Below are 55,937 nucleotides of genomic sequence, written 5' to 3' on the forward strand. Positions count from 1 at the left end.
TCTTCCCCGGCGCCCGCCTCGACGACGGCCTGCTGGACATCCTGACCCTGGCACCCAAGGGCAAGCTCGGCTGGGTCGGTGTGGTGACCGGCCTGCTGCGCCGCGGCAAGGGCAGCAGCACAGCAGTTGAGTATTACCAGTGCAAGCGTGCTGAAGTGTGGACCGAGTCCCCGTTGGACTTCGAAATGGACGGCGACCATCTGGGCAACGCCACGCACATCCTGTTCGAGATGGACGAGAACGCCCTGCGGATCCGGATGCCCCACGGCAAGAAGGACCCCGCGGTCCTCACCAACCCGGTGCCGTAGCCCCCGCCGGGTCTCCGGTGGCCGTTTACAGCCAGCCCATCGGGTCCTCGTAGTCCCCGTGCCGCAGCACCTCGAAGTGCAGGTGCGGTCCGGTGGAGTTGCCGGTGCTGCCGATTCCGCCTACCACCGCGCCGGCATCCACCGCCTGCCCCACACTCACGTCAATGCTGTTGAGGTGGTTGTAGGTGGTCTGCACGCCGTCGCCGTGGTCAACGACCACACGCAGCCCTCCGCCGCCGGTGGTGTGCCAGCCGGCTTCGGTGACGGTCCCGCCGAGCATGGCTTTCACGGGTGTCCCGGTCACGGCGCCGAAGTCCGTCCCGGTGTGGAACTCCAGGGCGCCCGGAGCCAGCGGGTTGTTCCGGTAGCCGAACGGGGAGGTGACCACCATGTCATCCACGGGCGGCACCGGTCCCTGGACCGGTTCGGCGACGGGTTCAGGAGCGGGTTCCGGGGCCGGTTCCGCAGCGGGAGCCGGTTCGGGTGCTGCGGGGTCTGCTGCCGGCGCCCCGCCGTCCGGATCCCCGCCGTCCGGACCGTCCCCGGTGGAGGCGGTGGACAGTTCGCTGACCACCGACTGACGTTCGATCCGCAGGTCCGATTCAACTGATTCGGCCGCACCGGTAACGAGCCCGCCGAGAGCGACGGCGGCTGCAATGGACAGCGCACCGGTCCGGCGGTGGGGGGTGTCATGTTCTTCGATCCAGTTCCTGGCGGAGCCACCCAGCTCTACGGTGCGGGCCCCCAGTTTCCTGGCGGAGGCTCCCATCTCCGTTCCTGCCCGGCTGCCCAGGTCCGCAGCCCGGGTACCCAGGTCCGCAGCCCGGGAGCGCAGTGTTGCGGCGGAGGTGCGCAGGGTCTTCGCGTGGGCCCGCAGGGTTTCGGCGGAAGCACGCAGATCAAGGGGAAGTCGTTCTAAGAAGTGCTCGGTCAACAGTCACCTCAGTGTGCGTTGGTCAAGGACTCTTTGCGATTGCAGGACGTTTTGACGTCCGTGTACACCGGTCCCGGGCAGCTTCACCGGGTCACCGGGAGTGGAAAGCCGGATCAATGCGATGGTGCCGGCCGGACCATTGAAGTCCGCCGGACACCAATCCGGCCCGCTTTCAATGTTAAGAAACCGGCAGGCCCGCCGTCCGCCTTTTGTGGCCAATGCCAACTCCCCCGGTGACCGGTGTCCGGCCCACCTGTGGCCGCCGTCGCACTGCCCCGGGGGCACGGCGCAGCCCCTGCTAGAGCACGCCTTTCCGTGCCTCCCCGAGCAACAGGTAGCCCAGATAGACGCTGCCCAGGGCCGCGGTGAAGATCCCCACGGGCAGGGCGGCGCCAATGTCGATCTGCTGCACCGTGAAGTCGGAGAGGGTCAGCACCAGGGCCCCCACCAGTGCCGGGGCTACCACGCCGGGCGAGGAGACACCGAGCAGGCGCAGGGCGATCTGCGGGGCAACGAGGGCAACGAAAGCCACGGGGCCGCAGACGCTGACGGCCGAGGCGGCCAGCACCACGGCCAGGAGGATGGCGATCGTACGGGTACGGACCACCCGGACGCCGAGCGCCTGGGCCATATCGTCCCCGAGGGACACCAGGTTCAACTGCCGCTGCAGCGCCGCGGCGGCGGGCAGCACCAGGACCAGTGCGACGGCGATGGTCACCACATGGGACCAGGACCGGGAGGCCAGGGATCCGTTGAGGTAGAAGGCGAGGGTCTGTGCCTGCTTCTCCCCCACGGTTGTCATGGCCAGTGAGGTCAGGGCGGTCGCTACGGCGGAAATGCCGATGCCTGCCACAATCAGCTTCCCGGGCCGCGCGAAACCGCGGCCGGTGCTGAGCCAGACCAGTCCCACTGCTATGCCCCCGCCCAGGACGGCGGCAACCGGCACGGGGAGATAGCCCGGCCAAAGTGTCGTCGCGGCGGCTCCGGCAGCCGCTCCGCTGGTCAGCCCCACCACCTCCGGGCTTCCGAGCGGGTTGCGGGTCACGGTCTGGAACAGGGATCCGGCCACACCGAACGCGATACCTGCGCCCACGGCGGTCAGGAACCGGGGGCCGCGCAGCCGTTCGAGCACAAAGGAGGCGCTTCCCTCCGGCGGCGACACGGCGAGTCCGAACAACTCGCCCCAGCTCAGTCCCAGGTCACCGGCGGTCAGGGTGAATGCCCCCACCAGGATCAGTGCGGCGGTAAGAAGGAGGGTGGTTGCAACGCTGCGCCTGCGGTAGCGGAAACTGATGTTCTTCCCGATTCGGGCGGTGCGGGTCTGCGATGCGGGACGGGACCCGGAATCGGTGCGGGCGCCGCTCATGCCACGGCCCGCATCCGGCGGACGGCCAGGATCAGCAGCGGTGCGCCCAGGAGGGCGGTGATAACGCCGGTGAGCACTTCACCGGGCTGGGCCACCAGGCGGCCGGCGACGTCGGCAAAAAGCAGCAGGGCCGGGCCGACGACGGCGCTCAGGACCAGCAGCCAGCGGTGATCCGGTCCGGTGAAGCTGCGCACAATGTGCGGCACGGCCAGGCCCACGAAGCCGATGGGTCCGACGGCGGCGGTCGCCGAAGCACAGAGCACTGCAGCGGCGAGTGCGCCGGTGATCTTGGCCGTCTGCGGCCGCAGGCCCAGCGAAGCTGCAGCCTCCTCCCCCAGCGCCAGGGCGTTCAGGGAGCGTCCGGTGGCGAGTGCCGCAGCCAGTCCCACCAGGAAGAACGGCAGGACATCGTAGGCCTGCTCCATGGTCCGTCCGCTCAGGGAACCGACGGCCCAGAACCGGTACATGGTGAACACCTCGGGCCGGGTCAGGGCAATGGCCTGGATGAAGGACATCAGCACCGCGGAAATCACCGTGCCGGCCAGGACCAGACGCACGGGCGTGGAACCGCGTCGGCCCGAGGCAAGTCCATACACCACCAGCACGGTGAGCAGGGCGCCGGGGAGGGCAACCCAGACATTCGCGCTTGTGGCGCTGAGACCGAAAAAGGCCATCCCGGTGACCAGGGCCGCGGCGGCACCGGCGTTCACGCCGAGGATGCCGGGATCGGCCAGCGGGTTCCGGGTCAGGCCCTGCATGATGACTCCGGCCACGGCCAGGGCCGCACCGGCGATGAGGCCAAGGACGGTCCGCGGCACGCGGCTGGCCACCACGTCGTCGGCGTAGGTGCTGCCCGTGCCGGTGATTTCCGTCCACAGTGACGCTGCAACCTCCGCGGGGTTCAGTTGATGGGCACCGACGGCCAGGCTGGTCACCACGGCGAGGAGCAGCACTCCCAGGCCCGCGGCCAGCAGTGCGGTCCCCCGTCCGGCGCTCAGCAGTGAACGCCGAGGAGCGGCCGGTGCATCCGCACCGGCCGCTCCCGGGTGTCCGGCTCGCGCCGGAACCTCAGCAGGCGCCGAACTAGTCGACCTTGGCAACTGCTTCTTCGATCATCGGCTCAAACCGGTCCAGGACCCACGGGACGCTCAGCGGGGTCAGGAAGCTGGAAGCCATGCCGACCTGGCGGTCAAGGTTACGCACCACGGAGCCGCGTTCCACGGCGGGAATCTGCGCGAAGAGGCGCTGCTCTTCCGTACGCTGCTGCTCTGCTTCGTCGTTGTACCAGGTGAACAGGACATCGACGTCCGTCAGCTTGGCTGCGTTTTCGAGCCCCAGCTCCGAGGTGAAGCTGCCTTCACTCGAGGGAATGTCCTTAACTGCCGGATCCACGGTCATCCCCAGCGCGGTGAGGATATCCACCCGCGCGTCACCCTCGTTGTACAGCACCAGGGAACCCGGGGCGCCGCCGCCCCAGACGTAGGCGAAGGTCTTGCCCTCAAACTCAGGGTGCTCGGCTGCGCTGTCGGCCAATGCCTGCTCGACGCCGGCAACTGCTTCCTCTGCTGCCTCCGGCTCGCCCAGCGCCTTGCCGATCACCGAAATGTGGTCATCCCAGTCGATGTTCCAGGCCTTTTCCGGGTAGGCAACGGTGGGGGCGAGGTCGTTGAGGATGTCGAAGTCCTCCTGGGTGATGCCGGAGTTCGGGGCCAGGATCAGGTCCGGTTCCAGTGCCACAATGGCGTCGATGTCGATGTCCTGTCCGCCGGTGAACGTGGCGGGGAAATCGTCTCCGCGTTCCTCGATGGCTTCGCTCACCCACGGGTAGTTGCCGTGCTCGTCATTGCCCCAGGTGACCTCTTCGACGCCCACCGGCGTGGTGCCCAGCGCGACGGCGGTGTCGGCCGAACCCCACCCGAGGGTGACCACGCGCTGAGGCTTCTGCTCAATGGTGGCCTCTCCCAGTGCCGATTCGATGGTTACCGGGAACTGCTCCGCAGCTTCCCCGGTCGAATCGGATGCCGCGCTGTCTGCGGCATCGGCACCGCAGCCGCTTAGGGCCAGCAGGACTGCCGGGACGGCCAGCAGGGCGGCGAGCGGAGCTCTTTTCATGGTGTTCCTTTCAGAGGGGACCGGCCCGCCGTACGGCGGGCCGGTCATAACAAAAACTTGGGGCCGGAGCGGTTAGGACAGCTCGGCACGGCCCTTGCGCCAGTAGCCCATAAAGGCCACCTGCTTGCGGTCAATCCCGACGTCGCGCACCAGGTAGCGGCGCAGGCCGCGCACCACGGCGGCTTCACCGGCAATCCAGGCGTAGAAGGGAAGCGCTCCCGACGGCGCATGCGGGTTCCGTGAAGCTTCCACCACTGCCGGATCCAGCCGCTGCGGGGTTTCCCAGAGGATGGCTTCGTCCACGTTGACTTCCTCGGGTTCCCGCAGGGTCGGGCTGGGACGGAACGGGGCACCGTCGGCGGTCTCCACTGATGCCCAGCCGGGCAGCGCGACGACCTGGCGCACCGCGGCGTCGAGCAGTTCGCCGTGGGGCCGGGCGCCGCGGGCGAGCCAGATCATCTGCACGCCGGAGTCGGTGCGGACTTCCTGGCGGTCCCCGCTGGAGGGGATCTCCATCAGGGCGTGGCCGGTCACGTCTTCCGGCAGTGATTCCAGGATCGCGGTGATCGCCGGAACAGCCGTTTCATCCCCGGCGAGCAGCACGTGCCGGGCCATGCCGGGACGCCATTCGATGCCGCCGTAGGATTCGGCGGTGACGCACTGGGCAACGTTGGGGCCAATGACGCAAACCCGGTCCCCCGGAACCGCGGCGGCGGCCCAGCTGGAGGCCGGCCCGCCCTTGCCGTCCTCGTCGAAGTGGAGGACGAAGTCGACGTCGATTTCGGGTTCCGGCCCGGAGCAGCGGGCACCGCGGACGGTATAGGTGCGCATGCATCCGCGTGTGGCCGGGTCCAGTTTCAGCCAGTCCTGGTACCAGCCGGCGTCGAGCGTGGACAGGTCCGGAAGCGGCAGGGAGGTGCCGTCGGCGTCGACGCAGGGCACGATCACCTTGATCCGCAGGTCGTGGGTCTGTCCCTGCACACCGAAATCGGCCAGGCAGGCTCCGGCGAAGGTGATGCGCTGGAAGTTGGCACCCAGCCGGACAATCCGCTTGACCTCGACGTCGAAGGACATCACGGCGGCGGTGCTGCGTACCCGGCGGGCCGGGCGCGCGGACGCAGTGCCGGCGGGGTCGACGGAAGCGGCAGCTGCGCCGTTTACGGAGCGGACGTGCGTCATGATGCGGCCTCCATGGGCTCGTTGATGCCGGATCGACGCTGGCCGTCCCCCGGGTTGGGCAGGTAGCCAGAGGGCTTTTCCGGTTCCGGCTCTGCTTCCGGTTCCGGTGCGGCGCTGTGGTGGCGTCCGAGCGGGATGACCATCGGGGTGCCGGAGACCGGATCCGGAATGACACGGGAGGCCAGCCCGAAGACCGTGCTGACCAGTTCTTCGGTGACGACGTCGGCCGGGGCGCCTTCTGCGGCAATCCGTCCGTCCTTCATGGCCACCAGGTGGTCCGCGTAGCGGGCGGCCAGGTTCAGGTCATGCAGGACAATGGCCACGGTGGTGCCGGCACGCCGGTTCAAGTCGGTGATCAGGTCCAGGACCTCGATCTGGTGGGTGACGTCCAGGAACGTGGTGGGCTCATCCAGCAGCAGGATGTCCGTCTCCTGGGCCAGGGCCATGGCGATCCAGACCCGCTGGCGCTGGCCGCCGGAAAGTTCGTCCACGTTCCGCCCGGCCAGGTCCACGGTATCGGTGGCTGCCAGTGCGGCGGCAACGGCTTCGTCGTCGGCGGCTGTCCACTGCCGGAACCAGCCCTGGTGCGGGTAGCGGCCGCGGCCCACCAGGTCCGCCACGGTGATCCCTTCGGGTGCCGTGGGTGTCTGCGGAAGCAGCCCCAGTGTGCGGGCCACCTGCCGGCTGGGCACTGAGGAGATGTCCTTGCCGTTGAGGTAGACGGTGCCTCCGGCCGGCTTCAGCAGCCGGGCCAGGCCCCGCAGCAGCGTGGACTTTCCGCACGCGTTGGCGCCGACAATGATCGTGATCCTGCCCGCGGGCAGGGTAAGCGAGAGCGAGTCCACCACTTTGCGCTCGTCGTATCCGAGCTCCAGCTTTTCAGCGGAAAGCAGGTTCTCCATGTCAGCCTCCTTGGCCTACGCGGTTTGACGTGACCAGCAGCCACAGAAGAAAAGGTGCCCCGAGGGCGCCGGTCACGACGCCCACCGGCAGGGTGACGCCAGGGATGAGGTTGGCGCCGACGAAATCCGCCGCAAGGACAATGCAGGCGCCCACCAGGCCGGCGGTGAGCAGGGTGGCCTCCCCGTGCATCAGCCGCCGGGCGATCGGACCGGAGAGGAACGCGATGAAAGCCACCGGACCCGCAGCGGCAGTCGCGGCGGCGGCCAGGCCGACGGCCACAATGATCAGGGCCAGCCGGGCGGTTTCCACCCGGATGCCCAGGCCCGCGGCGGCGTCGTCGCCCAGTTCCAGTCCGCGCAGGGTGCGGGAGAGCACGGCCGCGGCGGGGAGGAGCACCAGCAGGAATACTGCCAGGACGGCGGCCCGGTCCCAGCTGCTGTTGTTCAGGGAGCCGTTGAGCCACACGAGCGCTTCGGACGCGGTCCGGATGTCCGTTCGAGTCAGCAGGAAGTTGACCAGGGCCTGCATAACGGCGGCAAAGCCGATGCCCACCAGCACCAGCCGGTATCCGGCCACACCGCCGCGGCGGGAAAGCAGGTAGATGGCCAGGGCCACCAGCAGGGCGCCTGCGAGGGCGGCGATGGACACGGTGGTTCCGGCTGCGCCGAACAGCACGATGGCGCAGACTGCGCTGGCGCTGGCACCGTAGCTGATGCCGATGATGTCCGGGCTGGCCAGGGGGTTGCGCAGCAGTGTCTGGAAGACGGCGCCGGCAATACCGAAGCCGACCCCGATCAGGGTGCCGATCACGGCCCGCGGGAGTTTGCTCTCCATCAGGATGTAGGTGGCGCCGGGAATCTGCTCACCGAAGAGGATCCGGAAGAAGTCCGGAACGGTGAAGGTATAGGTCCCGAGCAACACGTAAACCGCAAAGAGCACCAGCACTGCGGCGGCCAGCAGCGCCGGCGTCAGCACCCGGCGTCGTCGTCCCAGTTTCCGGGCGGCCCGGACGGCGTCGGCGGCACCGGCGGGGGCGGTGCGGGGAGTCTCGACGACGGCGTTCATAGCTCGGCCAGCTTCCGCCGGCGCACCAGCCAGATGAACACCGGGGCGCCGATCACGGCGGTGGTGACGCCGACGGGAATCTCCCCCGGCGGCAGCAGGACCCGTCCCGCCACGTCCGCACTGACCAGCAGCGCCGGGGCGAGGAGCATGGAGAAGGGCAGAATCCAGCGGTAATCCGGGCCGGTGAAACTGCGCACCACGTGCGGGATGACCAGGCCGATGAACGCGATGGGGCCGGCGGCGGCGGTGGCCGCCCCGCACAGCAGGACCACACCCAGCGCAGTGATCCCCCGGCTGAGCCCGACGCGCTGGCCGAGCCCGCGGGCCACGTCGTCACCCAGGCTGAGGCCGTTCAGCGCGCGTCCGGCGCTGACAGAGATCAGGGCACCGACAGCCAGGAACGGCAGTACCGCAACGATGGTGTCCCAGTCGCGGCCGGACACGCTGCCCACCTGCCAGAACCGGAAGGTGTCCAGGGTCTGCTGGCTGGAGACCAGCACGGCACTGAGCAGGGACATCAGCCCGGCGCTCAGTGCGGCGCCGGCCAGGGCCAGCTTGACCGGTGTGGCGCCTTCCCTGCCGAGGCTCGCGACCAGGTACACCACGACGGCGGCCAGCGCGGCGCCGGCAAGGGCGAACCAGACGTAGCCGGTGAGGCGGGTGACGCCGAAAACATAAATGCCCAGCACCACGGCAAATGCGGCACCGGCGTTGACGCCCAGGATGCCCGGGTCCGCCAGCGGATTGCGGGCGACACCCTGCATTGCCGCGCCGGCGAGGCCCAGGGCCGCACCCGCGAGCAGGCCCAGGACGGTGCGGGGCACACGTGAAAGGACAACCGCGTGGTCCCCGTTGGCAGGATCGAAATCGGTGAAGGCGTCCCAGACGGTGCCTGGGGCAACCGGCCGGGCGCCGATGGCCACGGAGGCGGCGCAGGCAAGAGCCAGCACCAGCATGGTCAGGAGGAGAAGGCCCGCACGCCGCCGGGTGCCGGGGGCTTCGGGATCCGCCGGGGCGTCCGGTCGGGAAACGCCTGACGGGCGTGCGGCAACACTCACGTAGGCACCTCCCTTGGGCAACAGGCAATTTCTTAAGTAAGGCTAGCCTATGGTCCGGGCCTTTAAGAAACGTTTATGTTGCGTATTAGGGCTGGTGCCCCCTGCTTAGTTTCCGGCGCCGTGCCCCGGGGCCACGCGCTCCGATTCGCGGACCGGCCCGGGGGCGGTTCCGTTCCCGAAAGGCCTGCCACCAAGCTCCTCCCGGCCGTGCCCGGACAGCCAGTTGGCCACATCAGGACCCTGAGGAACAATCCCGGTGGGGTTTATGTCCTCGTGGACTACGTAGTAGTGCGCCTTAATCTGCTCGAAGTCCACGGTGTCCCCGAAGCCCGGTGTCTGGAACAGGTCGCGCGCGTACCCCCAGAGGGCAGGCATTTCGGTGAGCTTGTTCCGGTTGCACTTGAAGTGTCCGTGGTAGACCGGGTCGAAGCGCACCAGGGTGGTGAACAGCCGCACATCCGCCTCGGTGATGGTGTCCCCGATCAGGTAGCGCTGCTTCGAGAGCCGCTCCTCCAGCCAGTCCATGGCGGTCCAGAGGCGGTCATAGGCGGCGTTGTAGGCCTCCTGGGAGCCGGCGAACCCGCACCGGTACACCCCGTTGTTCACTTCGGTAAAGATCCGCTTGTTGACCTGCTCCATTTCCTCCAGGTGCTCCGCCGGCAGCAGGTCCGGCGCGCCCTCGCGGTGGAACTCCTTCCACTCCGTGGAGAAATCCAGGGTGATCTGCGGGAAGTTGTTGGTCACCACGGCACCTGTCGGAATGTCGACGACGGCCGGGACAGTAATCCCGCGCTGATAGCCGGGGACCCGCTTAAAGAAGGCCTCCTGCAGCCGCTCGATGCCCAGTACCGGGTCCCGCCCGTCCGGATCCAGGTCGAAGGTCCAGCTGCGGGCGTCGTGGGTGGGTCCGGGCAGGCCCAGCGAAATGGCGTCCTCCAGCCCGAGGAGCCGGCGGACAATGATGGTCCGGTTGGCCCACGGGCAGGCGCGCGCAGCCACCAGCCGGTAGCGGCCCGCCTCCACGGGGTAGCCGTCGCGGCCGTCACGGGTGATCCGGGTTTCGATGTAGTTCGTGTCCCGGGTGTATTCGGTCCCGCCGGTCACATAGGAGCCCTTGGTGCTGTGGTCTCCGGAGCTGTTCGCCTGCGCTGTTCCTTCAGTGGTCATGCCCACCAGATTAGCCCTTTTCCACCTCCGTTCCGGGCTACCCGCCGGCTGCTCAAAGGCTGCCGTAAAGAGAGTGCGGCGGTAGAGTCGAAGGCGAATGCCGGCAGCAGTGCAACGGAAGGACCTGGACCATGCGAGTAGCCGTTATCGGAGCAACCGGAAACGTGGGGACGGCCGTTCTGCGCCGCCTCGCCGCTGCCCGCAGTGAGCGCGCCGACCTGGAGGTGGTGGGTATTGCCCGCCGGATCCCCGACACCTCGCTGCCGCCGTACACCAACGTCGAGTGGCACAGCGTCGACGTCGGCGATACCGGGAGCGTCGGCAAACTGACCGAGGCACTCCGCGGAACCGATGCGGTGATCCATCTCGCCTGGCTGATCCAGCCCAACCGCGACGAAGCCGAGCTGCACCGCGTCAACGTCCAAGGCACGGAAAACGCGCTCGCTGCCGCGGCCGCAGCGGGGGTGCGCCAGTTTGTCTGTGCCTCCTCGGTGGGCGCGTACAGCCCGGCACCGAAGGACCGCCTGACGGACGAGTCCTGGCCGGCCCGCGGCATTGCCAGCTCGCACTACAGCCGGCACAAGGGTGAACAGGAGGCCCTGCTGGACCGGTTCGAACTGGAATACCCGGAGATCGCGGTGGCCCGCCTGCGCCCGGGCCTGATTCTCTCCTCCGACGCCGGTAGCGAGATCGGCAACTATTTCGTGGGCCGGGTGATCCCCAAGTCCGTCCTCAACAAGCTTCCGCTGCCGCTGCTTCCGCTGCCCGCCGAGTTTGTTTTCCAGGCGGTCCATGCCGATGACATTGCCGACGCCTACTGGCGGGTGGTGGACCAGCGGGCCGAGGGCGCGTTCAACATTGCCGCCGATCCGATCATCACCCCGGAACTGCTCGCCGGGGTGCTGGGCGCCAAGCGGGTCCTGAACGTGCCGGTGAAGCTGGTGCGCGCCGTCGTCGGGCTGACGTGGGCAGCCCATCTGCAGGCCACCGACCCGGGCTGGATCGACATGGCCGCCGGTGCTCCCGTCATGGACACCACCCGCGCGCGGGAAGTCCTGGGCTGGCAGCCGCGCCGCACCTCGCTGGAATCCCTGAAGTATGTGCTGGACGGAATGAGCTCCGGCGACGGCGTGGCCGGCTCTCCGCTGCTCGCCCCCTGGAGCCCGCGCCGCCGCTAGCGGCGCGGGGAAGCCGCCGGGGCGACCAGCCGGGTCACTCCGCTCCGGCGGCTCGGCCGGCCGGCTCCCTAGACCGCTTCCTTGAGCGCTGCGGCTTCCACCATGCCTGCCATCGGGTTCTCCCCTGCGGAGGCCACGGCCAGCCCCAGGTCTTCTTCGAGCAGCTTGGCGTTGACCACTACCGCCAGGCGGTACGCATCCCCCGCCGCGGCGACAACCTGCGCGGAGGGATCGGTGGCGTTGCCCACGGCCCAGATCCGCTCCTGGCTGGTACGCCCCAGCCCGTCGGTGACAATACAGCCGTCGTCATCCACTTCAAGGTGCCGGGTCAGGCCCTTGTCCATCTCCGCGGCCGGTTCCAGGAACAGGGCCTCGCAGGGAACGGTCCGCCCGTCGGCCAGCACAAGGCCGGCCAGGGCATCGTTTTCGACACTCAGTTCCGCCACCTTGCCCGCCAGGACGCGGATGCCCATCGCGGCCAGGCCGTTGGCGTCCTCGTCACTGAGGGAAATGTCGGCGTGCAGAACCAGCACCACGTCAGCGGAGAAGGTGCGGACCAGCTGTGCCTGCTGGATGGAGGTTTCCTCCGTGCCCAGCACGGCCAGCACTTTGTCCGCCGTTTCGTAGCCGTGGCAGTAGGGGCACTGCAGCACGTCGCGGCCCCAGCGGGCACGCAGGCCCTCAATGTCCGGCAGGACGTCCCGCAGTCCGGTGGCGAGGATCAGCTGACGTCCCCGGAATTCCCGGCCGTCGCCCGTCCGGACCGTGCCGGAGGGCTCCACGGCGGCGACCGTCGCCTCCACGAGGTCGACGCCGTAGCCGCGGACCTCGGCACGGGCGAGGGCGAGGAGTTCCGCCGGGGGCATGCCGTCGCGGGTGGGGAAGCCGTGGACATGGCCGGCGGGGGCGTTGCGCGGAGTCCCGGCGTCGAGCACCACCACCCGGCGGCGCGCCCGTCCCAGGACCAGTGCGGCAGTGAGCCCGGCCATGCCGCCGCCCACAATAACTACGTCGTATTCGGGAGCTGTTGGTGCAGATTCAGAACTGGTCATAGGTAATTTTTACAGGACCGAGGAGGAATCATCAGCATTCTTACTATCTTGTCTAAACTTTTCCCTATGGAAGAAACCACGCAGGAAAAGCCTGCCTCCAAACTCAAGCAGGGCATCACCGGGCCCATGCTGTATTTGTTCATTCTCGGCGACGTGCTCGGTGCGGGTATCTACGCGCTGGTGGGCGAGGTCTCGGGTGAGGTCGGCGGTGCCATCTGGGTGCCGCTGTTGGTTGCCCTGCTGCTCGCGCTGCTGACCGCCGCCTCCTATGCCGAGCTCGTAACCAAGTATCCGAAGGCCGGCGGTGCGGCGGTGTTCGCCCAGCGCGCCTTCAAGGTGCCGGCAATCTCGTTCCTGGTCGGTTTCGCGATGCTCGCGGCCGGCGTAACGAGTGCTGCGGGCCTGGCGCTGGCCTTCACGGGCGACTACCTCAGCCCGTTCCTGGATGTCCCTCCGGTCCCCGCGGCCATTGTCTTCCTGCTGCTGGTGGCACTGCTGAACGCCCGCGGCATCTCCGAATCGGTACGCAGCAACGTGGTCATGACCGTGATTGAGCTTTCCGGCCTGGTTCTGGTGATCGTGCTGGTTGGCCTCATGCTGGGCAAGGGTGAAGGCTTCACGGAACAGATCACCCAGTTCCCGGTAGGCGTGAATCCGGGCACGGCGGTCCTCGCCGCATCGGTGATCGCCTACTACTCCTTCGTGGGGTTCGAGGTGTCGGCCAATATTGCCGAGGAAGTCCGCGACGTCCGCCGGGTGTACCCGAAGGCCATTTTCGGCGCCATGCTCACCGCCGGCCTCGTGTACATCCTGATCGGGCTGGCCGCATCCATTGCGCTGCCCACTGAGGACCTCGCCGGGTCCTCGGGTCCGCTGCTCGACGTCGTCAGCGCCACCGGGTTCGGCGTTCCGGACTGGCTCTTCAGCCTGGTGGCCCTGGTGGCCGTGGCCAACGGCGCCCTCCTGACCATGATCATGTCCTCGCGGCTGACCTACGGAATGTCAGAACAGGGCCTGCTTCCCGCCGTCTTCGGACGGGTGCTGCCCCACCGGAAGACCCCTTGGGTGGCCATCATCGCCACCACCGCCGTCGCCATGATCCTGACCATGACCGGCGGACTGGCGTCGCTGGCCGAGACCGTGGTCCTCCTGCTGCTCTTCGTTTTCCTGAGCACCAACCTCGCAGTGATTGTGCTGCGCAGGGACAAGGTGGAGGAAAAGCACTTTAAGGCCCCGATCGTGGTGCCGTATCTGGCCATCGCGTCCTGCCTGCTGCTCCTGACCCAGCAGGATGGCACGGTCTGGCTGCGGGCCGGCGCCCTGATGCTTATCGGGCTGCTGCTGTTCGGAGCCCGGTTCCTGGCCAAGGGCAGGAACCTCGGTGCCAAGGGCCACCGCGGCCGAAAGGCTCCGGAGAACACCGCACCGGAAAAGTAGGCGGCCGGCGAGCCCCCGGAGGAATCGAAACAGCAGTAGTTACCGTTTTCGGGCTGGAAAACGGTAACTACTGCACTCTCGATCCGGGACACCCGGCAGCATCACCCGCACGCAGAAGCGCCCCGGACCAGATGGTCCGGGACGCTTCTGCGTGCGCGGCTTTACAGTGCGCTAACGGCTACTCGTGCAGGTGGTCGTCATAGTCCTTGCCGGCGTGCTGCTGGCGCAGCTTCCGGCCTTCCTCAATATCCTTCTCTTCCTGCTCCTGGCGCTTCTCCGTCTGGCGGGTGTCACGCGGGGGAAGCTGCACGGATTCCTCGGCCTGAATGCCTGCCTGGAGTTCGCGGCCGCGCTCCACCTCGGCGTCGAACTCTGCGCCGAAGAGCAGGGAAACGTTGGCCAGCCAGATCCACAGCAGCAGGACGATAACGCCGCCAATGGCGCCGTAAGTGGCGTTGTAGTTGCCGAAGTTTGCGACGTAGAAGCTGAAGCCAAGGGTCACGATCGCCAGGATCACGAGGGCAATCAGCGAGCCCATGCTCATCCAGCGGAACTTGGGCTGCTTGACGTTCGGGGTGGCGTAGTAGAGGACTGCGATGATCAGCACGGCGAAGATCACCATGACCGGCCACTTGGCGATGTTCCAGATGGTTACCGCTTCACTGCCCAGACCGATGACATTGCCGATGGCTTCGGCGATCGGGCCGGAAATCACCAGCATCAGCAGCAGTGCGGCCGCCATCAGGACCAGGATCAGGGTCACGAGCAGCTGCGTGGGAAGCAGCTTCCAGGCGGGTCGGCCTTCCTCAACTTCGTAAATCCGGTTCAGTGAACGACCAAACGCCTTCACGAAGCCGGAGGCGGACCAGAGGGCGCCTACGATACCAATGATCAGCGTGAGGCCGGCAGCGCTGGAGGAGGTCAGCTGCTCGATGGGTCCCTGAATGACCTTGGCGGCGTCTTCGGGTGCAAACTGCTTAACGAATTCCAGCAGGGCATTGGTGGTGCTTTCGCCCTGTCCCACGACCCCCAGAATGGAGACCATGGCCAGCAGTGCCGGGAAGATCGCCAGGACTGTGTAGTAGGTCAGTGCTGCGGCCAGGTCGGTGCACTGGTCCTTGGAAAACTCGCGGACGGTCTTCTTGAGGATGTATTTCCAGTTGGGTTTGGAAACCTCGGTGGGTTTATCCGGCTTGCGTGCGTCGTCCGGACTGGGTGCTGTCTCGGCTTTGCTGTTCGTTTCCTGCGCCACTGCGGCCTCCTGCTGGATGAATGTTCTGCCCCCATGCTATTAGTAAGCGTTCTTACCAACAAAGAGATGCCGCTAATGCACCCGGGCCGAGCACTTCAGCGCAGGCCGTAGTAGTCCATCAGGATGCTCTCTTCACCGGGGCTGAGCGGATTTTCCGGATTGGCTCCGGGTGAGTGCGCTACCTGGTCTTTGGAATAGTTCACGAAGATGTCCTGCCCGTTGCGGCGGGAACTGATCAGGGGAACATAGTGTTCCTCGGCCGCGATCAAGCCGAGGTCAACGGTGATCCATACGGGCTCTCCGGTCTTCCGGTCCAGGTGCACTTCCCCCACCAGGCCCAGCCGCTCGCCGTCGTTGGCCCAGACGCTGGAGCCCTGGATTTCGTGGAGCACAAAGGCATCGGCCATCTTGTCATCCCTTCGCCGGGCCCGACCGAACTGCCGGGGTTCTTATTCCCGCCCTGCGCAGCGCCTCCTGTCAACACCTCGGGGGTGCCGTTCCGCGGGGACCGGCAAGTCAGCGGCGCCCGTCGCCGTCGGCGTGTTCTTCCCGTTCGGCGAAGACGTCCTCGCCGGGGCCGGAGAAATTCGCCCGGCGTCCCACCGCATCCAGGGTGCCGGTGAACAACTGGGAGTCGCTGGTGTCCTCGCTGCGCGGCTGCGGCGCAGTGCGCGGGCCGCGGTGTGCCTCGCGGGCGGGCTGGCGGACTTCCTCCCAGCGCTGGCGCGGCAGTGCTTCCGGGTGCCATTCCTGGAGGTGGCTCACCATGGTCTCGCGGATGAGGCAGCGCAGGTCGAAGAGGGTGCCGCTGTCCACCGCGCTCACGAGAATGCGGATCCGCACCATTCCCTTCACCGCTTCCGTCACCTGCAGGACGCCGGTCCGCTGGTCCCACAGGTCGGTGTCGGCCAGGATCTGTTTCAGTAGGGTGCGCAGCTCCCCGACCGGGACGCGCCAGTCCAGGTCCAGTTCCACCGTGCCCAGGATGTCCGACTGGCGGCGGGTCCAGTTCTGGAACGGAGTGGTGGTGAAGTAGGTGGAGGGCAGGATCAGGCGCCGGTCATCCCAGATATGCAGTACCACGTAAGTCATGGTGATTTCCTCGATGGTGCCCCACTCGCCTTCCACCACAACGACGTCGTCCACCCGGATCGCGTCGGTGAAGGCCAGCTGCATGCCGGCAAAGACGTTGGTCAGGGTGCCCTGCACGGCGAGGCCGGCCACGATGGACAGCACACCGGCGGAGGCGAGGATGCCGGCGCCCAGGGCGCGGACCTCGGGAATGGTCAGCAGCACGCAGGCCACGGCGAGGCTGATCAGGACGGCAACGCCGACCCGCCTCCCCAGGATAACCTGGGTCTTGAGCCGGCGGAGCCTGCGGTTGTCCCGCGTATCGGTGCTGTACTTCGTGAGGACCATGGCCTCGATGATCAGCAGGAGCACCACCGCCAGCCACGCCACGGCGCCGATCAGCCCCAGCACCAGCACGTAGTCCACCGCCGGCAGCCAGGAGGAACCGGCTGCGGTGGCTCCCAGGGCGATTCTCGCACCGATCAGCGAGAGGCCCAGCCGCAGCGGATTCCGGGCCTTCACGGTGATCTCCCGGATGCCCGGAATCTTCCGGAATGCCCGATGGACCACATCCCGCAGGATCCGGGCCAGGACGAGGGCAATACCCACAGCCACCAGGACGGCAAAGAGCGGTTTGAAGCTGACGGCAAGGGAAAGCAGGTCTTCCATACCTTCGATCATTGCAAACAGCGGTGGGTGGCTGTCCAATCAGGTCTCGCGGCGGACCGTGCGGAGCCGGCCCGCCGGGCGGTTAAACAGCGGACACCCCGGACGGAATCCGGGGTGTCCACTGCGCCTTCCGGAGAAGGCAGAGAAATCGGGGTCCTACTTGGCGTCGTCGGCTGCCGTGGCCGCGTCGGCGATCATCGGCACCACGTTGTCCAGGGCGTAGGGAATGCTGAGCACGTTGATGGCCGAGGTGGAGAAGACGCGCGTCGGGTCGGCGTCGGCCACGAGGCCGCCGTTCTTCACAGCGGGGATCTGCCCCAGCAGCGGATCGGAGGCGATGCTGTCAGCAACCTCTTCGCTCGCCACCCAGCTGACAAAGATGTCGGAATCCAGCTGGTCGAGGTTTTCATCCGACCACGGGATGTAGAACTCGTCTCCCTTGGTGTTCTCCGCTACCACCGGCGCCATGGTGAGGCCGAGGGATTCAATGAACTTGGGCCGGTTGTCCAGGGCGGTGTAGACGGAATTCTCCGCACCCGGGGCGAGGTTGCCGTAGATGAAGGACTTGCCCTCGAGCTGCGGGTATTCGGCAGCCTTGTCGGTGATGGCCTGCTCGGTGTCCGCCACCAGCTGCTCCGCTTCGTCGCTCTTGCCCAGGGCCTCACCGATCATGGTGGTGGTGTCCTGCCAGGACGTGCCGTAGGCAGTCTCGGGGTAGGCGACCACGGGGGCGATCTTGCTCAGCTTGTCGTAGTCCTCCTGCGACAGGCCGGAGTACGCGGCGAGGATGACGTCGGGATTGGTGGCTGCGACGTCGTCGAAGGCAATCCCGTCAGTCTCGGAGTACTGCGCCGGCGCGTTCTCCGACCCGATGGGCGCGTCGAGGTCTTCGAGTGCCTCGTCGATCCAGGGCGTGGTGCCATGGTCATTGCCGCCGAATTCGATCAGCGGCATCCCCACGGGAACCACATCCAGGGCGAGGGCGGTTTCGGCATTGGCCCAGGCGACAGCGGCGACGCGCTCCGGCACGCCCTCGATGATGGTCTCGCCGAAGGCATGCTCAATGGTGACGGGGAACTGGTCTTCAGCGGCGGCAGCACTGCCTGAGGTTTCATTTTCACCCGCGGCTCCGGTGGAGCAGGCGGAGAGGGACAGAACGGCGACGGCGGCAGCGGCGGCAGCGCGGCGCATCCGGGACAGGGCCATGTGGGGCTCCTTGGATCACGTAAACGAACGGAACGGACCCGGCGGTCGCGGATCCAAAAATAACGTTATCCCAGGTTCTCCCCTATTACGCAACGCAAACCTTTCGTAATCCCTTGGCGGCCCGGAACTCCTGCAGAACTGGCGTCCGAAACCTCTGTTCAGGCCTTCCCGCGGGCCAGCCGGCGCACGTCGACGGCCGGGTCCTGCAGCAGCGCCGGGTCGAGGACGCGGCCGGATTCGATCAGTTTCCTGGCCGCCCGAACGGCGGTTCCGCCGTCGACGGCGGCCACACCGGCCAGCCTCCCGTCCAGGCCCAGCCGGAAGGCCGTGAAACCGGGACCGGGTTCCCCGCGGAGGACGGTCTGCCCGGGGACGACCATGCTGCCGGCCACTTCCAGATGCACGCCGTAGCGGTCGGACCAGAACCAGTCTGCCGCCCCGGCGGGAGGGTCGATGCCGAGCATCCCGGCCGCTGCCGCCTCGCCCGTGCGGCGTGCCGCGTCCCAGTGTTCAAAGCGCCTGCCGGGCACCCCGCCGGGGCCGAGCCGGCGGGAGGAGTCCCCGGCGGCGAAAATGCGCGGATGTGAGGTACGCCCGGCGCCGTCCACCAGCACACCGCCGTCCACGGAGAGCCCTGCCGCTTCGGCGAGGGCCGTTTCCGGTTCACTGCCCGCCGCGACCAGAACGGCGGTGGCGGAAAGCCTGCCGCCGGCGGCCAGTTCCACCCCCAGGGATTGTCCTTCCGCGGTGATTGCCGCCGCGGTGTCCCGAATATGGGCGGTTCCGTGCCCGGCGTGGAGCCCCTGCAGGTAGCCGGCCATTTCGGGGCCCACAACCTTGGCGGAGGGCAGCTCGGCAGGATCCACCAGGGTCACCGCCGCACCCAGTGTCCGGGCCGTTCCCGCCACTTCCGCACCGACCAGTCCCGCACCGAGGATCACCAGATGCGCGCCGGGGACCAGATGCGCCTGCAGGGCCTGGGCGTCGTCGGCGCTGCGCAGGGTCAACACGCCGGGCAGATCCATCCCGGGCAGCGGCAGCCGGCGGGCGCGGGCTCCGGTGGCGAGCAGGACGACGTCGGCGGCCAGCTCCCTGCCCGAGTCCAGGACGAGGACGGGCGGGGTTGCGCCGTCGCCGGGTTCAAGCTTGTCCACGGTGTCGGCGATAACGGAGGTGTCGTTGTCCTCATACCACTGGGCGGGGGCGAGCTGCAGGCGGAGCCGGTCCAGGGTTCCGGCGAGGAACGCCTTGCTCAGCGGCGGCCGGTCGTAGGGCAGCCCGACCGGGTCCACGAGGGACAGGGTGCCTGTGTAACCCTGCCGGCGGAGTTCGCGGACGGCGCTGAAGCCGGCAATTCCGCCGCCCACCACGGCGATCGACGCGGGGGCAGCAGCCATCAGGCGTCGAGCGGACTCACGTTGGGGTACAGCCAGACGGCACCGTCGCGTACGTCGACGCGGTGCGCCTTGGTGTTGGTGAGGGCCGGCAGGCACAGGGCCTCGCCTGTGCGAAGGCAGAACCGCGCGGAATGGACGGGGCATTCCACCTCGTCGCCTTCGATCCACCCGTCGGCAAGGGAGGCATCCTCATGCGTGCAGGTGTCATTGAGCGCATAGAAGCGTCCGTTATCGCTGTGGAACACTGCTATATCGTCCGCGGTGCCAGCCGTTTCAGCATCCACCGTGAGGGCTTCGCCCTCATCTATCTCGTCGACATCGGCAACGCGGATTCCCTCGCTCATGCCCTTCCTTCCTCCGGCACCAGGCCAATAACGTATTGCTCTTGGGTCAACACGTTACCCTTGCGGGTCGGAAGGCGCCGCCAGCGGTGACCCGTCCGGCGTCCCCGCCAGGAGCGGCTTGCCGGGGGCCCGCTGCTGCTTGCCGTGTTCGAGTCCGCGGATGAGCATGATCAGCTCCGATCGCAGCTCCGGGCCGATTCCGGCCGTGGACTCATCCTGTTCGAGGTTTTCAGCGTCGGCGAGCAGCTTCTGCCCGCGCTCGGAGATCGCCATCCAGCGGCCGGACCGGCCAACGGTCTCGGCCGGCACCTCTTCCACGAGGCCCTGCCCGGCCATGCTTACCAGCGCCGTACCCAGGGTCTGGGCGGTGACGCGGAGACGCCGGGCTAGTTCTGCACGCCGCATGGGACCGTCGGCCAGGAGCACCCGCAGCACGGTCACCCGCTCCTGGGTCAGTCCCACGGCACGCAGTTTGTAATCTACTTCTCGTCTTACCAGTCTTGCAGCCGTTGAGAGCAGCCGCACGGGTTCCCAGTCCCCCTCGTTCTGCATCTTCCTGCTTCCCTGATACGTCATTGGTAGGCGGTCCTGCTCCGCTGAAACAATCAGTGTGCTTACTATTTCAACGGCAAAGAGGGGGTACTTGTCAAGCCGGGAAATATTAGTCCGCTGCCCACTGCCTGAACATGCGGACCGCGTCACCCCCGCCTTCGATGCTGACATTGGCTGCCGCGCGGCGGCCCATGGCATGCAGCGCAAGGTCCACCACGTCCCCCGAGACCAGCACCGAGGACTTGCCGCCCTTCACCCGGCGCCGTCCGGAACCGGGCAGCGCCAGTTCAACTCCCACGGGGCTGCCGCGGTATCCCATCCGCGCCATCAGGCCCAGCTGCTTCCACAGCGCCTGCTGCTCTCCGGCAGGAAGTTCCCGCGGCTCAGCCGTACCGTCGCCGCGGCGGATGTCCTCGTGATGGATGACATACTCCACAAGGTTCGCCGCATCCAGCCGATAGGGCGAAAACCGGCCCGGCCCGGCGGCGAACCGGTCCACCAGAGCGGCATATCCCTCCGGCGTGGACGCCGCGGCGGCCACGGCACCCAGCTGCTTTTCCTGCCCGGGCTTCTGCCGACGCACCGCATCGGCGGCAATCTTCCAGGGCGCGTGCTCACGGAGCACCAGGTGGGCCAGCAGCCGGCGCACATCCCAGCCTTCGCAGAGCGTCGGCGCCAGCGGATCAGCCTCCCGCAGCGTCCGGACCAATTCCGCGCGTTCCGTCTCCACCCATGCCATGAGAATCTCCTTCAGGTTGATACCGCTGCCGGTTTTCCGCCATTTCCAGGCAGTTCCCTCCGGCATTGCAGCCTGCCGCCAACATTAGCCACCGAACCCCCTTTACCCCTACCTACTGACGCGTAGCATGGTCCCCACAGTGAGCCGATGCTGCTGCGCCGGTGTCGGCATCCGCACCGGGCAGCGCGGCCGTGACGGAGGAGAAATCCCATGAGCACCACTGACATCCACGACGCCAGCCGGAACAGAAGCGCCCGCAGAATCAAAGAACGCGTGGTCACGGAGAAGGACGCACGCAACGCCACCGAAGCCGCCCGCGATACCGGGGAATCCCGTCCGAGTTTCGCTCGGGGAATCTATCTGGGCAGCTACAACCTTGATCTGCTGGGTTCCCTGCCGCCGGCCGACCCCGACGAAGAGGCCCGTGCCCGGCTGTTCCTGGAGGCATTGACGGATTACTGCCGGACCATGGACGGCCTGGCCATCGAGCGCACCGGCGTGATTCCGGATGAGAACCTGCGCGGGCTCGCGGACCTGGGGGTGTTCGGCATCAAGATCCCCCAGCAGTACGGCGGCCTGGGCCTGTCCCTGCTCAACTACGGGCGGGCCCTGATGGTCCTGGGCAGCGTGCACCCCAGCCTCGGGGCCCTGGTCTCGGCCCACCAGTCCATCGGCGTGCCGGAGCCGGTGAAGGTCTTCGGGAACGATGCGCAGAAGGAGGAGTACCTGCCGCGCTGCGCCGCCGGGGCGGTGACCGCCTTCCTGCTCACCGAGCCCGACGTCGGATCCGACCCGGCACGGCTGCGCACCACGGCCATTCCTTCCGACGACGGCAGCGAATACGTGATTGACGGCGTCAAGCTGTGGACCACCAACGGCGTGATTGCCGAGCTGGTGGTGGTGATGGCTGCCGTTCCCCCGCACGGCGACTCCAAGGGCGGCATCAGCGCGTTCGTGGTGGAAATGGACTCGCCGGGCATCTCGGTGGAGAACCGCAACAACTTCATGGGCCTGCGCGGCATCGAGAACGGCGTCACAAGGTTCACCAACGTCCGGGTTCCGGCAGCCAACCGCTTGGGCCGCGAGGGCCAGGGCCTGAAGATCGCCCTGACCACGCTGAACACCGGCCGCCTCTCCATTCCGGCCATGTGCGCCGCGTCCGGCAAATGGTCGCTGAAGATCGCCCGCGGCTGGTCCGGCGCCCGTGAACAGTGGGGCCGGCCGATCGGCAGGCACGAGGCAGTAGCCAAGAAGCTGGCCTACATTGCGGCCACCAGCTTCGCGCTGGAGGCGGTCTTCGAGCTCTCGGCCGAACTGGCCGACGCCGGCACCAAGGACATCCGCATCGAGGCGGCGCTGGCCAAACTGTGGGCCAGCGAAATGGCCTACAACGTTGCCGACGAGCTGGTCCAGGTGCGCGGCGGACGGGGCTTCGAAACCGCGGACTCCCTCGCCGCCCGCGGCGAACGCGCCGTCCCGGCCGAGCAGCAGCTGCGGGACCTGCGCATCAACCGGGTGTTCGAGGGCTCCACCGAGATCATGCACCTGTTCATTGCCCGTGAGGCAGTGGACGCACATTTGTCCGCGGCCGGAGACCTGGCGGTGGCGGACGCCCCGGTGGGGGCCAAGGCCCGCGCGGCGCTGAAGGCCAGCGGCTTTTACGGCAAATGGCTGCCCACACTCGCGGCGGGCAAGGGCAACATGCCTCGGTCCTACGCCGAGTTCGGCGTTCTCGCCCGGCACCTGCGCTACGCCGAGCGGGCCTCCCGCCGGCTCGCCCGCTCCACCTTCCTCGGTATGGCCCGCTGGCAGGCCGGGCTGGAACAGCACCAGGTCTTCCTGGGCAGGATCGTGGATATCGGTGCGGAAATCTTCGCGATCTCAGCCTCCTGCGTCCGCGCGGTGAACATCCGGCGGGAGGATCCGGCGGAGGGTGCGGGTGCGTTCGAACTCGCGGACGCCTTCAGCCGGGAGTCCCGGGTGCGGATCGAGTCCCTGTTCAACGGCCTGTGGCACAACTCGGACGACGCCGACCGGAAGCTCTCCAAGGGGGTGTTGGACGGGCGCTACACCTGGCAGGAGGAAGGGGTGCTGGATGCGTCCGAGGGCACCGGACCGTGGATCTCCGAGACCGCCCTCGGGTCCGGGCCGAAGGAGAACCTGCACCGCCGGTACCGGTAAGTCCGGCGGTTACGGCGCCCCCACCGCGCCGCGGCAGATCTGCACGTAGCGCACCGCCAGTTCCTCCGGGCTGAGCGGACCGCCGGCGCGGTACCACTGGGCCACCCCGGTGCACATGGTGGTGACCGCCCGGCTGGCGTCCTTGGGGTAACCGGTGGCGAAGCGGCCGCTGCGGACTGCTTCGGCCACGACGTCGTCGAGCAGTTTCTGCTGCCGGTCGCGGGCGGCGATGTGCCCGGCCCTGGCGGTGCCCTCCAGGCTGCGGATCTCGCTGGCCGCGATGAACGCGTGTTCCCAGCGGTAGGCGTGGACGAGCACGAGGCACTCGACCAGCAGCGCAAACCGCTCCTCGACGTCGTTCCCTGCCTCCGCCAGGGCGGCGGTGCTGCGGGCATAGAGGTCCGCCATCGCGGATTCGGCTATCCCCACGAGCAGCGCCTGTTTGGAGGGGTAGTGGTGGTAGAGGCCGGGCACCGACAGGCCGGCGCGGGTGGCCACGGTGCGGATAGCCGTGCCGTGGTAGCCGTGCTCCACGAAGCAGTCCATCGCGGCACGCAGCAGCGGCGGGAGGGCGGGGACGGAGAAGTCCCGCCACTCGGGCTGCGTATCGTCGGCGGCCATGGTCCCCTCAATGGTGGAAGTGTGACCCTTGACACTTTACGGGGCCTGCACCAGACTATCCGTACCGAGCGGTCGCTCGGTAGTACTGGGAAGCGGAAGTTGGCGGAGCACATGACGGAACAAACGCCGGAGCAGTCTGCGGGCAGGCCGCGGCTGAAGGGTAAAACCGCTGTCGTCACCGGGGCCAGCCGCGGCATCGGCCTCGCCATTGCCCGCCGGCTGGTGGCCGAAGGTGCGAAGGTCTGCATCACGGCCCGCAACATCGGGCCGTTGAAGGAAGCCGCCGCCGAGTTCCCGGAAGGCACCGTGCTCGCGATGGCCGGCAAGTCCGATGATCCGGACCACCGCACCGAGGTGCTGGACACCGTGGCCGAAACGTGGGGCCGGCTGGACATCCTCGTGAACAACGCGGGGGTGAACCCGGTGTACGGCCCGCTGAGCGAACTGGATCCGGAGGCAGCCCGCCGGATCCTGGACGTCAACGTGCTCGGCACGCTCGCCTGGGTCTCCGCCGTCTGCGCCCACGAAGCCCTGGACTTCCGGGGACGCGGCGGCTCCGTGCTGAACCTGTCCTCGGTCTCGGCCCAGACCCCGGCCACCGGCATCGGCTTCTACGGCATCAGCAAGGCCGCGGTTGAGCAGCTCACCCGGACCCTCGCCGTCGAACTGGCTCCCACCGTCCGCGTAAACGCACTGGCCCCCGCCGTCGTCAAGACCCAGTTTGCGCGCGCCCTCTATGAGGGCCGCGAGGAAAAGGTCAGCTCCGCCTATCCGCTGAAGCGGCTCGGCACCCCGGAGGACGTTGCCGGGGCGGCCGCCTTCCTGGCCTCCGACGACGCCGCCTGGGTCACCGGGCAGATCATCAACCTCGACGGCGGCCTGCTCGTGGCCGGCGGCGCGGCCTGACCGTTTCCACCGCCTCCCCTAAGGACCTTTCATGAGCCCCGTGGCCCTCCCCCCGGAAATCGAAGATCTGCGCCTGCGCACCCGCGAATTTATCCGCGGCACGGTGATGCCCGCGGAACCGCGGCCGGGCGCCGTCGTGCCGGGCGAGTTGCTGGAGGACCTGCGCACCGCCGCGAAGGCAGCCGGGGTGTTCGCCCCGCACGCACCCCGGGAGTACGGCGGGCAGGGCGTGCCGCTGGAACACTGGTCCCCCATCTTCCAGGAGGCCGGCTACTCGCTGATCGGCCCCTCGGCGCTGAACTGCATGGCCCCGGATGAGGGGAACATGCATATGCTGCACCTGATCGGCAGCGAGGAGCAGAAGCGCCGCTACCTCGCCCCGCTCATCGCCGGCGAGGCCCGCTCCTGCTTCGGCATGACCGAGCCGCACCCGGGCGCCGGGTCGGATCCCGCCGCCCTGCGCAGCAGCGCCGCGAAGGTGGACGGCGGCTGGCTGATCAACGGTCACAAACGCTTCACCAGCGGCGCCAACAACGCTGCGTTCTGCATTGCCATGGTGCGCACGGAGGCGGTGGACGGGGCCCCTGCCGGGGCCACCATGCTGCTGGTGGACATGGATGCCCCCGGGGTGCGGATCGGCGAGCAGCTGCACACGATGGACCGCGCGATCGGCGGCGGGCATCCGCATCTGCACTTCGACGACGTGTTTGTGCCCGACGGCGCCGTCCTCGGAGCGCCGGGGGAAGGCTTTCGGTACGCGCAGGTCCGGCTGGGTCCCGCCCGGCTGACCCACTGCATGCGCTGGCTCGGCCTGGCCCGGCGGTCCCTGGACATTGCCCTGGACCGCACCAACCGGCGGGAGATCTTCGGCTCGGTGATGAATGAACTCGGCCTGGCACAGGAAATGATCGCGCAGTCCGTCATCGATATTGAAACCTCGGACGCCATCATCACCAAGACCGCTGCCCTGCTGGAAACCGATGCCAAGGCCGGTTCGGCGCTGTCCTCGGTCGCCAAGGCCCACACCTCCGAGGCGGTGTACCGGGTGATTGACCGCAGCCTGCAGCTGTGCGGCGGCGACGGCGTCACCGACCGGCTGCCGCTGGCCTCCTACCTCAATGAGGTCCGCGCCTTCCGCATCTATGACGGTTCCAACGAGACGCATAAGTGGGCCATTGCCCGCCGTGCCTCCGCACGCCGCCGCCGCGAGGCGGAGCATGGCGCTCCGGACCTTGCCGATGTCTCCTTCCCGGTGTCCGACGCCGGTTTTCCCGCCGAAGCGAAAGCCTGAACCCCATGCACTCCGCCCCTGACGGCATCGAAGTTGTAGCCACCCGTTCCGACGCCGAGGCGCTGGCGTCTCCGCCGCTGCTGATCCTGGACGAGGTCACGGCGTTTTTCGACGCGCACGGCCTCGGGTCGGGTCCGCTGTCCTGGACGCAGATCGGGGACGGCCAGTCCAACATCACCTACCGGATCCGGCGCGGGAACGAGGACTTCGTGCTGCGCCGCGGGCCGCGCCCGCCGCTGCCGCGCTCCACCCATGACATGGTGCGCGAAGCCCGCATCCAGCAGCTGCTGCGCGTGCAGGGGGTACCGGTGCCGGAAATCCTGGCGGTCTGCGAGGACGAGTCCGTCCTCGGAGTGCCGTTCTACGTGATGGCCTATCTCGACGGCCTGGTTATTACCAACACCATCCCGCCGGCACTGTCCTCGATGGAGGACCGCCGGGCCACCAGCGCCGCCGTCGTCGACGCCCTGGTGCGCATCCACTCCGTTGATGTGAGCGGCGGGGACCTCGCCTCGTTCGGCAGGCCTGAAGGGTACCTGCAGCGCCAGGTGGCCCGGTTCTCCGGGTTGTGGGAGGTCAACACGCTGCGCAGGCTGCCCGAGGTGGCCCGGATCGGCAGCTGGCTGGCGGACAACGTGCCGGACAGCTCCGCCTCGGCGGTGCTGCACGGGGATTACCGGCCGGGAAACCTGATGTTCGCCCCGCAGTCCCCCGCGCGTGTCATTGCCGTCCTGGACTGGGAGATGTCCGCCGTCGGCGATCCGCTCGCCGATCTGGGCTATCTCACCGCCACCTATTCCGAACCCGGCAGCGCCTCCACACCCCTGGAGCTGACCGGAGTGACCCGCCACCCGGGCTATTACACCCGGGCAGATGTCATCGAAGCGTACCGGCAGCGGATGGACCTGGATCTCGACGCACTGCCCTGGTACCAGGCCCTGGCACTGTGGAAGGCGTCGATTTTCTGCGAGGCCATCTACACCCGCTGGCTCAAGGGCGAGCGGCCCAATGACAAGGTGTTCGGCCCGTCGCTGGAAGCCGGGGTGCCGCAGCTGCTGCGGGCCGCCGCCGGGTTCGCCGGGCTGGCCCCGGCACCGCTGTAACTGCCGCTTGTTACGGGGTTACGGCACGACGACGGCGCGGCCGAGCAGCTGGTTGTTCTTCAGCTTCTCGTAGGCCGCGGGAGCTTCGTCCAGGCTGAAGACTTCGGTGTGGACGTTGATGCCTTCACCGCGGGCGAGGTCCAGCACCTCGAACAGCTCCGACCGGGAGCCCCAGTACGGGGCGCGGATGGAGGTTTCCCAGGCCGAGGTGGCACCCAGACCCACCGGAAGGGTGCCGGCGCCGACGCCCACCAGCACCTGGTCGCCCTGGGAACCCACCATCGCCTGGCCCATATCCAGGGTGGCCTGGTTGGTTACGAAGTCGAAGAGGGCATCCACGCCCCGGCCGCCGGTCAGATCCCGGACCAGGTCCACAGCCCCGGGCTCGGATGGGAAGGTGTAGTGCGCGCCGACGTCGGTGGCCAGGTTCAGCTTCGCCTCGTCAATGTCCAGCGCCACGACGGTGGCCGCGGTCATGGCCCGCAGGATCTGCACGGCTACGTGCCCCAGCCCGCCGACGCCGATGACGACGGCGGTGGCACCGGAGGGCAGTTTCTCCAGCGAACCCTTGATCGCGTGGTACGGCGTGAGTCCGGCGTCGGTCAGGGACACGTTCTGCACGGGATCCAGGTCCCCGAGCGGGAGCAGGTGCCGGGGACTGTCCACGATCAGGTATTCGGCCATGGCTCCGGGAGCGCCGAGCCCGGGCGGGACTATGCCGAATTTCGCCGCGTTCCGGCAGTAGTTTTCCCGGCCGCTGGAACACTCGTAGCAAAGTCCGCAGCCCCACGGGCCGTAGACGGCCATGGACGTGCCCTCTTCGATGTACTGCACGCCGTCGCCCACCCGGTCCACCACGCCGGCGCCCTCGTGTCCCAGGGTCAGGGGCAGCCCGTAAATGTACTCGTTCTCGGGCAGGCTCATGATGAATTCGTCAGAGTGGCACACACCCGCAGCAGTGACCTTCAGGCGCACCTGGCCGGGGCCGGGCTCCGGGGTGTCGATGTCCACCACTTCGGGCGGCTGGCCGATGGCGCGGTATTGAAGGGCCTTCATGGCATGCTCCTGCTCTCCGCACCGGCGCATATCCACGGCACGGGTGGATGGACTTTGCCCCTTAAGCGTGCACCCGTGTCCGGAGTTCCCACAGCCCTCCGGCGGCAGGTACGGTGTGGGCCATGAAGAATGTTCCGCTCTCACTGTCCATGGCCGCTGCCGCCGGAGGGTTTACCCTGCTGCGGCCGGCCGACTGGTCCCCGGGGATGCGCCGAGCCTACGTTTTTGTCCCGGGGGCAGCCGCGGGCACCGTCGCTGCGCTGTCGTTCCGTAAGGGCGCTCGAACTGTGTTGACGGAGCGGGCCGGGGCCGCTGACCTCGCTCCGGTGACGGCCGGGACTCTCGGCGCTGCGGCCGACGCCGACGCCGCGACCGCCGCCGCATCCCCCGCGCGGAAGACCGTCGTCGCCGTGGCGGGTGCAGTGATCGCCGGCACAACCGCAAGCGGAGTGCTGGCACTAAGCCTGGTACTGGATGAACGAATCGAAATCTGGCTGGTCCGGCGCGGTGTGGCCCGGCCGCGGCGGGTGATGGCGGTGGTCGCGGCGCTCAGCTCGCTGATCCTGGACGTGATTATGGATGCGAAGGAAGCCAAGGATTCAAAGCCCCGTCAGTAGAGGCGGCGGACCGCTTCCGCAATGACCGGATAGGCACCCGTAACGTACGCGGGGCCGTCGAAGTGGGGCAGGCCTCCCACCTCATCGATGACTTCGTTCAGCCGCCGCCACAGGGCTTCGTCCGAGGTAATCCCTGCGGGCCGGGCCAGAAACCAGGCATATCCGCGCGGGACCGGTGGAATGCCGGCCAGCGCCAGGTATTCATTGACCATTTGATACAGCCATTCCTCGTCCTCGCCGGAGAGGATGTCGCGGGAGGGCAGGATGTCATTCAGGGTGCCGGGGCGGCGGCGGGTATGAACAGGCCCCGCCGCCCACCCCATCATCAGGAACCAGCCGGAGAAGGGCAGGTGGGTGTAGCTGTCGTCTTCCTTCGTAAGGACAGGAAAATCATCCCAGCTCACCATCACCCGCCCCTCCCCGTGTTCCGTAGCCGGGTCTAGCCGAAGAGCGCCGAAGCCTTGGTCAGGGTCTGAAAGATCCCGTAGGCCAGCGGAGCTCCCACCAGCACCCAGCTCACTGTCAGCTTTGCCTTAGTCATTAGCGTTCTCCGTTTACGGTAGCGGTCTGTTCCGGAGCCGCCGGTGAAGACGTCGGCTCGTGGTAGCGGGATGCCACCGGTGTCACCAGCAGGTTGGCGATGAAGCCCACCACCAGCAGGCCCACCATGGTCAGGAGCGCGGGCTGGTAAGCCGCGGCCGTGAGTTCACCGGGGGTGCCCTGGGAATCCAGGAACGAGTTGACGATCAGCGGACCGGCAATGCCGGCGGCAGACCATGCAGTGAGCAGTCGGCCGTGGATCGCGCCGACCTGGTAGGTGCCAAAGAGATCCCGCAGGTAGGCCGGTGCCGTAGCGAATCCGCCTCCGTAGAAGGAAATGATGATGAACGCCAAAGCCACGTAGAGGAAGGTGGAACCGCCGCCGAACAGGGACAGCAGGATGTACAAGGTGGCACCGAGGCCGAGGTAGATCATGTAGATGCGCTTGCGGCCGACCAGGTCCGACGTGGCGGACCAGACAAAACGACCGCCCATGTTTCCAATGGAAAGCAGGCCCACAAACCCACCGGCAACGGCGGCGGAGACCAGGGAGACGCCGTCGGGCTGGCGGAAGAAGTCCTGGATCATCGGGGCAGCCTGCTCCAGGATGCCGATGCCGGCGGTGACGTTGCAGAAGAGCACAACCCAGACCAGCCAGAACTGCTTTGTCTTGATGGCGTTGGCCGCGGAGACGTGGTTGGTGGTGACCATGGCCTTGGCCTTGACCTTGGAGGGGTCGAAGCCTGCGGGCTTCCAGTCTGCCGCCGGCACGCGGATGCTCCACGCTCCGTAAAGCATGTAGACCAGGTACACCAACCCCAGGGTCAGGAACAGTTTGCCCACGGCGTCGCCGCTGGCCACCCACCCTTCGGTTCCGGACTCCGGATCAAAGAAGCCCAGAAGGGCCGAGGACAGCGGGCTGGCGACCAGCGCGCCGCCGCCGAAGCCCATGATGGCCATGCCCGTGGCGAGTCCCGGACGGTCCGGGAACCACTTCATCAGGGTGGAGACCGGGGAAATGTAGCCGATGCCCAGTCCAATGCCCCCGATGACGCCGTAGCCCAGGTACAGCAGCCAAAGCTGTCCGGTAAAGATGCCCAGGGCACCGATGAGGAAACCGCCCGCCCAGAAAACGGCGGAGACAAACATCGCCTTGCGTGGGCCGTTGCGGTCCACCCAGGTGCCCATGACTGCAGCGGAGAGCCCGAGCATCACGATGGCGATCGAGAAGATGACGCCAATCTGCGTAAGGCTGGCGTCGAAGTACTCCACCAGAGCCGTCTTGTACACGCTCGTTGCATACACCTGGCCAATACACAGGTGCACTGCCAGCGCCGCGGGCGGGATCAGCCACCGGTTAAATCCGGGCGGCGCGATAGTTCGGTCGCGGTCCAGCCAGCTCATAAAAACTCCTCTATTTAGCTAAAAAACGTTTCTGTAATCCACGATGCCCCATATGGGCCCAGTTACCCCGGTCGACACGCATTTCCCGGCATTCCGCGCAACCTACTCGCCGGTAACTAATTTCGAAAAAGCCTTGCTTTGTTACCGGCGGGTAGCTTAGATGTAACAGACATCACACTTAATCCGGCCGGCGGCGTCTCGATGTGGCGGCGGAACCGGTCACTTGCACCCCGCGCAGGCTACGCCCACAGGCGTATTGGTTGCCGCGTAGCCAGTCTCAAAAATCCGTAAGAAGCAGAAAAAGGACATTCAATGACGAGTTCCACGTCCGGGCGCACCACTAACCGCCCGCATACACTTTTAACCGTACTTTTGGCGTTGTTCCTCATCCTCTTGCTTGCCTTCTTCGTGCTCTTTACGGGCAAGGTAGCCAACGGAGCAGCGGAGCTGAGTGACGGCGCCGAGCGGGCGTCCACCGGCGCCGGCGACCTCAAGGACGGAGCCGCACGGGCGCAGACCGGTGCCGCCGACCTCACCGACGGCACCGAGCAGGTCGACGCCGGCGCTAATACCCTGGCCAAGGGCATCGGCTCCGCGAAAGCGGGTGTGACGACGTTGAAGGAAGGCGCCACCACCCTGGACGAGGGGGCCCTTCAGCTTCTTACCGGTGCGGAGGCCGCCAACACCGGCGCCAACAAGCTCGCTACCGGTGCGACCAACGCCCGTACCGGTGCCGGCACGCTGACCGCCGGCGCCTACACCTTGGCGACCGGCGCCGGAACGCTGGCGAGCGGTGGCGCCACTCTCCAGGACGGGGCAGCCCGCATCGAGGACGGCACCAAACAGCTGGCCGGCGGAACCGCCGAACTGAAAAAGGGCGCCGGGGACGCCAAGGTGGGTGCCGGACAGATAGTTTCCGGTACGGATCGGCTCGCAGCAGGTATTGCGAAGCTGAATGATCCGCAGAAGGGCGTGCCGTTCCTCGACGCCGGCGCACAGAAGCTGGCAGCGCGCAGCGGTGACGCTGTCGCGGGCGCCAAGAACCTGGAGGCCGGTGCGCTGGGAATCAAGAACGGTGCTGCCAAGCTGAAGGCAGGCGTCAATGACCTGGCCGCTCCTGAAGCCGCACCTGCACTGGCAACCGGTGCCAACGGCCTGAAAGCCGGCATCGACCAGATCATCGCCGCTCCCGAGGCACTCAACAACGGGTCTAGGGACCTGGCTGCCGGCTTGGTCCAGCTTCAGACCGGGGCCGGGGCGCTCTCCGACAGTGCATCAGGCCTCGCGGTCGCAAACGGTCAGTCGGTAGCAGCCTCGCAGCAGACGGTTGACGCCCTGACCGCGCTTCAGGGCTCTGCCGGAACCATGACCCCGGCCGAGCTCAACGACGCGTTGGCCAATGCCCTGCGCACCGCCACAGTGGCGAAGGCAAATGTTGACGGAATTTCCACGTACGCCACCGGCTTTAACACCGGTTACGGCCAGGTTGGCCCTGGTTTGGACGCATTCGTTACTGGAGCTGGCGACTACTCCAAAGGCGCGAGCGCCTACAGCGAGGGACTCAAAAATGTGAAGAACGGTGCCGCACGGGTTGCTGTGGGAGCCACCGATGTAAACGACGGAATCCTGCAGGTCCAGGCGGGGATCAATGACGGCGACGGAACCAACCCGGGGCTCGCCGACGCAACCGAGCAACTGCACGGCGGCACCATGGAACTTTCCAAGGGTTCCGCCGAGCTGCAGGCAGGCGCCAAGCAGATTGCTGGCGGCACAGCCACGGTGAAGGCAGGTGTCAAGGAGCTCGCAGGCGGCATTCCGGCTCTGCAGAAGGGCGCGAACGACCTGGAGGCCGGCAACGGCAAGATTGCTGCCGGAACCACTCAGCTAGATGCCGGCGCCAACGAGCTCGCCACGAAGTCGCCGGAGCTGACCGCCGGAGCCGGCAAGATTGCTGCCGGCGCAGGTGAGCTCACTACCGGAGCCGGCAAGCTCGCCACCGGCGCAGGAACCCTGGCCACCGGCCTGGACACCCTGGAAACCGGCGCTTACTCGCTGGCCGACGGCAACTACAAGATCTACGAAGGCACCATCAGCCTCTCCGACGGCACCAGCCGCCTGGTCACCGGCACCGAGTCCCTGGACGAGGGCGTGGTGAAGCTCAACGACGGCGGCAAGACGCTGACCGCCGGCACGGGCAAGCTGAAGGAAGGCGCCGAGAAGCTGGCCGCCGGCAACACCGAACTCGCCGAAGGCAGCACGACCCTGGCCGACGGGAACGTCAAGATCTCGGAAGGCGCAGACACCATGCGGGCCAGCACCACGGCGCTGACCCCCGGCGAAATCTTCACCTCACCGAAGATCCTGGCCGTGCTCATCCCGCTGCTCCTGCTGCTGGTTCCGATCGGTATGCTGATTGCCGGCGCCCGCCGCGGGACCCAGCACTAGGGTCCGGGCACCAAAGCCAGCCGCACCACACATCACCTCGCATCACTGAGAAAAGGGCAGGGACCGCAGCCGTGGTACCTGCCCTTTTCCGTGCCCGGGAAAGAACGTCCTAGCGGTTCAGCTCGGCGGAGATTTTCGCCGCGGCTTCGCGCAGCAGCGGCACCGCTCGGTCCGCGAAGGCCTCGTCCACGCGCGAGACCGGACCGGAGACGGAGACCGCCGTGGGGGTGGGGGCGCCGGGAACGGCCATGGCGAAGCAGCGCACCCCAAGTTCCTGTTCCTGTTCGTCCACCGAGTAACCGCGGTCCCGGATCCGGCCCAGATCCGCCAGCAGCGCCTCGGCACTGCCCAGGCTGTAGCCGGTGGGGGTAGGCATTCCGGCCCGGCCCACGATGCCGCGGACCTGTTCGTCGGGCAGCTGCGCCAGGATCGCCTTGCCGACGCCGGTGTCATGGGTATGCACCCGCCGGCCCACTTCGGTGAACATCCGCATGGAGTGCCGTGACGGAACCTGGGCAATGTAAACCACCATGTCGGCGTCGAGCACGGCCATGTTCGAGGTCTCCCCCAGCTCGTCCGCGAGACGTTTCAGCTGCGGCATTGCCAACGCGCCCAGCTGCAGGTTCGCGCCTTCGCCCAGCCGGATCAGTTTCGGTCCGAGTGCGTAGCGCCGGTTGGGCAGCTGCCTGGCATACCCCAGGCCCACGAGTGTGCGCAGGAGCCGGTGAATGGTGGGCAGGGGCAAGGATGCGGCGGCGGCAAGTTCGCTCAGCGTCACTGCCCCGCCGGCGTCGGCAATCAGTTCCAGCAGGTCAAAGACGCGTTCCACCGACTGCACGCCGGTTCCGGCAGCACGCTCAGCCATCATTGAACCCTCCCCGACGATTTGCCCCAACTTTATCGCAGGGCGGAAACTTTCTTCCTTATCCCGCGCAGCTGCACCGGTGTCAGGGGGAGATTTTTGATTCGGTTCCGGTACCCGTTCCGGCCCGCAGCACCGTGGGGTGCAGCGTCACGGAGATAGCCCCGGCCCGCGTGGTCTGCGGCTGGGAGATGCTGTAGGAGGCAGCCTCGCGGATGTCTTCGAAGAGTCGCTTGCCCTGGCCCACCACCACCGGAAAAATCAGCAGGCGGTACGCGTCCACCAGTCCTGCCGCCGCCAGCGCCTGAACCAGCTGATAGCTGCCGTGCACCTGCACTTCGCCGCCGTGGCGGGCCTTCACCTGTTCGACGCTGGCCACCAGCTCGCCCTCGAGCAAATGGGTGTTGTGCCAGGGCACCGGCGGCATGGTTGTGGAGACCAGATACTTGGGCAGCCCGTTCAGTGCCGTGGCTATGGAGTCTCCGGGATCGGTCACTGCCTCCCAGTAGGGCTGCATCATGTCGTAGGTGTTGCGCCCCAGAAGCAGTGCATCCGCCATGCCGTACCACTCGGAAACAATCTGTTCCAGGTCGGGATCCGCGTGCGGGGTCAGCCAGCCGCCGCCGGTGAAGCCCCCGGACGCGTCTTCCTCGTTGCTTCCCGGAGCCTGCATGACGCCGTTCAGCGTCAGGAAAGTATTGACCGTCAGCTTCACCGAGCACCCCGTTCCTAGGTCCCCCTGCTTCTAGGTTCGGCCCGGCATCCGGGGGTGTCAACGGTCCCGGAGAACGCCCGGGGCGCGGCAGCGACGCTTAGGCCCAGGTGTGCGGCGCGGGCCGGCGGGTGCTGGGCAGGGCGACGGCGGCACGCCACTCGCTGATCCACTCCGGCAGTTCCAGGTCCGACGGCGGGACGGCGCCCACTGCCTCGAAGATCTCCTCGTTGCTTACCGGGCCGCTCTTGGATACCAGCCGGGTGCAGATGACGGCGCTGGCGTAGATTTCCCCGTCGGCCACCATGCGCTGCTCGATGTAGATGGCACGCTCGTCGAAGCCGATGACCCGTGTTTCGATGCTGTACCGCTGGTGCAGCTGCAGGGACTTGCGGAAGCTGATGGTCTCGTTGTTCGCCACCGGGCTCCAGCCGCGCTTCTTCATGACGTCCCAGACGCCGCTGCGGACCAGCAGGTCAAAGCGGCCCAGATCCATCAGTGAGAAGTACATGCCGTTGTTCAGGTGCATCGCGAAGTCGATGTCCGTCACCAGGACCTTCAGCGGCACTGAGGAGGTATCGAAGAAACCGAGCTTGGGCCGGCGTCGGGCACGGAAGAGGATGAGGATGGTGCGCAGAATCAGGTGCATGGGCGCTATATTACCGCTCAGTAACATAGTGTCCAGATGCGACGCGGAAGTTTCTCAACCCCGGGCGCCGGGATGCTACGCCGCCCTCTTCCCGAGACACACATGATGCCCGGCAGGTCCGGCGTCGGCGGCACCCTGTCCCGCCGCCGCCGGCCGCGCTACGTTGTCCGGCATGCACACCCTCGTTGTTCTGTTTGGCCATCCCCGAAACCCTGAGGCCTTCCGCCGGCACTACCGCAACGTGCACCTGCCGCTGGTGCGCAACATTCCCGGGATCCGCGCTCTGCGGGCCTCGCAGGAGCTGGGCTCCTCGGCGGCCACGCCCCCGTTTTTCGCGCTGTTCGAAGCCGATTTCGACGACGAACCGGCCATGCAGGAGGCCCTCACCACCGCCGAGGGTCAGGCCGCCAATGCCGACATCCCGAACTTCGCCAGCGGCGGGCTGACCGTGTTCACCTACCGGCAGTAAGGCACCGTCTTGCAGCTCCTTCAGGCTCAGTCGTCGTCGCCCGGCGCCGCCCGGAACCCGCGCTGCTTCGCATCCATCCACAGGATCACGTCCATGGCCCGCAGGGTGGACACCCGCACCGGCAGCGCGGCCCGGTCCTGGACGGCGGCCAGGTGCCGGACCAAATGCCGGTCGTCCGCGGTCAGCAGCGCATGCCATTCCTCCCACTGGGTGAGGGAGGTGCCCGCCCCGATGCTGCGGGCCACCAGCGGATCCCAGATCGGAATCAGTTTCGGGCGTTTGCGGGCCAGCAGCTTGCTGGTTTTCGTGGCGCCCATCCTCCACTGCCCGCCCCGGTACCCGCGGAAGATGTCCCAGAGCAGCCACGCCGGGCTTTCCTTGCCGAGCACGTGGACGTATTCGACGCCGGTGACATCCGCCAGCTCCAGGGTCACCGGAATCAGTTCCAGCAGTTCGCCGATTTCCGGCGCCTTGGTTTCGAGCAGGCCCACCACCGCAGGTCCCTTGATGTCCTCGCCCAGAAGGGACAGTGCCAGCAGATCATCCGCGGTGATCCGGTTGGCGGCCCCCGGTGAGTCTCCGCCGCCGGCCCAGGTGTCGAATCTCGCCCCGGTCCGCACATGCCCTGAGTTCAGCTTCTGCGTGTAATAGCGGTGCAGCAGGTCCGCGGCGGCGTCGGCCCGGCCGGCGTCGAGAATGGCTGGCAGGTCCACGGTGTCCACCTCACTCGGGAGCGGTAATCAGGCCCTTCTCAACCATCCAGTCGAACGCGACGTCGGCGGGTTCCTGGCCGTAGACATCCACGGCAAGGTTCATCTTCCGCAGTTCCTCGTCCGTAAGCAACGGAGATACCTGCGCAAAGATGTCCACCAGCTCCGGATACTCCTCCAGCGCCTCGGTGTTGAAGACCGGAGCCGCGTTGTACGCGGGGAAGTATGCCAGGTCATCCTCGAGCACGGTCAACTCCAGCGAATCGATGCGTCCGTCCGTGGCAAAGACCTCGCCGAAGTTGCATTCGCCGGCGTCGGTGGCCGAATACACGGCACCGGTGTCATAGATCCCCACGTTGGCGTCCGGCACCCCGTTGGGGTCACCGCGCGGCATGCCGTACTTTTCCAGCAGCGGGTTCATGCCGTCGGGCCGGGAGTTGAACTCGGCTTCGAGGCAGAAGGTGCGCTCCTCCACGGGCAGCCGGGCGATGTCGGAGATGCTGTCCACACCCAGTTCCTCCGCGGCCTCGCTGCGGATCGCCATCGCGTAGGTGTTGTTCAGCGGTGCCGGATCGCCCCAGGTGACGCCGTTGGCCAGGTCCGCGTCATGCACGGCCTGCCACTGTTCCTGCTTGTCGGGGATGCCTGCGCTCTGGCCGAGGTAGGCGATCCATCCGGTGCCGGTGTATTCCCAGGTCATGCCGGCCTGGCCGGAGAGCAGCAGCTCCCGCGCCGGCTGGCTGCCGGGCACATTGGTCAGGTCCGTGACGTCAAAGCCGGCGACCTTGGTGGCCAGCACGGCGATCTTGCCCAGGATGAGCTGTTCGGTGAAGTTCTTGCTCGTAACGGTGAGTTTCGCGTCGTCGGGCAGGCCCTCGACGGGCTGGATCAGCCCGGGATCCGCCTCCGGCACGTAGGAGGCGGCGGGCTGCAGGCCGCAGCCCGCAAGCAGCAGGCCGACGGCGGCGGCTCCTGTGGCAGCGAGGCGGACACGTGCGTTTGGCTGCTTTTTCATTAGAGTCCCTTCGGCCGGGCGATGTGCTCGACCAGGCGGCCGATCCAGTCGACCACCAGGGCCAGCAGGGCCACCAGCAGCGCACCGGCCACCAGTACGGTGGTGAGGTTCAGGTTCACGCCCGTGGTGATGAGGATGCCCAGCCCGCCGCCGTTGACGAACGTGGCCAGGGTGGCGGTGCCCACCAGGAGCACCAGCGCAGTCCGGACGCCGGAGAGCATCACGGGCACGGCGAGCGGCAGTTCCAGCTTAAACAGCACCTGGGAGTTGCTCATGCCCACGCCGCGTCCCGCCTCCACAATGCGCGGGTCCACCTGCTGCAGGCCGACCATCGTGTTCCGCATAACCGGCAGCAGGGCGTAGACCACCAGGGCGCCGATGGCGGCCCAGAAGCCGAAGCCGACCCAGAAGGCCAGCAGCACCAGCAGGCCGATGGCCGGGGCGGCCTGGCCGATGTTGGCCAGGGCCATGATCGGGCCGGTGAAGCGGCGCATCCGTCCGCGGGTCAGCAGGACACCCAGCGGGATGGCGATGACCAGCACAATCACCGCGGATACGCCGGTGAGCAGCAGGTGCTGCACGGTGTACTCCCACAGGGCTGCGGGGTCCAGCGTGGTGCGCTCGGTGACGCTGAGCTCGGCGGTGGTCAGCCAGAGCATCAGGAGCCCGAAGGCGACCGCGATGCCGGCCAGCTGCAGCAGCAGCGGCCGCCAGGATGTCGGGCCGGCGCCGCTCTCGGCTTCGGTCCGGGCCTGGGCGGCCGTGGAAACGGCGGTCATCGGGTGCCCTGGCCGGCGGCAGCACCGGCGTCCTGCGCCGGGACCTCCGTTTCGGTGCTGCGCTGGATGCCACCGCTGTTAATCCCGACCGGAGCGCCCGAGGACCCCAGCTGCGCGGCGTCGTTCGCCGCCGTGATGGCCTCCATGACGGTCTGGACGGTGACCGTCCCGAGGAACCGGTCACGCTGACCCGTCACCAGGGCTGCACCGGTGCTGGAGACCAGCATGGTGTCCAACGCGTCGTTGAGCGTGGAATGTTCGCTGATCACCGGAAGTTTGGAATCAACGGTGTCGTTGTGCCGGTCCAGCCGGCTGAGCTGGCGGCGGGAGAGCCACTGGATGGGCCGCTCCCTTTCGTCCAGCACCACGGCGTTCTGCTCGCCGGCACCCTGCAGCCGAGAAAGGGTGTCGCTGGCGAGGTCCCCGATGCCGGCCGTAATGGGGGACGTCAGCTCCACCTCGTTCACGCGGGTCAGGGTGAGCTGCTTCAGGCCCGCGCCGGAGCCGATGAAGTTTTCCACAAACTCGTTGGCGGGGTTGGCCAGGATGCGTTCCGGGGAGTCATACTGCACCAGCTGGGCGCCCTCGTCGAAGATGGCGATCCAGTCCCCGAGCTTCACCGCTTCGTCGAAGTCGTGCGTCACGCAGACGATGGTTTTGTGCAGCTCGGACTGGATGTGCAGCAGTTCGTCCTGCAGCCGCTGGCGGGTGATCGGGTCCACGGCGCCGAACGGTTCGTCCATGAGCAGCACGGGCGGATCGGCGGCCAGGGCGCGGGCCACGCCCACGCGCTGCTGCTGCCCGCCGGACAGCTCCTTCGGGTAGCGGTCCCGGTACAGGGCGGGGTCCAGGGAGACCAGTTCGAGCAGTTCGTCCACCCTGGCCTGGATGCGGTCCTTGTCCCAGTTGAGCATCTTGGGCACGACGGCGATGTTCGCCGCCACGGTCATGTGCGGAAAGAGCCCGCCGGCCTGGATGACGTAGCCGATCCCGCGGCGCAGCTGGTCGCCGTCGATCCCGGTGACGTCTTCGCCGTCGAGGATGATCCGTCCGCTGGTGGGCTCGATGAGCCGGTTGATCATTTTCAGCGTGGTGGTTTTACCGCAGCCGGACGGGCCGACCAGCATCACGATGCTGCCCCGCGGAATCTCCATGGTCAGGCCGCCGACCGCCGGTTTGTCCTGCCCGGGGTAGCGCTTGGTGACGTCCTCGAGCAGGATGCCGGTGGCTTTGGTTACGGTGCCGGTTTCGGTGGCTTCGGCGCCGGTGATTGGGGTGGGAGTCTCAGACACGGATACCTCGCGGGGTTGTGAGCCGGCCGAGGCCGACCAGGAGAAGGTCAAGGATCAGGGCCAGCAGGATGACGCCGACGACGCCGACCACCACGGACTCAAGGGAGTTGGCACCGCCCAGACGGGACAGGCCGGTGAAGATGAAGCCGCCCAGTCCCGGGCCGAGGGCGTAGGCCGCGATGGCGGCGATGCCCATCACCATCTGGGCGGACACCCGGACTCCGGCCAGGATGACCGGCCAGGCAAGCGGCAGTTCGATGCGCAGCAGCGTGCGCATCCGGCTCATGCCGACGCCGCGGGCGGATTCGACGACGGTCGGGGAAATCCCGGCCAGGCCCACCACGGCATTACGCAGGATGGGCAGCGTGGCATAGAACGCCACCACGATCACGGCCGGAAGCGCACCGAACCCGAAGGGAGCGATCAGCAGGCCGATCAGAGCGAAGGACGGCAGCGTCAGCCCGACCGCGGAGACGCCGTTGGCCACGCCGCTGAGGGTCTTGTTGCGGTACACCAGGGCCGCGATGACCACGGCAATCACCGTGGCCAGGACCAGGCACTGAAGAACCAAGCTGAAGTGCTGCCATCCGGCGAACAGGATCTGTTGATACCGGTCCGCTACGAATTCCCACACATCAAGACCTCTTCACTTTGGTTACGTATGTTTGGTCGACGCCCGGCCTCACTTAGCTTCCGGGCGAAAACTACCAAGCAACCTTACCGTTACCTCCCTCACATTAAGCGCCGAAAAGGCTCCAACCGGAACAACGTGACGCTTTCGCAACGGTTCCGGGCCGGGGTTTGCTGAGTGCCGGAGGGTGCGCGGGGTGGGTTTTCGGGGCCATCCGGGAGGGTTCGGGGCTGTCTGGACGGTTTCGTGCGGGGGGCTTCGGGGCGACGGGCTTCCGGGCGACGGGGGCGGGGGGGGTTCGGGCACTTCAAGGCGACGCCAGACCTCGCCTTCTGCACAACTGGTGCTGCCCGTCGGACTTCCAGGGCTGCCGGCATTCATAGTGCAGTAGACGTCCCCTAGCGGGCCAGGCAGCAGCATCTACTGCACTATGAACCTGCGGCGCGGCATCTAGTGAGCAGATAACGCCGGTTAGCGGAATCTAGTGAGCAGATTACGGGCTTATTCCGCGGGGATAAGCCCGTTATCTGCTCAGTAGATGCGGGTTCAGGGGCTAAGCCTCTTCGCCGCAGCACGCTTCCGGACTAGGCCGCTGGCCGGCCTCGCATCCACAGGACCACGTCCATGGCGCGGAGCCGGGAAATCCGGTGGGGAAGCTTCGCGAGTTCCTGCACATCGTCCAGGTGATGGGCGAGCGCGCAGCCGTCCTCTGTAAGAGCCTCGTGCCAATCGGTCCACTGGTTCAAGGAGCCCTTCGATTCGGTCTGCGTCTGAACCACCGAATCCCAGATTGGGATCAGCCGGGGACGCTTGCGGGCCATCAGCTTGCTCGCCCGAGTGGGTCCGATTCCCCACTTCTCCTTCTCCTCCAGATCATTGCCGCGGAGAACGTCCCAGAGCTTCCATGCCGGGCTTCCTACACCAAGGACAGCCTCGAAATCGCCGTCTTTGAGATCGGCAAGGTCCAAATCGAAAGGGATCCTACTCAGCAACGCAGAAATGTCCACACGCCGCTCGTCCAAGAGGCCAATGACCGCCGTCGGCTCAAACGGGACCGAAAGGAACGATGCCGCGAGCATGTCATCGGCCGTGATGGTATTGACGACGTCGGGTGCGTCTCCGCCACCGGCCCACGTGTCGAAGCGTGCTCCGGTACGGACCCTGCCCTTCAAACCGGGCTTGGTGTAGTAGTTACGGAGCAGCCTGGCGGCTTCAGCAGTAGAAATCTCTTCCAGAAGTAACTTCCGAAGCTTCATGGCCGTATCCCCCAATTGTTGGTGGGGAAATGCCCCCACTTCGTTGACTGTACAGAAAACGCCCCCCTCCGAAATGCAGAGGGGACGCTGCGCCTAACGCGCTCGGTTAACCGACTTGAATTCGGGCCGCTTCCTGCAGCAGCGGGTCGGTAACGGTGACGGTGGCCGGACCGGGCGCAATGTCGAAGACGACGGTCCCCCGGGACTTATCACCGACCTGCACCTCACCGGTCCCGAGCTGGTTATCCGCGAACAGATAGGTCTCACCCTTCCGGCCCTCGTCGTCCTTCGCGTTGAAATAGAGCGGGTTGGCGGACGTCACGCCGGACTCGGTTTCCCACAGGACGTCGAGCACCAGGAAGCTCCCATTCACAGCAGCAGGTGCAAAGGACTGCGCGCTTGCCGTGTCGGCATGTTCGGCGGAGACGATCGTGATGCGGGCTATGTTGCCGTTGCCCATGTCCGCGGTAAAGGGCACGCCGACGGCGGGGCGGCAGCGGACGGCGCTGCTTCAGCAGCGGTCGTCTGTCCGGCGTCGGGCGCGTTGCCGGCACCCACCCCGGTGCTGGATTCGGCGGAGCAGGAGGACAGTGCCAAGCCCAACGCAAGTGCCGCGGTGGGAAGCAGGAGTCGCTTGCGGGTTACGGCTGCTGAGAGGTTTGCACGCATGGTGTTTCCTTTGTTTGATTGGTTGGAAAGTGGGTGGTTACTGCTACTTGTCCACGATGTTGACTACTACGTTCATGCCGCTGTCCGGGTGATAGCTCCAGGACGCATTGAAGTCCTCCCACTCGGCGGTTTGCCTTCCGTCCAGAGCTCGAGTACTGCCCATCTGGCTGCTGACGCTGTCCGGCATATCCACTTCATGGAGCACACAGACCATGTCCGCATAGTCGGCACCTGAGGAATCCTCACCGGCACCGCTCATCGTCAGGCTCTGCCCTTCGTCGCCGAGCTGGATGTACGGATCATCCTCGACCTGGCATTCCGCCACTGCGTCTGCGAGGGCATTGGAAGGTGAGGATAGATCCAGCTCGGCCATCAGAAGGCCCGCACCCAGCCCAACTACCAAGCCCGCTCCGGCAAACAAGGCGTAATTCCGCCGGGTCCGGAACTGCTGGGCGGCAACAGGATCCCGCGGAGTTATGGGAAGCGGACCTGGGGGTGCCGGCGGTATAACATCCGGAAGACCAGGCCCGGAAAGAGCCTCCGGGTCGGTATGTGCTCCGGCCTGGCCAAAGGATTCCTGCGTCATGGTCTTCTTCCTTACTGCGATGGGAACTGCTTGGAGAAGCTGCGACCGTTCCCCCCAACACCTGCAACGGCCGCAGCTTGCGGGAAACGACCTGTGGCCTCATTCCCGCTCCATCAACGTAGGCCTTTGGTTTTAACAAACGGATATAGAAGACCGATAACCCTCTTTATCAATGTTTTCCACCGCCAAGATGCTGATAGCCGTACTCTGGACCTAACGCACTCATCCGACAGCAAAGGAGCCACCACAGTGACCACACCAGCCCGGCTCCTCATCTCGCTTTCAGACATCGCGCTTCTCGCCAAGGTCCAGCGGCCAACCGTCTCCATGTGGCGCAGCCGTTTCCGCGGCAAGAACTCGCCATTTCCCGAACCCGTCGCGTCCCGTAACGGACAGGAACAATTCGACGCAGGGCAGGTGGCCGAGTGGCTGACCGCAACCGGGCATGGCAACAATCCCGACGTCGAGGCGGACCTCGGCGCCTTCGCCGTCGCATCCGATCTGCCCCGGGACACCACTCTGGTCTTCGCGACGCTCACCGCGCTGCTGGCACTGCGGGTACTTACCGGGGAGACTATGGTCGGCAAAGACGCGGATGAGCTCCTGGACCTGGCCGACGAACAGGATCCCGACGACGAACTGCTCTTCCGGGAACTGGACGCCGCCGGCCAGGCGCTGGAGCCGCTGGCCCGCTACGCGGAACTGCTGGTGGAGGGCGCGTTCCACCCGGCCGCGGCCTTCGAGAAGCTGCTGGCGGACCGTTTCCGCCAGGGGCTGCGCCCACACACCGACGTGGCCCTCACCGAACCGGGGATGGAATTGGTGGCCGCCATCGCCGTCGAGCTGGCCACCGCACTTTCGGACGCCCCGGTATTCGCCGACCCGGCCAGCGGCAGCAGCGACCTGCTCCTGGCCGTGGCTCGCATCCTGGGCGACGGCACCGATGCCACTCTCATGGGCGGGGACGACGACGGCGGCTCCGCGCGGCTGGTCCGCCGCCGCCTGCTCGTGCATGGGCTGCCCCAGAAGCGGCTGGCCGTCGAACAGTCCGGCGCCTTCGGCCTGACCGGCTCCGCCGTTCATGTAGCCCAGTATCCGTCCCCCGGATCGCCGGACATGGATGCCCTGCAGGTCCTGAACGCCATCGACCACAGCGTGCTGCAAATGGATGACCGGCAGCGCGGCGTTGTGCTGGGTCCGGCCTCGGTGCTGTGCGATGTCCTGCCCAAGGGCGACCTGCGGGCGATCCGTTCCGGACTGATCCGTGACGGCCGCGTCCGGGCAATTGTCCGGCTGCCCAAAGGGCTGCTGAAGAGCAAGCCCCGGCAGATTTCCGCCCTCTGGGTGTTGGGCCCTTCGCACCCCAACGTGCCCATCCCGGAACGCTGGACCATGGTCGCGGACCTCACCGGTGAAAGCCTGACCCCGGACGTCGTCCAAGACCTGGTCAGCGACCTGGCAGCAAGCATGGGTTCCCGGGCGGCCATCTGGGCGCATTCCTTCCGGTTCGCGAGGCTGGTCCTCACCCGGTCCATCCTCCCCGGTGACACTTCGCTGGTGGCGTCCGCACACGCCGCACCTCCGCAAAGTGTCACCGCCGGAGCCACGGCTGCGCTCCGGGCTGATGACATCCTGGAAGCACTCAGCACCAATAGTCCAGCAAATACCCTGTTCCGGTATTCGGTTGAACCGGTCACGGAAACACCCGCCCGCCGGCGGCCCCGCGCCCTCGGCGATCTCTTGACGGAGAAGCGGGTCCATTACGTGCAGGGGAACCGCCTGCACGACGGCGAAACCGGGTCGGGGAACGGCACGCCTGTTCTCGGGGTACCCGAGCTCCTGGGCGAGGTACCGCTCGGTTCACGCCGAGTGGACCTCATGTCCTTCAGCACCCTGCACGAGAACGGCCGGCTCACGGAACCCGGCGACGTCGTGTTCTGCACCGGGCCGCGAGCCGCGGCCGTCGTGGACAGCGAGGGGTCCGCCGTCGTCGACTATCCGGCCCGGATCCTCCGGATTAACAAGGAAAGGGCCGGCGGCCTGCTGCCGGAAATGCTGACTGCGGATATCAACGCCCAGGCCGGCAACCGCGGCCCGTGGAAGCGCTGGCCGGTCCGCCAGATCCGGGACGATCCCGGGTTGGAGGTGGCCGCCTTCCTGACCGAAATCGAAACGCAACGCACCCGCGCCCGCGCCCGGCTCGAACAGCTCGAGGAACTCACTACGCTGGTCTTGGACGGCGTAGCCGGAGGAACCCTCACCGTGACAGACACATACGCCGCAATGGAAGGAAACAGCTAGTGCCCCCGAAAACAAAGGTTGCCGCCCTGCCGTCAACCATGAAGGAACTCAAGGACACACTCTGGAAGGCCGCCGACAAGCTGCGCGGTTCGATGGACGCGTCCCAGTACAAGGACGTGATCCTGGGCCTGGTCTTCCTGAAGTACGTCTCCGACGCGTTCGAGGAACGCCGCAGCCAGATCCGGGCAGAGCTGGAAGCGGACGGCATGAACGAGGACCAGATCGCCCAGTTGATCGACGACGTGGACGAGTACACCGGGCGCGGCGTCTTCTGGGTGCCGGCACGGGCACGCTGGCAGTACCTGGCCGAAAACGCCAAGGGCACCCAGGCATCCGCCGATGCCCCGGCGAAGTCCATCGGCGAACTCATCGACGACGCGATGACGCTCATCATGGGCGCCAACCCCACCCTGGCCGCCACGCTGCCCACCATCTACAACCGCGACAACGTGGACCAGCGCCGCGTCGGCGAACTGCTGGACCTGCTGAACTCGGCCCGCTTCACCGGCGACGGCGCCAAAAAAGCCCGTGACCTGCTCGGCGAGGTCTACGAGTACTTCCTCGAGAAGTTCGCCCGCGCCGAGGGAAAGCGGGGCGGCGAATTCTACACGCCTGCCGGCGTCGTCCGCGTGCTCGTAGAGGTCCTTGAACCGGACCACGGCCGCGTCTACGACCCGTGCTGCGGTTCGGGCGGCATGTTCGTACAGACCGAGAAGTTCCTCGAAGCCCATAACAAGGAGGGCTCGGACATCTCGGTGTACGGGCAGGAGCTGAACGAGCGCACCTGGCGGATGGCCAAGATGAACCTGGCCATCCACGGTCTGAACGGCAACCTGGCCTCCCGCTGGGGCGATACATTCGCCCGGGACCAGCACCCGGAGATGGAAGCCGACTACGTGCTGGCCAACCCGCCGTTCAACATCAAGGACTGGGCCCGCTCCGAGTCCGATCCGCGCTGGAAGTTCGGCGTCCCGCCGGCCAACAACGCCAACTACGCCTGGATCCAGCACATCATCTCCAAGCTGGCCCCCGGTGGCAAAGCGGGCGTGGTCATGGCCAACGGCTCCATGTCCTCCAACTCCGGCGGCGAGGGCCAGATCCGCGCCCAGCTCGTGGAGGCGGATCTGGTCTCCTGCATGATCGCCCTTCCCACCCAGCTGTTCCGCAGCACCGGCATCCCGGTCTGCACCTGGTTCTTCGCCAAGGACAAGACCGCGGGCGCCAACGGCTCCATCGACCGTTCCGGCCAGGTGCTGTTCATTGACGCCCGCAACCTCGGCTTCATGGTGGACCGTGCCGAGCGTGCCCTGTCCGAGGACGACATCAGCAAGATCGCCAACACCTTCCGCGCCTGGCGCGGCAAGGCTTCCGCGGTCGATGCCGGCCTCGAGTACGACGACGAGCCCGGCTTCTGCTATTCGGCCACCTTGGAGGAGATCAAGGCCGCCGATTACGCCCTGACCCCGGGCCGCTACGTCGGTGCTGCCGCGATCGAGGACGATGGAGAGCCGATCGAAGAGAAGATCGAGCGGCTGAAGAAGGAACTGTTCGAGCAGTTCGAGGAATCTGACCGGCTTGCGAAGGTTGTGCGCGAGCAGTTGGGGCGGATCTGATGGCTGAGCTGACATATCATCGGCTACGAGATGTTGTGGATGTCTCTGACTTCGTCGCCAACGGCAGTTTTGAGTCGTTGCGAAACAACGTCACGACCTCCACTACACCAGGCTTCGCAGTCCTCGTGAGACTCGTCGATTACAACGCTGGCTGGACAGGACCCTTCAGCTACGTTGACGAATCCTCATATAAGTTCCTAAAGAAGAGCCGCCTCATCCCTGGCGATGTCATCATTAGCAACGTTGGCGCAAATGCTGGCACGGTTTTCAGAGTCCCAGATTTAGGGATGCCAACAACGCTGGGGCCGAATGCAGTAGTCTGTCGCCCAATTGACCCTGATGTGCTCCGTCAGGATTTTTTCTACTACCTGATGTCTTCTCCTGTAGGTCAAGACTTGCTGGAATCGATAATTAGCGGTAGTGCGCAGCCGAAATTTAACAAGACCGCTTTACGCCAAATTCGACTGTCCATACCGTCCTCTGCTGAGCAGCGGGCGATCGCTGAGGTGCTGGGGGCCCTCGACGACAAGATCGCCGCCAACACCAAGCTCACTGAGATGCTTACCCACTCCCTCTCCGCCTCTTACCAGAAAGTAGTTGGAAGTCCAGAGGAGCTCGTTCCTTTCTCGGATCTAGTTACAGTCACTAAGGGCGTCTCATACAAGAGCGTCGACCTCACCGAGTCGTCGACCGCCCTAGTCACGCTAAAATCCTTCGACCGTAACGGAGGCTACTCGGCCAGAGGCCTCAAGGAGTACTCGGGCCCCCATAAGCCGCAACAAGTCATCCGACCTGGAGATCTGGTAGTGGCCCAAACAGACCTCACGCAAGCTGCCGAAGTCGTTGGCCGCGCAGTACGCGTTCCGGCCAGCAGCCGGCACTCCACACTTGTCGCCAGTTTGGATTTGGCAATCGTGCGCCCGGCCGGGGACGAGCCGGAAGAGTTTCTGCTCGGCACGATGCTTCAAGGCCGGTTCCGCACGCATTGTCAGAGCCTGACCAGCGGAACGACAGTACTTCACCTGAAATCGGACGCAATTCAATCGTTTATGGCGCCATTGGTTTCACGAGAGATACAGCTTCGGTATGCAGCATTGGCGCGACCTATGTTGCACCTGGGTGATTCCATAACGGCGGAAAACGAAACCCTCGCCGCCACCCGCGACGCACTGCTACCGCAGCTGATGTCCGGGAAGCTGCGAGTAAAAGATATTGAAAACACCATGGGGGAAATGGTCTAAATGGCACAGGCACAGCAGCTGGGGTACTCCGAAGCCGATTGGGAAGGCAGCGCATTGGAGATGCTCGCCGAACCGCTCGGCTGGCGCCCGAAAACCGGACAGGACATCGCACCCGGCACCGGCGAGCGCGATACCTGGGATGAGCTGCTCATCCGGCCCCGGCTGCTGGCCGCCCTGCAGAGGTTCAATCCGACAGTACCCGTCCAGTACCTGAAGCAGGCCCTGGCGGAAATCGCCGCCCCCAAGTCCGCCGATGCCATCACCGAGAACAAGCGCATCCATGACTACCTCACCGGCGGCTTCCGGCTCACCTACATCGACGCGGACGGCACCGAGGTCAGCCCCACGCTGCGCCTGCTCAGCCACGACCCGGACGAGAACGACTGGCTGGCCGTCAACCAAGTCACCCTCCAGCACGGCGACTATAAACGCCGCTTCGACCTGGTGCTCTACTGCAACGGTATGCCCGTGAGCATCATCGAGCTGAAGAAGGCCGGCAGCAAGAACGCCGACGTCGCCGCGGCTCACAACCAGCTCGCCACCTATCTGCGCGAATTCCCCATGGCGTTCCGGTTCTGCGTCTTCACGCTCGCCTCCGACGGACTGTTCGCCAAATACGGCACCCCGTTCACCCCGTTCAACCACTTCTCGCCCTGGAACGTGGACGACGACGGCAAGCCGGTCGCGCCGGGCGCTCTGCTCGACGGCGAACCCGCCACCGGCCTGGATACCGCCCTGTTGGGCCTGTACAACCAGGAACGGTTCCTGCAGCTGGTCAACAACTTCGCCGCCTTCGACGAGGGCGCCTCCGGCCTGACGAAGCGGATCGCCAAGCCGCACCAGTACTTCGCCGTCACCAAAGCCGTGGGCAACACCGTCCAGGCAGTAGGCAGCAACGGCAAGGCCGGCGTCGTCTGGCACACCCAGGGCTCGGGCAAGTCCATGGAAATGGAGCTCTACACCAACCTGGTGGTCCGCCACCCCAAGCTGCGCAACCCCACCGTCGTCGTCATCACCGACCGCAACGAACTGGACGGGCAGCTGTACGAAACCTTCGTGCAGAGCCAGCTGCTGCCCGAGACCGCCCGGCAGATCCGTAAACGCTCCGAACTGCGCGAAGAGCTGAGCAGCCGCACCACTGGCGGCATCTACTTCACCACGCTGCAGAAGTTCGGCCGCAGTCAGGCCGAGCGCGACGCCGGCGCGGAGCACCCGCTGCTCTCCGACCGGACCAACATCATTGTGGTGGTGGATGAAGCGCACCGCAGCCACTACGACAACCTGGACGGCTACGCGCGGCACCTGCGCGACGCCCTGCCGCACGCCACCCTGATCGCCTTCACCGGCACCCCCATCTCCTTCGAGGACCGCAACACCCGCGACGTGTTCGGCGACTACATCGACATCTACGACCTCAATCGGGCGGTCGACGACGGCGCCACCGTCCCCGTGTACTTCGAGCCGCGGCTGATCAAGGTCGGCCTGGCCGAAGGCATCACCGAGGAATCCCTGGATGAGGCCGCCGATGAAGCCACTGCCGGCCTGGACGATACCGAGCGGGCGCGCATCGAGCAGAGCGTCGCCGTCGTCAACGCCGTGTACGGGGCTCCGGAGCGCATCGCCGCACTCGCCCAGGACCTGGTGGCGCACTGGGAACGGCGCCGGGAGCAGATGGGCAAGTTTATCGATGCGCCGGGCAAGGCCATGATCGTGGGGGCCACCCGTGAGATCTGTGCCCGGCTCTATGACGCCATTGTGCAGATCCGTCCGGACTGGCACTCGGATGAGCTCGACAAGGGCAAGATCAAGGTGGTGTACTCCGGCACGGCCTCGGACACTCCCCCGGTCTCCAACCATGTCCGTCGCGACTCGATGAACGCCGTCATCAAGGAACGGCTCAAGACCGTGGATGACGAGCTGGAACTGGTGATCGTCAAGGACATGATGCTCACCGGCTACGACTCCCCGCCCCTGCACACCCTTTACCTGGACCGGCCGCTGAAGGGCGCCCTGCTGATGCAGACCCTCGCCCGGGTGAACCGCACCTTCCGCGGCAAGGAGGACGGCCTGCTCGTGGCCTACGCCCCGCTGGCGGAAAACCTCGCCGCCGCGCTGAAGGAATACAGCCGGCAGGACGGCAAGCAGCAGCCGCTGGGCAAGAACATCGACGAAGCCATCGCGCTCACCGAAACCCTGGTGGAAAAGCTGCGGGAGCTGCTTGCCGGACACAACTGGAAGGCCACGCTGAACAAGGGCGGCCCGAAAGCGTTCCTGCACGCCGTCACCGGAGCGGTGAACTACCTGCGCGATCCACTCACCCCCGGAAACCAGCCGGAGCCCGACGGCGAAAGCCTCGCCTCCCAATACCGGCGGTATTCCGGGCAGCTGGCGCGGGCGTGGGCACTGTGCTCGGGCTCCGAGCATCTGTCCCGACTGCTGCCCGAGATCAAGGTCTACGAAGAAATCCGGGTCTGGATGGCCAAGTGGGATGCCGAGGACCGCCAGTCCCGCGGCGAGCCCGTGCCCGAGGACATCTCCCGGCTACTCGGTCAGCTGATCGCCACCTCGACGGTCTCCGGGGAGGTACTGGACATTTACGAGGCCGCCGGCATGCCGAAGCCGTCGCTGGATGACCTGACGCCGGAATTCATGGCCCAGACCCAGCAGGCAAGGAACCCGCAGCTGGCCATCGAAGCGCTCCGGAAACTCATCTCGGAGGAGGCCACCCGCACCACGCGCAACAACGCCATCCGTGAGCGGGCCTTCTCGGAGCGGATCACCGAGCTGATGAACAAATACACCAACCAGCAGCTGACTTCCGCAGAGGTGATCGCCGCTCTCGTGGAGCTGGCCAAGGAGGTCTCACAGGAGAAGGACCGAGGCAAGCAGTTCTCGCCGGCGCTGAACGAGGACGAGCTGGCGTTCTACGACGCGGTGTCACAGAACGAGTCCGCGGTGGATGTGCAGGGCGAAGGCGTCCTGGCGAACATTGCCCGCGATCTGGTGAAGGTAATGCGCCGCGACGTCCGCACGGACTGGACCGTGCGCGACGACGTCCGGGCCAAGCTGCGCTCCTCGATCAAACGGCTCCTGGTCCTGAACGGTTACCCGCCGGACAAGCAGCCGGCCGCCATCAAGCTCGTCATGGAGCAGATGGAGTCCATGGCCCCGCGGTTTGCGGAGGCGCGGGCGGGCTAGTCCGCTTTTGGTTCACCTTGTGGCCCGGCCGTTTGTGCCGGGCCACTGCCCTGCTCTTTTCCCTTACCCTTTTTCTCTCCACCCGCGTCAACGATGACGCGCTGCCCGAAAGACGATCCACCTTGCTCGAAAAAGAACTTCGCCAGAAACTCCAGCCCCTCCGGGATGATCTGGCCCGTGCCACTGACCCCGAATACGACGAGAAGGCGCCGGTCCACCGACTGGCCAAGGAACTCAACCGGTCGATCCAGTGGGTCATCCGTAAGAGTGGTGGCGACGCCGAGGAAATGCATGCGAGCTACCGCCTGACCACGGCTCAGGAATCCCACGTCAGGGAGGCCCACCGTCAGGAGTTGACGGTCCCCGAAGGGCATCCTGACAGCCTCTCCATGACACTTTCGCGGCTCGCCCGTGATCTGATGCTGCCTCGCATCGACGTCATAAATGAGGTAATCCTCCGTGGAGTACCTCGGGAGGAAGCGACCCCGACACTGATGTTGTACACCTCCGAGGTGCAGGTACTGCTTGAATTCTTCGGGAAGCGCTGGAAATGGCGGCAGGACCATCCGCTCCCCTATACACCGAGTGCTGACGGCAGGATCTCCTTCGAGACATACGAGCGGATCCGCCAGGACGAACGCGAAAGCCTCGAGAGGGAGGGGTTGCTACCCTCCCGTTTAGAGTTGTCCCGCCATCCCAAACGGGAGTGGCCACAAATCATTGAGCATTCGCAGCGTTTGAAATCTCAGCCACCGCTTCCGACGGCCACGCGAAACGTAAGTACCGCCTCAGCGTCGAGTTCTGTGAATGTGCTTTCCTTGGCGTCCGGGGGTGAGTCTCAAAAGCCCGCAGCCAAATCTGGCAAGCCGTTCGGGAAGAACGGTATACCTGCCAAATCCGCGCTCAGATCACCAGATCCTGAGGCTGCCGTCAAGCTCGCTCTGAGTCATGATGCCCACGCTGCGGGGCGAGTGAAGAGGTTACAGATAGCCGCAGCAACGAACACTGCTTTGACCCCTCCGAAGCCGGCCTCTGTAGCTCAGCTGCAAAACCGCAAGGTAGTGGGACTGATTCAAAAGGAGGTGGAGGGCGGACAGCATACCGGCTTGTCTCCCGAGCCCGCATTCCGGACCTATCGCACCACCGTGAGTGCTGGTTCCACTGCGGTTGCAGACCTGCAGGAGACTCTAAAAGAGTTCCATCCGCGGATGTATGCCACATTCTTCGATCAGTTCCGGGATGTTCTGGCGGTGGACAGGCTAGTCGCGAGGACCATGCGGGCAGGGAGAGGATTCATCGCCACGGACCCCGAGCATGTCCGGATTATCAACGAGGTTTGTGAGTACAGCTACGGGATTTTCGCCTACTGGGAGATGGGCTCCAGAATTGGCCGTAAGGCGCGGAGCCTTCCACTCCCGTCTGCCAAGAAAGTCAAAACCGCTCTAGTGAAGCTCCGCCCTATGTACATGGGCGTACTGACCGATCTGTGCCACCGGCGCTTTGTTTTCTGGCGGGTTGGAAAGATCTGGGACCTATTGGAAGTCCGGTTCGACGACGTACATGACTGGTTGGACGGCTTAGCTACCGGAGAATATGTTCCACTTACAACGCACCACATTCCGCTGGGCAACTATAAGAACGTTGCCGCCTGCACAGACTTCTCTAACCGCGACCAGGACATAGTGAAGTTCATGTCGGAAGCCGCTGAGAACCTACGGCAGGGAGTCCACGGAGTCCGGGGTAAAAAGGCAACCAATAGTGCTGCGGCATTCGAGCCTCGAACAACGGGAGCATCGGGTTCGTCAGGGCAAAGGACGCTTGGGTACCGGCCGGAGAACACGTGGCTGGTCCCGATCACCATCACTAACGGGCAGGTCGACACCACCCTCGACGAGGATTTCTTCAGCTCGCCGGACGACATGAAACCACATGAAGTTCGGTCGTTTTACCGCCGGCCCAGAGGATCTTCACCCAACGCTCCTCGAACCGAATTTGTCAGCGGACACATCCGCGGAGGACGCGGTGCATTCGCCGATATGAAGCTACTCCCAGCGGTCACTATCGGCCGTAGATAACAGTCAGACCGCACACTAAGTGTTCCTAGGGAACAAGAGCGCTTCTGTACAGCTGATGCTGTCCTCCGGGCTTGCAGGCGACATCAGGTGTACAGAAGGCGGCGTATGCCGGGCTCCTCCGGCACAGTTTCCCACCCGGTGTGACGTTTGGGGCTGGTGTTGTCCCAGCGGGAACAGAACCACCACTGACTGGGATGCTCTGCCGGAATTCGAAGGCTCTGGCACGTTCATAGTGCAGTAGATGTCCCCTAGCCGGCTGGCACCCAGCATCTACTGCACTATGAACCCGCGGCGCGGCACCTAGTGAGCAGATAACGGGGTTTAGCGGAATCCAGTGAGCAGATAACGCGGCTATTCAGCAGGGATAAGCCCGTTATCTGCTCAGTAGATGCGGGTTCAGGGGCTAAGCCTCTTCGTCTTCACCGGCCGGGGGCTGGGGCGTCCCGCCGCCGGTGCCGTGCATCCACAGGACCACGTCCATGGCGCGAAGCCGGGAAATCCGGTGTGGCAGTTCCGCCCGACGCTGGATTTCGTCGAGGCGGAGGGGGAGCGCCCCGCTGTCCTCAGTGAGCGCCGCGTGCCAATCAGTCACCGGGTCAGGGAGTACTTCAGGCTCATCCCCGATTCCCAGATGGGGATCAAGCGATTCCCGCACACCAATCCCGGCAGCCCCGCACCCCGTCCCCTAGAGTGATCGCCATGGATACTCCGACCCAGTTTGCCGTCATAGCGTTCGGCGTCTTCGTAATATGCGTCGGTCCCGCCCTGCTCGTGCCGGGTGTTCTCGCATATTCCGGCCGTTGGACGTCTTGGGTAGGTCCGTCCGGCTCCCAGTCGACGGCGAAGCACTCCCGGCTGGGCTTCATGATGTTCTGGGCCGGTGTGCCGATGACCGTGATGGATGTTCTCCTCGGCCTGGAAGCGCTGGGTGTGGACGCCTCGCTGACAAGGGAGCTCATCCTGGCACCCATGATTCTCTGCATGCCCATAGTGATGATGCACATCTATTTCCTCCCAAAGGTCCTCCGGCCCCTCCTGCTGCCTCAGTGGTACCGGGACTGGGAGGACCCGATCAACGAGCGCGCTGACCAGGAGACCGAGTTGCGCCGGGCCAGACGGAAACGCCTCCGGAAACTGCCCCGGGCTGAAAGGCGCCGGGTTCGGCTCCAGGAAATGGGTGCGGCTGACCGCCTGATCATCGTCGAGGTTGATCAGAAGGTCATCTGGGAGAAAACGTCGCGCTACTAGTCCTTCCGCCCGTCCCGCAGCGCCTTCCACGCACCGGTGGACCAGAGTGCCCACAGCACCAGCGGCGGCTGGAAGAACAGCCGGGCCAGCCGGGCGCCGTCGGACTCCAGACCGAACGCGTCCGTATGCGTGACGTACTGGGAAATGTTGCCCGGGAAGATCGCGATGAAGAAGGCAGCCGCGGCCAGGCCCACCGGCACCCGCCGCTTCGGCAGCAGGATCAGCGCCGCGCCGAGGCTGATCTCGGCGACGCCGGAGAGCAGCACCACGGCGTCCTCCCCCAGCGGCACCCATTCGGGCACCTGCGCCTGGAACTCCTGCCGGGCGAAGGTCAGGTGAGAGGTCCCGGCAAAGGCCAGGAACGTCCCGAGGCCGACGGCGGCCCAGCGACGGGGTTTCGACGTCGGCGGTGCGGGGCGGGCGGCAAGGGCAAGGACCTTCGAGAGGGGAGACATGCTCCCGACGCTAACACCCCCGCCCCGACCGGGGCAGGGGTGCGGTCAATGGCGGCTGCTCAGGTGAGCCGGTTGTAGGCCAGCTGCGCCAGGGCGGCGGCCTGGTCCCCCAGCACCGCGTCGTCAAAGACCACCCGCGGGGAATGGTTCCACGCGGCAGTGACCGGATTGACCTCCGGCGGCGTCGCTCCCAGGAAGAGGAAGGTGCCTGGAACCTCATTGAGCACCAGGGAGAAATCCTCGGAGCCCATCAGCGGATCCCGGGATTCAAGCACCCGGTCCTCGCCGAAGATCTCCCGCAGCCCGGTGACGGCCTCCCGCGTCCGGTCCGCGTCGTTGCGGGTGACCGGGTACCGGATGGTGAAGTCCACCGCGACGGTGCACCCGTGCGCGGCCGCGATTCCCTCGGCGAGCGCCTTGGATTCGACAATCACGCGGTCCAGGGATTCCTCCGACAACGTGCGGACCGAGGCGCCAAGGCTGGCGGTATCGGGAATAACGTTGATCGCTTCCCCGGCGGAAAGCTGGGTCACTGTGAGCACAATCGGATCGAACGCGGAAAACCGGCGCGTGGCCATAATCTGCAGCGCCGTCGCGATTTCGGTCAGAGCGGGCACCGGATCGATGGCCGTCTGCGGCTGCGAGCTGTGCCCGCCGGATCCCTTCACCGTGATCCTCAGTTCGTTCGCACCGGCCATCAGCGTGCCGGGCTTGGTGCGGAAGACCCCCAGCGGACCGGGACGCACATGGATGCCGTAGGCGGCGACGGGACGTTCCCCGGCGGCGTCGAGCACTCCCTCGTCCAGCATCAGGCTCGCACCGTCGTGGCCCTCCTCCCCCGGCTGGAACATAAAGATCACATTGCCGGAGAGGTCCTGCTGCTGGGCGCAGAGCAGGCGGGCTGCACCCACGAGGCCGGCAACGTGCAGGTCGTGTCCGCAGGCGTGCATGGCGCCGTTGGTGGAGGCATAGTCCAGATCGGTCAGTTCACTCACCGGCAGTGCGTCCATGTCGCCGCGCAGC

At 66.3% G+C, this 55,937-nt stretch carries 53 protein-coding genes (2 of these 53 running past the window's edge); 16 read left to right on the forward strand and 37 right to left on the reverse strand.

Going from position 1 to position 55,937, the window contains the following annotated elements; all coding sequences use genetic code 11:
* Window positions 1-308 carry the final stretch of a diacylglycerol/lipid kinase family protein gene (locus tag N2K95_RS14085; protein ID WP_260652033.1) on the forward strand. 655 nt of this gene lie to the left of the window's left edge, so only the last 308 of its 963 coding nucleotides appear in the window; the start codon falls outside the window, past its left edge; the stop codon is at window positions 306-308.
* A 25-nt stretch (window positions 309-333) separates the two neighbouring features.
* Here N2K95_RS14085 and N2K95_RS14090 read toward each other — a convergent pair whose 3' ends face one another.
* The 9 genes from N2K95_RS14090 to N2K95_RS14130 form a co-directional block, all read right to left on the reverse strand.
* Window positions 334-1,242 (reverse strand): M23 family metallopeptidase, encoded by a 909-nt coding sequence (locus N2K95_RS14090; protein WP_260652034.1) that lies wholly within the window; start codon window positions 1,240-1,242, stop codon window positions 334-336.
* A gap of 298 nt (window positions 1,243-1,540) precedes the next feature.
* Complete coding sequence (locus N2K95_RS14095; RefSeq protein ID WP_260652035.1) at window positions 1,541-2,608, reverse strand: FecCD family ABC transporter permease; 1,068 nt, start codon at window positions 2,606-2,608, stop codon at window positions 1,541-1,543.
* A complete protein-coding gene (locus tag N2K95_RS14100; RefSeq protein ID WP_260652036.1) occupies window positions 2,605-3,708 on the reverse strand; it encodes a FecCD family ABC transporter permease in 1,104 nt (367 codons plus the stop codon). The genes N2K95_RS14095 and N2K95_RS14100 overlap by 4 nt, the downstream gene beginning before the upstream one ends.
* A complete protein-coding gene (locus tag N2K95_RS14105; protein ID WP_260652037.1) occupies window positions 3,692-4,720 on the reverse strand; it encodes an ABC transporter substrate-binding protein in 1,029 nt (342 codons plus the stop codon). The genes N2K95_RS14100 and N2K95_RS14105 overlap by 17 nt, the downstream gene beginning before the upstream one ends.
* Before the next feature lie 72 nt (window positions 4,721-4,792).
* Complete coding sequence (locus N2K95_RS14110) at window positions 4,793-5,794, reverse strand: siderophore-interacting protein (RefSeq protein WP_260653823.1); 1,002 nt, start codon at window positions 5,792-5,794, stop codon at window positions 4,793-4,795.
* A gap of 101 nt (window positions 5,795-5,895) precedes the next feature.
* The gene (locus tag N2K95_RS14115; RefSeq protein WP_260652039.1) at window positions 5,896-6,801 is read right to left on the reverse strand and encodes an ABC transporter ATP-binding protein; all 906 of its coding nucleotides are present in this window, start codon (window positions 6,799-6,801) and stop codon (window positions 5,896-5,898) included.
* A gap of 1 nt (window position 6,802) precedes the next feature.
* On the reverse strand, window positions 6,803-7,867 hold the full coding sequence (locus N2K95_RS14120) for a FecCD family ABC transporter permease (RefSeq protein WP_260652040.1): 1,065 nt from the start codon (window positions 7,865-7,867) through the stop codon (window positions 6,803-6,805).
* Complete coding sequence (locus N2K95_RS14125) at window positions 7,864-8,925, reverse strand: FecCD family ABC transporter permease (protein ID WP_260652041.1); 1,062 nt, start codon at window positions 8,923-8,925, stop codon at window positions 7,864-7,866. Before N2K95_RS14125 ends, N2K95_RS14120 begins: the two co-directional genes overlap by 4 nt.
* A 105-nt stretch (window positions 8,926-9,030) precedes the next feature.
* A complete protein-coding gene (locus tag N2K95_RS14130) occupies window positions 9,031-10,092 on the reverse strand; it encodes a glutathione S-transferase family protein (protein WP_260652042.1) in 1,062 nt (353 codons plus the stop codon).
* Window positions 10,093-10,223: 131 nt separating this feature from the next.
* Here N2K95_RS14130 and N2K95_RS14135 point away from each other — a divergent pair, with 131 nt between their 5' ends.
* Window positions 10,224-11,270, forward strand: coding sequence for an NAD-dependent epimerase/dehydratase family protein (locus N2K95_RS14135; protein WP_260652043.1), 1,047 nt, complete (start codon window positions 10,224-10,226; stop codon window positions 11,268-11,270).
* A gap of 68 nt (window positions 11,271-11,338) precedes the next feature.
* Here N2K95_RS14135 and N2K95_RS14140 read toward each other — a convergent pair whose 3' ends face one another.
* Window positions 11,339-12,322, reverse strand: coding sequence for an NAD(P)/FAD-dependent oxidoreductase (locus N2K95_RS14140; protein WP_260652044.1), 984 nt, complete (start codon window positions 12,320-12,322; stop codon window positions 11,339-11,341).
* 66 nt (window positions 12,323-12,388) lie between these two features.
* Here N2K95_RS14140 and N2K95_RS14145 point away from each other — a divergent pair, with 66 nt between their 5' ends.
* Window positions 12,389-13,759 (forward strand): APC family permease, encoded by a 1,371-nt coding sequence (locus N2K95_RS14145; RefSeq protein WP_260652045.1) that lies wholly within the window; start codon window positions 12,389-12,391, stop codon window positions 13,757-13,759.
* Window positions 13,760-13,937: 178 nt separating this feature from the next.
* Here N2K95_RS14145 and N2K95_RS14150 read toward each other — a convergent pair whose 3' ends face one another.
* The 8 genes from N2K95_RS14150 to N2K95_RS14185 all read right to left on the reverse strand — a co-directional run bounded on the left by N2K95_RS14150 (window position 13,938) and on the right by N2K95_RS14185 (window position 20,989).
* A complete protein-coding gene (locus tag N2K95_RS14150; protein ID WP_255790924.1) occupies window positions 13,938-15,011 on the reverse strand; it encodes a YhjD/YihY/BrkB family envelope integrity protein in 1,074 nt (357 codons plus the stop codon).
* A gap of 95 nt (window positions 15,012-15,106) precedes the next feature.
* Window positions 15,107-15,418 (reverse strand): PRC-barrel domain-containing protein, encoded by a 312-nt coding sequence (locus N2K95_RS14155; RefSeq protein ID WP_260652046.1) that lies wholly within the window; start codon window positions 15,416-15,418, stop codon window positions 15,107-15,109.
* Window positions 15,419-15,527: 109 nt separating this feature from the next.
* Window positions 15,528-16,751 carry a mechanosensitive ion channel family protein gene (locus N2K95_RS14160; protein ID WP_260652047.1) on the reverse strand — a complete coding sequence of 408 codons (1,224 nt, stop codon included), beginning with the start codon at window positions 16,749-16,751 and terminating at the stop codon, window positions 15,528-15,530.
* A gap of 156 nt (window positions 16,752-16,907) precedes the next feature.
* Window positions 16,908-17,957, reverse strand: a complete 1,050-nt coding sequence (locus N2K95_RS14165) for an iron-siderophore ABC transporter substrate-binding protein (RefSeq protein ID WP_260652048.1) — start codon at window positions 17,955-17,957, stop codon at window positions 16,908-16,910.
* 158 nt (window positions 17,958-18,115) lie between these two features.
* Window positions 18,116-19,354 (reverse strand): NAD(P)/FAD-dependent oxidoreductase, encoded by a 1,239-nt coding sequence (locus N2K95_RS14170; RefSeq protein WP_260652050.1) that lies wholly within the window; start codon window positions 19,352-19,354, stop codon window positions 18,116-18,118.
* Window positions 19,354-19,698, reverse strand: a complete 345-nt coding sequence (locus N2K95_RS14175; protein WP_255790929.1) for a bifunctional 3-phenylpropionate/cinnamic acid dioxygenase ferredoxin subunit — start codon at window positions 19,696-19,698, stop codon at window positions 19,354-19,356. Before N2K95_RS14175 ends, N2K95_RS14170 begins: the two co-directional genes overlap by 1 nt.
* 54 nt (window positions 19,699-19,752) lie before the next feature.
* Entirely contained in the window at window positions 19,753-20,160 is a 408-nt protein-coding gene (locus tag N2K95_RS14180; protein ID WP_255790930.1) for a MarR family transcriptional regulator, read from the reverse strand.
* A gap of 199 nt (window positions 20,161-20,359) precedes the next feature.
* A complete protein-coding gene (locus N2K95_RS14185; RefSeq protein ID WP_260652051.1) occupies window positions 20,360-20,989 on the reverse strand; it encodes a TIGR03085 family metal-binding protein in 630 nt (209 codons plus the stop codon).
* Between the two features lie 210 nt (window positions 20,990-21,199).
* Here N2K95_RS14185 and N2K95_RS14190 point away from each other — a divergent pair, with 210 nt between their 5' ends.
* On the forward strand, window positions 21,200-23,170 hold the full coding sequence (locus N2K95_RS14190) for an acyl-CoA dehydrogenase family protein (RefSeq protein ID WP_260652052.1): 1,971 nt from the start codon (window positions 21,200-21,202) through the stop codon (window positions 23,168-23,170).
* A 9-nt stretch (window positions 23,171-23,179) separates the two neighbouring features.
* Here N2K95_RS14190 and N2K95_RS14195 read toward each other — a convergent pair whose 3' ends face one another.
* On the reverse strand, window positions 23,180-23,791 hold the full coding sequence (locus N2K95_RS14195) for a TetR/AcrR family transcriptional regulator (protein ID WP_260652053.1): 612 nt from the start codon (window positions 23,789-23,791) through the stop codon (window positions 23,180-23,182).
* Window positions 23,792-23,902: 111 nt separating this feature from the next.
* On the opposite strand from N2K95_RS14195, the gene N2K95_RS14200 reads away from it, so the two are divergent.
* Genes N2K95_RS14200 through N2K95_RS14210 form a run of 3 tightly spaced genes read left to right on the forward strand, consistent with a single transcriptional unit; the run spans window position 23,903 to window position 27,091 of the window.
* Entirely contained in the window at window positions 23,903-24,697 is a 795-nt protein-coding gene (locus N2K95_RS14200; protein ID WP_260652054.1) for an SDR family oxidoreductase, read from the forward strand.
* 31 nt (window positions 24,698-24,728) lie between these two features.
* Window positions 24,729-25,988 carry an acyl-CoA dehydrogenase family protein gene (locus N2K95_RS14205; RefSeq protein ID WP_260652055.1) on the forward strand — a complete coding sequence of 420 codons (1,260 nt, stop codon included), beginning with the start codon at window positions 24,729-24,731 and terminating at the stop codon, window positions 25,986-25,988.
* 5 nt (window positions 25,989-25,993) lie between these two features.
* Complete coding sequence (locus tag N2K95_RS14210) at window positions 25,994-27,091, forward strand: phosphotransferase family protein (protein WP_260652056.1); 1,098 nt, start codon at window positions 25,994-25,996, stop codon at window positions 27,089-27,091.
* Window positions 27,092-27,109: 18 nt separating this feature from the next.
* Here N2K95_RS14210 and N2K95_RS14215 read toward each other — a convergent pair whose 3' ends face one another.
* The gene (locus N2K95_RS14215) at window positions 27,110-28,147 is read right to left on the reverse strand and encodes an NAD(P)-dependent alcohol dehydrogenase (RefSeq protein WP_260652057.1); all 1,038 of its coding nucleotides are present in this window, start codon (window positions 28,145-28,147) and stop codon (window positions 27,110-27,112) included.
* 122 nt (window positions 28,148-28,269) lie between these two features.
* Here N2K95_RS14215 and N2K95_RS14220 point away from each other — a divergent pair, with 122 nt between their 5' ends.
* Window positions 28,270-28,764: a hypothetical protein gene (locus N2K95_RS14220; RefSeq protein ID WP_260652058.1), complete on the forward strand. Its 495-nt coding sequence runs from the start codon at window positions 28,270-28,272 to the stop codon at window positions 28,762-28,764.
* Here N2K95_RS14220 and N2K95_RS14225 read toward each other — a convergent pair.
* Genes N2K95_RS14225 through N2K95_RS14230 form a run of 3 tightly spaced genes read right to left on the reverse strand, consistent with a single transcriptional unit; the run spans window position 28,758 to window position 30,708 of the window.
* On the reverse strand, window positions 28,758-29,171 hold the full coding sequence (locus N2K95_RS14225; protein ID WP_260652059.1) for a DUF5956 family protein: 414 nt from the start codon (window positions 29,169-29,171) through the stop codon (window positions 28,758-28,760). The genes N2K95_RS14220 and N2K95_RS14225 overlap by 7 nt on opposite strands.
* A 32-nt stretch (window positions 29,172-29,203) precedes the next feature.
* Window positions 29,204-29,305 (reverse strand): MFS transporter small subunit, encoded by a 102-nt coding sequence (locus tag N2K95_RS16360; protein WP_442860216.1) that lies wholly within the window; start codon window positions 29,303-29,305, stop codon window positions 29,204-29,206.
* On the reverse strand, window positions 29,305-30,708 hold the full coding sequence (locus tag N2K95_RS14230) for an OFA family MFS transporter (protein ID WP_260652060.1): 1,404 nt from the start codon (window positions 30,706-30,708) through the stop codon (window positions 29,305-29,307). Before N2K95_RS14230 ends, N2K95_RS16360 begins: the two co-directional genes overlap by 1 nt.
* 372 nt (window positions 30,709-31,080) lie before the next feature.
* Between N2K95_RS14230 and N2K95_RS14235 the strand changes: the two genes are divergently transcribed.
* Window positions 31,081-33,153, forward strand: coding sequence for a YhgE/Pip domain-containing protein (locus tag N2K95_RS14235; RefSeq protein WP_260652061.1), 2,073 nt, complete (start codon window positions 31,081-31,083; stop codon window positions 33,151-33,153).
* Between the two features lie 109 nt (window positions 33,154-33,262).
* Here the strand turns inward: N2K95_RS14235 and N2K95_RS14240 are convergent, their stop codons facing one another.
* The 3 genes from N2K95_RS14240 to N2K95_RS14250 form a co-directional block, all read right to left on the reverse strand.
* Window positions 33,263-34,018, reverse strand: a complete 756-nt coding sequence (locus tag N2K95_RS14240) for an IclR family transcriptional regulator (protein ID WP_260652062.1) — start codon at window positions 34,016-34,018, stop codon at window positions 33,263-33,265.
* An 82-nt stretch (window positions 34,019-34,100) separates the two neighbouring features.
* Window positions 34,101-34,730 carry a dihydrofolate reductase family protein gene (locus tag N2K95_RS14245; RefSeq protein WP_260652063.1) on the reverse strand — a complete coding sequence of 210 codons (630 nt, stop codon included), beginning with the start codon at window positions 34,728-34,730 and terminating at the stop codon, window positions 34,101-34,103.
* 97 nt (window positions 34,731-34,827) lie between these two features.
* Window positions 34,828-35,376 carry a thioesterase family protein gene (locus N2K95_RS14250; protein ID WP_255790943.1) on the reverse strand — a complete coding sequence of 183 codons (549 nt, stop codon included), beginning with the start codon at window positions 35,374-35,376 and terminating at the stop codon, window positions 34,828-34,830.
* A 172-nt stretch (window positions 35,377-35,548) separates the two neighbouring features.
* Between N2K95_RS14250 and N2K95_RS14255 the strand changes: the two genes are divergently transcribed.
* The gene (locus N2K95_RS14255; RefSeq protein ID WP_255790944.1) at window positions 35,549-35,845 is read left to right on the forward strand and encodes an EthD family reductase; all 297 of its coding nucleotides are present in this window, start codon (window positions 35,549-35,551) and stop codon (window positions 35,843-35,845) included.
* A 26-nt stretch (window positions 35,846-35,871) separates the two neighbouring features.
* Here the strand turns inward: N2K95_RS14255 and N2K95_RS14260 are convergent, their stop codons facing one another.
* The 8 genes from N2K95_RS14260 to N2K95_RS14295 all read right to left on the reverse strand — a co-directional run bounded on the left by N2K95_RS14260 (window position 35,872) and on the right by N2K95_RS14295 (window position 42,600).
* Window positions 35,872-36,558 (reverse strand): DUF6308 family protein, encoded by a 687-nt coding sequence (locus N2K95_RS14260; protein ID WP_260652064.1) that lies wholly within the window; start codon window positions 36,556-36,558, stop codon window positions 35,872-35,874.
* Between the two features lie 10 nt (window positions 36,559-36,568).
* Window positions 36,569-37,570, reverse strand: coding sequence for a glycine betaine ABC transporter substrate-binding protein (locus N2K95_RS14265; RefSeq protein ID WP_260652065.1), 1,002 nt, complete (start codon window positions 37,568-37,570; stop codon window positions 36,569-36,571).
* Entirely contained in the window at window positions 37,570-38,349 is a 780-nt protein-coding gene (locus N2K95_RS14270; RefSeq protein ID WP_407080090.1) for an ABC transporter permease, read from the reverse strand. Before N2K95_RS14270 ends, N2K95_RS14265 begins: the two co-directional genes overlap by 1 nt.
* The gene (locus N2K95_RS14275; protein ID WP_407080091.1) at window positions 38,346-39,641 is read right to left on the reverse strand and encodes an ATP-binding cassette domain-containing protein; all 1,296 of its coding nucleotides are present in this window, start codon (window positions 39,639-39,641) and stop codon (window positions 38,346-38,348) included. The genes N2K95_RS14270 and N2K95_RS14275 overlap by 4 nt, the downstream gene beginning before the upstream one ends.
* On the reverse strand, window positions 39,634-40,275 hold the full coding sequence (locus N2K95_RS14280; RefSeq protein ID WP_255790947.1) for an ABC transporter permease: 642 nt from the start codon (window positions 40,273-40,275) through the stop codon (window positions 39,634-39,636). Before N2K95_RS14280 ends, N2K95_RS14275 begins: the two co-directional genes overlap by 8 nt.
* 581 nt (window positions 40,276-40,856) lie before the next feature.
* Window positions 40,857-41,528 carry a DUF6308 family protein gene (locus N2K95_RS14285; RefSeq protein WP_260652066.1) on the reverse strand — a complete coding sequence of 224 codons (672 nt, stop codon included), beginning with the start codon at window positions 41,526-41,528 and terminating at the stop codon, window positions 40,857-40,859.
* A 106-nt stretch (window positions 41,529-41,634) separates the two neighbouring features.
* The gene (locus N2K95_RS14290) at window positions 41,635-41,988 is read right to left on the reverse strand and encodes a hypothetical protein (RefSeq protein ID WP_260652067.1); all 354 of its coding nucleotides are present in this window, start codon (window positions 41,986-41,988) and stop codon (window positions 41,635-41,637) included.
* Between the two features lie 252 nt (window positions 41,989-42,240).
* Window positions 42,241-42,600 (reverse strand): hypothetical protein, encoded by a 360-nt coding sequence (locus N2K95_RS14295; protein ID WP_260652068.1) that lies wholly within the window; start codon window positions 42,598-42,600, stop codon window positions 42,241-42,243.
* Window positions 42,601-43,032: 432 nt separating this feature from the next.
* Here N2K95_RS14295 and N2K95_RS14300 point away from each other — a divergent pair, with 432 nt between their 5' ends.
* From N2K95_RS14300 to N2K95_RS14320, 5 genes are all read left to right on the forward strand, one after another.
* On the forward strand, window positions 43,033-45,084 hold the full coding sequence (locus N2K95_RS14300) for a hypothetical protein (RefSeq protein ID WP_260652069.1): 2,052 nt from the start codon (window positions 43,033-43,035) through the stop codon (window positions 45,082-45,084).
* On the forward strand, window positions 45,084-46,697 hold the full coding sequence (locus N2K95_RS14305; protein ID WP_260652070.1) for a class I SAM-dependent DNA methyltransferase: 1,614 nt from the start codon (window positions 45,084-45,086) through the stop codon (window positions 46,695-46,697). Before N2K95_RS14300 ends, N2K95_RS14305 begins: the two co-directional genes overlap by 1 nt.
* Window positions 46,697-47,938 (forward strand): restriction endonuclease subunit S, encoded by a 1,242-nt coding sequence (locus N2K95_RS14310; protein ID WP_260652071.1) that lies wholly within the window; start codon window positions 46,697-46,699, stop codon window positions 47,936-47,938. The genes N2K95_RS14305 and N2K95_RS14310 overlap by 1 nt, the downstream gene beginning before the upstream one ends.
* Window positions 47,939-51,136 carry a type I restriction endonuclease subunit R gene (locus N2K95_RS14315; RefSeq protein WP_260652072.1) on the forward strand — a complete coding sequence of 1,066 codons (3,198 nt, stop codon included), beginning with the start codon at window positions 47,939-47,941 and terminating at the stop codon, window positions 51,134-51,136.
* Between the two features lie 122 nt (window positions 51,137-51,258).
* The gene (locus tag N2K95_RS14320) at window positions 51,259-53,211 is read left to right on the forward strand and encodes a hypothetical protein (protein WP_260652073.1); all 1,953 of its coding nucleotides are present in this window, start codon (window positions 51,259-51,261) and stop codon (window positions 53,209-53,211) included.
* 403 nt (window positions 53,212-53,614) lie between these two features.
* Here N2K95_RS14320 and N2K95_RS14325 read toward each other — a convergent pair whose 3' ends face one another.
* Window positions 53,615-53,803 carry a DUF6308 family protein gene (locus N2K95_RS14325; RefSeq protein ID WP_260652074.1) on the reverse strand — a complete coding sequence of 63 codons (189 nt, stop codon included), beginning with the start codon at window positions 53,801-53,803 and terminating at the stop codon, window positions 53,615-53,617.
* A gap of 107 nt (window positions 53,804-53,910) precedes the next feature.
* Here N2K95_RS14325 and N2K95_RS14330 point away from each other — a divergent pair, with 107 nt between their 5' ends.
* Entirely contained in the window at window positions 53,911-54,459 is a 549-nt protein-coding gene (locus N2K95_RS14330; RefSeq protein ID WP_260652075.1) for a hypothetical protein, read from the forward strand.
* Here the strand turns inward: N2K95_RS14330 and N2K95_RS14335 are convergent.
* Together N2K95_RS14335 and N2K95_RS14340 are read right to left on the reverse strand one after the other, a co-directional pair.
* Window positions 54,456-54,914 carry a DoxX family protein gene (locus tag N2K95_RS14335; RefSeq protein ID WP_260652076.1) on the reverse strand — a complete coding sequence of 153 codons (459 nt, stop codon included), beginning with the start codon at window positions 54,912-54,914 and terminating at the stop codon, window positions 54,456-54,458. The genes N2K95_RS14330 and N2K95_RS14335 overlap by 4 nt on opposite strands.
* Window positions 54,915-54,973: 59 nt before the next feature.
* A protein-coding gene (locus tag N2K95_RS14340; protein ID WP_260652077.1) for a M20 metallopeptidase family protein crosses the window boundary here: on the reverse strand, window positions 54,974-55,937 show its 3' portion. Its footprint extends 212 nt past the window's final position; only the last 964 of its 1,176 coding nucleotides appear in the window; its start codon lies off the right edge, out of view — the gene reads right to left on this strand; it ends in the stop codon at window positions 54,974-54,976.

The sequence above is a fragment of the Arthrobacter zhaoxinii genome, from assembly GCF_025244925.1.
GTDB classification, from domain to species: domain Bacteria; phylum Actinomycetota; class Actinomycetes; order Actinomycetales; family Micrococcaceae; genus Arthrobacter_B; species Arthrobacter_B zhaoxinii.

Excerpts from the sequence above, each read along its gene's own strand:
- N2K95_RS14155 (WP_260652046.1), bottom strand. The coding sequence starts at position 15,418 with ATGGCCGATGCCTTTGTGCTCCACGAAATCCAGGGCTCCAGCGTCTGG.
- N2K95_RS14330 (WP_260652075.1), top strand. The coding sequence starts at position 53,911 with ATGGATACTCCGACCCAGTTTGCCGTCATAGCGTTCGGCGTCTTCGTA.
- N2K95_RS14195 (WP_260652053.1), bottom strand. The coding sequence starts at position 23,791 with ATGGCCGCCGACGATACGCAGCCCGAGTGGCGGGACTTCTCCGTCCCC.
- N2K95_RS14240 (WP_260652062.1), bottom strand. The coding sequence starts at position 34,018 with ATGGCTGAGCGTGCTGCCGGAACCGGCGTGCAGTCGGTGGAACGCGTC.
- N2K95_RS14220 (WP_260652058.1), top strand. The coding sequence starts at position 28,270 with ATGAAGAATGTTCCGCTCTCACTGTCCATGGCCGCTGCCGCCGGAGGG.
- N2K95_RS14315 (WP_260652072.1), top strand. The coding sequence starts at position 47,939 with ATGGCACAGGCACAGCAGCTGGGGTACTCCGAAGCCGATTGGGAAGGC.
- N2K95_RS14215 (WP_260652057.1), bottom strand. The coding sequence starts at position 28,147 with ATGAAGGCCCTTCAATACCGCGCCATCGGCCAGCCGCCCGAAGTGGTG.
- N2K95_RS14165 (WP_260652048.1), bottom strand. The coding sequence starts at position 17,957 with ATGGCCCTGTCCCGGATGCGCCGCGCTGCCGCCGCTGCCGCCGTCGCC.
- N2K95_RS14190 (WP_260652052.1), top strand. The coding sequence starts at position 21,200 with ATGAGCACCACTGACATCCACGACGCCAGCCGGAACAGAAGCGCCCGC.
- N2K95_RS14120 (WP_260652040.1), bottom strand. The coding sequence starts at position 7,867 with ATGAACGCCGTCGTCGAGACTCCCCGCACCGCCCCCGCCGGTGCCGCC.
- N2K95_RS14185 (WP_260652051.1), bottom strand. The coding sequence starts at position 20,989 with ATGGCATGGGTGGAGACGGAACGCGCGGAATTGGTCCGGACGCTGCGG.
- N2K95_RS14230 (WP_260652060.1), bottom strand. The coding sequence starts at position 30,708 with ATGAGCTGGCTGGACCGCGACCGAACTATCGCGCCGCCCGGATTTAAC.
- N2K95_RS14140 (WP_260652044.1), bottom strand. The coding sequence starts at position 12,322 with ATGACCAGTTCTGAATCTGCACCAACAGCTCCCGAATACGACGTAGTT.
- N2K95_RS14110 (WP_260653823.1), bottom strand. The coding sequence starts at position 5,794 with ATGTCCTTCGACGTCGAGGTCAAGCGGATTGTCCGGCTGGGTGCCAAC.
- N2K95_RS14160 (WP_260652047.1), bottom strand. The coding sequence starts at position 16,751 with ATGGAAGACCTGCTTTCCCTTGCCGTCAGCTTCAAACCGCTCTTTGCC.
- N2K95_RS14310 (WP_260652071.1), top strand. The coding sequence starts at position 46,697 with ATGGCTGAGCTGACATATCATCGGCTACGAGATGTTGTGGATGTCTCT.
- N2K95_RS14130 (WP_260652042.1), bottom strand. The coding sequence starts at position 10,092 with ATGACCACTGAAGGAACAGCGCAGGCGAACAGCTCCGGAGACCACAGC.
- N2K95_RS14335 (WP_260652076.1), bottom strand. The coding sequence starts at position 54,914 with ATGTCTCCCCTCTCGAAGGTCCTTGCCCTTGCCGCCCGCCCCGCACCG.
- N2K95_RS14270 (WP_407080090.1), bottom strand. The coding sequence starts at position 38,349 with ATGACCGCCGTTTCCACGGCCGCCCAGGCCCGGACCGAAGCCGAGAGC.
- N2K95_RS14175 (WP_255790929.1), bottom strand. The coding sequence starts at position 19,698 with ATGAGCGAGGGAATCCGCGTTGCCGATGTCGACGAGATAGATGAGGGC.
- N2K95_RS14225 (WP_260652059.1), bottom strand. The coding sequence starts at position 29,171 with ATGGTGAGCTGGGATGATTTTCCTGTCCTTACGAAGGAAGACGACAGC.
- N2K95_RS14265 (WP_260652065.1), bottom strand. The coding sequence starts at position 37,570 with ATGAAAAAGCAGCCAAACGCACGTGTCCGCCTCGCTGCCACAGGAGCC.
- N2K95_RS14170 (WP_260652050.1), bottom strand. The coding sequence starts at position 19,354 with ATGGCTGCTGCCCCCGCGTCGATCGCCGTGGTGGGCGGCGGAATTGCC.
- N2K95_RS14250 (WP_255790943.1), bottom strand. The coding sequence starts at position 35,376 with ATGCACCTGATTCTGCGCACCATCCTCATCCTCTTCCGTGCCCGACGC.
- N2K95_RS14095 (WP_260652035.1), bottom strand. The coding sequence starts at position 2,608 with ATGAGCGGCGCCCGCACCGATTCCGGGTCCCGTCCCGCATCGCAGACC.
- N2K95_RS14285 (WP_260652066.1), bottom strand. The coding sequence starts at position 41,528 with ATGAAGCTTCGGAAGTTACTTCTGGAAGAGATTTCTACTGCTGAAGCC.
- N2K95_RS14210 (WP_260652056.1), top strand. The coding sequence starts at position 25,994 with ATGCACTCCGCCCCTGACGGCATCGAAGTTGTAGCCACCCGTTCCGAC.
- N2K95_RS14200 (WP_260652054.1), top strand. The coding sequence starts at position 23,903 with ATGACGGAACAAACGCCGGAGCAGTCTGCGGGCAGGCCGCGGCTGAAG.
- N2K95_RS14135 (WP_260652043.1), top strand. The coding sequence starts at position 10,224 with ATGCGAGTAGCCGTTATCGGAGCAACCGGAAACGTGGGGACGGCCGTT.
- N2K95_RS14205 (WP_260652055.1), top strand. The coding sequence starts at position 24,729 with ATGAGCCCCGTGGCCCTCCCCCCGGAAATCGAAGATCTGCGCCTGCGC.
- N2K95_RS14105 (WP_260652037.1), bottom strand. The coding sequence starts at position 4,720 with ATGAAAAGAGCTCCGCTCGCCGCCCTGCTGGCCGTCCCGGCAGTCCTG.
- N2K95_RS16360 (WP_442860216.1), bottom strand. The coding sequence starts at position 29,305 with ATGACTAAGGCAAAGCTGACAGTGAGCTGGGTGCTGGTGGGAGCTCCG.
- N2K95_RS14115 (WP_260652039.1), bottom strand. The coding sequence starts at position 6,801 with ATGGAGAACCTGCTTTCCGCTGAAAAGCTGGAGCTCGGATACGACGAG.
- N2K95_RS14255 (WP_255790944.1), top strand. The coding sequence starts at position 35,549 with ATGCACACCCTCGTTGTTCTGTTTGGCCATCCCCGAAACCCTGAGGCC.
- N2K95_RS14145 (WP_260652045.1), top strand. The coding sequence starts at position 12,389 with ATGGAAGAAACCACGCAGGAAAAGCCTGCCTCCAAACTCAAGCAGGGC.
- N2K95_RS14290 (WP_260652067.1), bottom strand. The coding sequence starts at position 41,988 with ATGGGCAACGGCAACATAGCCCGCATCACGATCGTCTCCGCCGAACAT.